The sequence below is a fragment of the Kitasatospora cystarginea genome, from assembly GCF_039533515.1.
GTDB lineage: Bacteria > Actinomycetota > Actinomycetes > Streptomycetales > Streptomycetaceae > Kitasatospora > Kitasatospora cystarginea.
Window position 1 is genome coordinate 157042 of sequence record NZ_BAAATR010000006.1, and the last position, 56489, is coordinate 213530.

Consider the following 56489-nt stretch of genomic DNA (forward strand, 5'->3'; position numbering starts at 1 on the left):
AGCGCAGCAGCAGCTTGGCGACGGTGGACTTGCCCGCGCCGCTGGCGCCGACGAGGGCCAGTGTCTCCCCCGGCGCCACCTTGAAGGACACACCCGACAGCGCGGGGACCTCCGCCTCCGGGTAGCGGAAGGTGACGTCGTCGAACTCGATCCCGCCCTGGGCGCGGCCGATCGCCCGGGGGACGGCCACCTCGGTCACCTGCGGGCGCTGATCGAGCAGTTCGATGATCCGCTCGGCCGCGGCGGAGGCCGCGTAGAAGGTGGTGCCGAGCCCGGACATGCCCTGGATCGGGCCGTAGAGCCTGCTCAGCAGGGCGAGGAAGACCATCAGCCCGCCGAGCGTGAGCCGTCCGTGCACCAGCTCCCAGGCCCCGAGGCCCATCACCACCATGCCGCCGAGCAGCTCGATGAAGTCGACCGTCGGCCCGTAGAGCGCTCCGATCCGGGTGGAGGCCATCGCCGCGTGGTACCGGCCGATGCTCTCGCGCTGGAACCTGGCGTGCTCCCAGTCCTGGCGGTTGTACGCCTGGACGAGCGCGATGTTGCCGAGTGACTCCTCGGTGACGGCGCTGATCGAGCCGGCGCGCCTGCGGCGCTCGCGCGAGGCCGCCCGGATCAGCTTGGCGAAGCGGCGGGCGGTGAGGAAGAACAACGGTGCGGCGACCAGTGCGGTCATCGTCAGGTCCCAGCGCAGCGCCAGCAGTACGCCGACGTAGATGCCCAGCCGCATCACCTGGCTGACCGCGTTGACGAGCCCGGAGAGCAGGAAGGTCTCGACCGCGTCGACGTCACCGGTCACCCGGGAGAGCACGTCGCCGAGCCGGCGCCGTTCGAAGAACCCCAGTGACAGGCCCTGGATGTGCCGGAACACGTCCGATCTCAGGATGAGCAGAAAGCGCTCGCTGACCCAGGTGGAGGTCACCCGGTCGGCGAAGCCGAGTACTCCGGAGAGCAGGGCGAGCACGGCGTACGCGAGGGCGATCGGGAAGAACAGGCTCAGCCGGTGCGGGATGAGCATGTCGTCGATCACGATCTTGAACAGCCAGATCTCCGCCGCCTCGATCGCCGGGCCGATCGCGACCAGGGCCAGCAGCACCGCCAGCCAGTGGCGGCCGCCCTTGGTGTACGGCCAGAACCGCCGGAAGATCTCCCGGAGCGGAACCGGCGGTGCGGCGGCGACCACCGCGGCGTCGGAGGTCTCGGCGACCGTGAGGAAGCGTCGCAGCACGGACCGTAGGTAGCGTTTCCTCGTCATCTCACGGTCTTCCCGCTCGCCCCCGAACCCGGCCCCCCGATCCAGCGGCAAGGCCGGGCATGAATGCCCGGCCCGCTCTCAGAACAGATTTGTCGGCGCTCGGCTGCTAGCGGCTGCTAGTCCCAGTAGTCGTCCCAGTCGCCGTAGCCGCCACCGCCGTAGCCGCCGCCACGACCACCGCCGTGACGACCGTAGTCGTCATAACCGCCGCCGTAGCCGCCGCCACCGCCACCACCGTGGCGCTCGAAGTCGTCGTAGCCGTAGCCGCCGTAACCGCCGCCACGACCGCCACCGCCGCCTCCGCCGCCCTCAAAACGGCCGAAGGAACGGAAATTTGCGAGGAATGCCATGATCAGACCTTCTTTCCAAGTCCTTCTCAACCCATCGTCATCCTCGCTTCGGGGATACACAAGCGGCAGAGTGTGATAAATATGAACATTTAATGTTTTAGCCGAAATGTCCGAATTGACGGGCCACTGACACAATCCCAGTCCAAGATCCGCTCGTATCAGAGTGTGTGGCGAGCCGTCATCCGGCCCCGGCATCCGGGCTGCCGATGGCGCGCCGTCGGTACAGCATGGGGCTATGAGCGAGCAACCGCCCCGACGGCTGGTCGTGCTGCGGCACGCCAAGTCCGCCCGGCCCGAGGACGCACCGGACCGCGACCGGCCGTTGGCCCCGCGTGGCCGCCGCGACGCGGACCGGGCCGGCGACTGGCTGCGCGCCCTGGACCTGCTGCCCGACCTGGTGCTCTGCTCGCCGACCCGGCGCACCCGGGAGACCTGGGAGCTGGTCGCGACACGCTGGGCCACGACACCCGCCGTGGAGTACGACGAGCGGCTGTACGGAACGCAGTCCGAGGAGATCACCGCCGTACTGCGCGAGGCGCCCCCGGACATCCGGACGCTCCTGTTGGTCGGGCATCAACCCGCCGTCCAGGAACTGGTCCTGGACCTCGCCGCCGAGGCGGTGGGCGACCGGCTCGCGAAGCTCCGGGAGAAGTTCCCGACCTGCGCGGCCGCCGTCCTCGAACTCCATGTGCCCTGGGGCCGATTGGCGCCCGGCTCGGCCCTGCTGCGGGACTTCGTCGTACCGCGCGATGCCGAGGACTGAACTCCCGCAAGACTGCGACAGCGGCAGTGTGACCCGGGTAACATCGCGGCACGGCCTGCCCGATGGGTCGGTTCGCCTGCCCGAGAGGAGAGCGAGACCTGACATGTCGGAACTGTTGGATCGGCACCGCGCAGTCCTGCCGGCCTGGCTGGCGCTCTACTACGACAGCCCGCTGGAGCTGGTGAGCGGCAAGGGGTGCCGCGTCCAGGACGCCGACGGGGTGAGCTACCTGGACTTCTTCGGCGGGATCCTCACCAACATGCTCGGGTACGACATCCCCGAGGTGCGCCAGGCGGTGGAGCAGCGGCTGCGGACGGGCGTCGTCCACACCTCCACGCTGTATCTGATCCGCTCCCAGGTGGAGCTGGCGGAGAAGGTGGCACGGATCTCCGGCATCCCGGACGCCAAGGTCTTCTTCACCAACTCCGGCACCGAGGCCAACGAGACGGCCCTGCTGCTGGCCACCCACGCCCGCCGCTCCGACCAGGTGCTCGCCCTGCGCAACAGCTACCACGGCCGCTCGTACGCCGCCACCGCCGTCACCGGGAACCGGAGTTGGAAGAACTCCTCGCTCTCCCCGCTGAACGTGCACTATCTGCACGGCACCGACCGCGAGCGGTTCCCGCGCCTCTCGGAGAGCGAGTACCGGCGGTTCTGCGTGGAGGATCTGCGCAGCTGCCTGGCCACCGCCACCGCCACCGACGTCGCCTGCCTGCTGGTCGAACCGATCCAGGGCGTCGGCGGGTTCACCGCCGCACCGGACGGGCTGCTGCGCGAGTTCAAGCAGGTGCTGGACGAGTACGGGATCCTGCTGATCTCGGACGAGGTGCAGACCGGGTGGGGCCGCACCGGAGAGACGTTCTGGGGCATCCAGGCCCACGGGGTGACACCGGACGCCATGACCTTCGCCAAGGGACTGGGCAACGGCTTGGCGATCGGCGGCGTGGTGGCGCGGGGCGACCTGCTGGACGGCCTCCCGGCCAACGGCATCTCCACCTTCGGCGGCAACCCGCTGTCGACGGCGGCCGCCTCCGCCACCCTGGACTACCTGCTGGACCACGACCTCCAGGCCAACGCCCACCGGCTCGGCGGCAAACTGATCAGCGGCCTGCGGGCGGCGACCGAGAAGCTCTCGGTGGCGGGCGCGGTCCGGGGCAAGGGCCTGATGTTCGCGCTCGACCTGGTCGATCCGGACAGCGGCCGGCCGAGCCCCGCGCTGGCCGCCGCCGCGCTGGAGGAGACCAGGAAGCGCCGGCTGCTGATCGGCAAGGGCGGGCTGTACGGCAACACGCTGCGGATGGCGCCGCCGCTCACGCTCAGCGAGGGGGAGGCCGAGGAGGGGCTGTCGGCCCTGGTCGGCGCCCTCGAAGCGGTGGACCGCGCCCAGGCGTCCTGACGGCGCGCCGACCGGGCGTCGGGGCGTCCGCCGCGGCGGGCCTCCCGACGCCGGGTCGGACCGTGTTGTGCCGCGTTGTGCCGCATCGGGCCACGTCGTGCGCCCACGACGCCCCGTGCCACCCACCCGCGGCCATCAGTCGAGGTCGCGCCCCGCGATACGGTCACCCGCCGGACCGGAGGGCTCCGCATCGACTGGGCCATCCGAGGGTACACCACTCGACGTGAGCAACCATTCACGGAAGGTGATGTCGATGCGGCCGTGGCGAATGGTTCGGGCACGGTGCCAGCGGTGGTGGTCCCGCTGGTTCGGGCAGGTCGAAGCCGGTCAGGCCGAGGACCGGCCGGACGAGAACCGGGGGGACGAGGCCGGGGCCACCGCCGGCCAGGTGGTGTTCCGGGCCGACTTCGGATCGGCGCGGCAGTGGGTCGCCGGCCGCACCAGCGCCTATCCGCGGATGGGTCCGACCAACCGCGGCGACCACAAGCTGGACCACCTGGTCGACCGCTACTGTCCCGACGGGCGGTTCACCGCCTCCCGCCGCACCGACGGCCTGTGGGACTGCAACCTGCTCACCACCGAGGGCAGTTTGGACGCCTTCCAGGTCCGCACCGGCGACACCCTCGACGCCCGGGTCACCCTGCCGACCGGGCTCGGCGCCTGGCCCGCGATCTGGACCTGGCGCGGCGGCGGCAACGAGGTGGACGCCTTCGAGTACCACCCGGACAACCCAAGCCTGCTGGAGCTCTCCAACAACGTCCGGGGCGGCCACAGCTACTGGACCGACCCGACCGGTGCCGTCGCCCCCGGAGCCACCGTGGACCTGCGGGTGGTGCTCGGCGCGCGGTCGGTCGTCTGGTACGTCAACGGCGTGCGGGTCTTCGCCGACGGGCGCGGGGTCGGCACGGCCTGGAGCGCCTATCTGATCGTGAACCTCTCGGTGAGCGACGGCACTTACCACCCGCGTCCGGGCCCCGGGCAGAACGATCCGCTCTCCTGGACCTGCCACTCGCTGTCGGTCACCCGGCCCTGAGCAACCGCGGCGACCCGCTCGCGTCACGGGCGGACGATCGGCAGCAGCACCTCGTCCACGACGGCCTCGGCGTCGGCCTCGCAGAACGCGCCGCGCCCCAGCTTGACCCGGTACAGCAGCAACGCCGGGGCGACGTCCGCGACCAGCGGGGTGACGGCCCCGGGCCGCACCTCGCCACGGGCGACACCGCGGCCGAGGATCTCTGCGATCGCCCGGACCGTGGGGTCCACCACCCGGGCGAGCACCAGCTCCAGGAAGGCGCACGCCCGTTCGCGATCGGCCTCGCCGATGATCGCCCGGACCGCGGCGCCCGGCTCGGAGAGCATCACGGCCCGCATCCGGGCGAGCAGTTCCACCAGGTCGGCGCGGAGGCTGCCGGTGTCGGGCGCGGGGCCGACCGGGGGCAGCGAGGCGCGCAGCGCGTCCAGGACGAGTTCCTCCTTGGAGGGCCAGCGCCGGTAGAGGGCGGCCTTCCCGGTCTGCGCGGCGGCGGCGATCCCTTCCATGGTGAGCCCGGCGTAGCCGGCGGCGGTGAGGCGGCCGAGGGCGGCCTCGAAGATGGCGCTCTCCAGCTCGCGGCCGCGCCGCCGGAGCGGGGCGCCGGCCGGCCGCCCATGAGGTTCGGCCTGCTGCGGCACGGTGGTTGCACCTCCCAGCACTCCCAGCACCCATGCGGGATGCCCGTGCGGGCCGGGACACCAACGACCGTCCGGGACGGGCGCACCCGTGCACGCAGGCGGGACGGGCTCCGCGGGGCAGACTCTGCGGGCTGCGGCATCCGGGCCGGGACCGCAGGGTAGATGTCGGTAATGAACCGTTGTGCCGCCGACGGCACGGCGGCTACTCTCGATTCTAGTGAACGCCGTCGTTCACTCCCAGTCCCCAGGGGACCGCCATGGCCTCTTCAGCCGCCCTGGCAAAGGCTCCTCCCGCACGTGCGAGACGCGGCCGGCACCCAGGGATCGCCCTCACCGTGATCGCCGCCACCCAACTGATGGTGGTGCTCGACATCACCATCGTGAACATCGCGCTGCCGCACATCCAGCAGGCCCTCGCGTTCTCCACCACCGAACTCTCCTGGGTGGTCAACGCATACACACTGACCTTCGGCGGCCTGCTGCTGCTCGGCGGCCGCACCGGGGACATCCTCGGCCGCCGCCGGGTGTTCACCGTCGGCGTGCTGCTCTTCGGTCTCGCCTCGCTGCTCGGCGGTGTGGCCGGCTCCGCCACCTGGCTGCTGGCCGCGCGTTCGCTGCAGGGCGTGGGCGCCGCCATCGCCTCGCCCACCGCGCTCGCGCTGATCGCCACCAACTTCGCCGAGGGGCAGGCCCGCAACCGCGCCTTCGGGGTGTACTCGGCGGTGGCGGCGGGCGGTGGTGCGATCGGGGTGCTGGCGGGCGGCATGCTCACCACCTGGCTGTCCTGGCGGTGGGTGTTCTTCGTCAACGTGCCGATCGCCATCGCCATCGCGCTGCTGGCCCCGCTCTACATCAACGAGTCCGAGCGGCGCCCAGGTCACTTCGACCTGGTCGGCGCGTTCACCGCCACCCTGGGCACGGCCTGTCTGGTGTTCGGCTTCATCCGCGCCTCCGAGCACGGCTGGACGAACGCCTGGACGCTCACCGCGTTCGCCGCCGCGCTGGTGCTGCTGCCGTACTTCCTGCTGCACGAGCGGCGCACCGCGCAGCCGATCACGCCGCTGCACCTGTTCCGTGACCGGAACCGGTCCGGCAGTTACGCGATGATGCTCTCCCTGGCCGCCGCGATGTTCAGTGTGTTCTTCTTCATCACCCTGTTCGTGCAGGACGTCCTCGGGTTCAGTCCGCTCCGGGCCGGCTTCGCCTTCCTGCCGATCAGCGTGGCGATCGTGATCGCCGCGCAGACCGCGGCCCGCAACCAACTGCGCTTCGGCGCCAAGCCGTTCCAGGTCACCGGCGCGCTGCTGGTGACGGGCGGGGTCCTCTGGCTCACCCGGATATCCCCCACCAGCGGCTACGCCGACGGGGTGCTCGGCCCGACGCTGCTGTTCGGCTTCGGCATGGGCTCGCTCTTCGTCCCGATGATGCTGACCGCCGTCTCCGGAGTGGCCCCGTACGAGACCGGGGCGGCCACCGGCACCCTCAACGCCACCCAGCAGGTGGGCGGTTCGCTGGGCCTGTCCATCCTGGTGACCGTCTTCGGCACGGCAAGCCGCCACGAGGCCGTCCGGCAGGCCGTCGAACTGCTGCGCAACGGCACCCCGCTGCAGTCGGCGCAGTTCCGGGCGACCGGCCGGCTGCCCGCGCCGTACGCCCAGCAGGTCCTGGTGCACGGCATCGCGAGCGCGTTCACCGCGGGGCTGATCTTCGCCGTACTCGCCGTACTGATCGCGCTGTTCGCGATCCGGGTCCGTCCCCACCCCGGCCCGCCGGCCCGGCGGCGGTAAGCCGACACCCAGTGCTCGGGCGCCGTTCATCCCCGCACGGTGGTGGGCGTACCCGGCCGCTTGTCAGGCTGCGGTCAGGCCGTGGCAGGGCAGCGGCCGGCCGTCACTGAAGCGTCACTTGAGGGGGAGGACATGGCCGTACGGACTCGACCGCGCGCGGCCGCGCTGGCCGGACTGCTCGTGGCCGTGGCGCCGTTCACCATGGGTGCGGCGCAGCCCGGCCCGGCGGTGGACACGGGCCGCGCGGACCTGGCGGCGAGCCTGCCGCTGGGGTCGAAGGACCTGCCGGAGACCCGCAGCACGCAGCGGCTGGCCGCCGGGGTGGCGCTGACCACGATCGTCCGGGGCCGGGTCGCGCCGGGCGACCACTGGACGGTGGACGTGGCGATCCCGGCCGGTGAACTGCCGCCCTCACCCGACCCGGACGCCCCGTCCTCGGTGCTCGGCACCAGGGACGCGGCCACCGCCGTCGCGGCGCGGCTGACCGCGGCGGGCTACCGGCCGTCGGTGGTCGAGGAGAGGAACCCGGCCTACGCCGACCTCCCGGCCGGAACACAGGGGTTCACCGTCCAGGTGGGCCGCTTCCCCGACCCGGCGGGCGCGAACGCGCTGGTGAAGAAGCTGAAGCCGCTGGGCTTCAAGGGCGTCGGAACGTTCAGCGGCGGCGAGCGGACCCAGACCGACGGGCCCTGGGTGCTGCACGAGCTGGTGATCGACCCGCACCGGTTCACCGGCCGGATCGAGGAGTTCCACGGCGACAGCCAGACCGGGCGCCGCACCACCTCCGAACTCGCCGCGCTGGGCGGCGCGCTGGCGGCGGTCAACGGCGGCTACTTCGTCATGGACCCGGCCGCCGGGGCACCCGGCCAGCCGATCGGCGCCGTGGTCGAACACGGGAGGCTGCTCCACGAGGCGACCGGCGGGCGGATCGCCGCGATCCTGCGCGACGGCGGCAGACGGGTCGAGTTCACCGGGCTGCGCACCACCCTCCTGCTCCGCCTGCGGGGCGGTACCCACACCGTGGCCGGCCTCAACCGCTCCCCCGGCCTGATCCCCAACTGCGGCCAGCCCGGCGACCGGCCCAGCCCCGCACCCCTGATGGACGTCACCTGCACCAAACCGGACGAGACCGTCGTCCTCACCCCCGAGTACGGCTCCGCTCCCCCGGCCGGCCCCGGCGCCCAGGCGGTCCTCGACCCCGCCGGGACCGTGGTCTCGGTCGGCCCGCGCGACGGCAGGCCGGTCCCGGCCGGTGACACCGTGGTGCAGTCGATCGGCACCGAGGCCGACTGGCTCACCGGCAACCTACCGGTGGGCAGCCGCGTCTCCCTGGAGGGCACGGTGACCGACGGCCAGGGGCACGAGGTCCGCTTCGGCCCGGACGACTCCGTGATCGCGGGCGGCCCGAAGCTGCTCACCGGGGGCACCCCGGACATCCGCCCGGTCGCCGACGGCCTGGTCCACCCCGGTGATCCGTCCTACTTCTACGGCTGGGGCGTGCGCCGCAACCCGCGCACCGCCATCGGCACCGACCGCGCCGGGCGGATCATCCTGTTCCAGGCCGACGGCCGCCGGCCCGGCTACAGCCAGGGTCTCTCCCTGGACGAGGAGGCCGGGGTGCTGCGCGCCTTCGGCGCCACCGACGCGATGAACCTCGACGGCGGCGGCTCCTCCGCGATGTACACCGCCCGCACCGGCCTGGTCGGCCGTCCCTCCGACCCGACCGGTGAACGCCCGGTCGGCAACGCCCTGCTCGTCCTGCCGTCGGCGGCGCGCCGCTGACGGCGGCTCCGCAGCCGGGCCCCGCGCCCGGTCCGGGACCGGTCGGCTCCGCGCCCTTGTCCGCCGGCTCCGCCCCGGCTGGCCGGAGCGGTTGCCCTCGACCAGGTCGAGGGCCCTACGGTCGGCGGCCATGGTAACTCTCGAAACCGCCCGGACCGCCCCGGACCGGGCGGCCCTTCCTCGTGCGTATCTCGTCTGGCTGGCCGGTACCCGGGCCTCGCTGGTGGGGGACGCGGTCCTGTACTTCGCGCTCGGCTGGGCGGCCAGCGCCCACGGCGGCGGGACGGGCGCGCTGGTGCTGACCGGCATCACGCTTTCGCGCACCGTGCTCCTGCTGCTGGGCGGCGCCGTCGGCGACCGGTTCGGTGCCCGACGGGTGATGATCGCCGGGGATGCCGTGATGCTCGCGGTGACGGTGCTGCTTGCACTGGCTGGCCCGCGCCTTGCTCCGTCGCCCTGGCTGCTGACGGCGGTGGCCGCCGTGATCGGGACGGTCGACGCGTTCTACCTCCCGGCCAGCGCGTCGATGCCCGCCCGCCTGGTGGCGCGGCCGCAGCTGCCTCGGGCGCTGGCCCTGCGGCAGGCCGGCGGCCAGGTCGCCTCGCTACTCGGGGCGCCGCTCGGCGCGGTACTGGTCGCGGCCGCCGGGCTGACCGGGGCCGCCGCGATCGACGCGGTGACGTTCGCGCTCGTTCTCGCGGTGCTGCTCCGGATCCGGCCGGGCGCCGACGCCGAACCCCCGTCCCGGGAGGGGAACCTGCTCACGGCGGCCGTCGACGGCGTACGGCTCGCCGCCACGGACCCGGTGCTCCGGCCCGCGCTGCTGCTGACGGCGGTGGCGGCGGGCTTCCTGCTCCCGGTGGTGTCGCTGCTGAACCCGCTACTGGCCCGCGAACACGGCTGGGGCGCCGGGAGCGCCGGGCTGGTCGCCGGCGGCCAGAGCCTCGGAACGCTCACCGTGGCGCTTCTGGTCGCACGGCGCGGCACCGTGAACCGGGTGGGCGTGGGCGCGGCGCTCGGTCTGTGCGGGGCCGCGCTTGGCACCGCGGCGCTGGCCACCGCCCCGACCGCCGCGGTCGCGGTGCTCGGAGGGGTCGCGGTCGGCACGGGCTCCGGAATGTTCGCCTGCCACATCGGCCCGCTGGTACCGGCCAACGTCCCGGCGACCCACCTGAGCCGGGTGCAGGCGCTGCTGACCCTGGTACAGAGCCTGGCACTGGTCCTGGCCAACAACGCACTCGGCGCCCTCGCCGACACCGCGGGCGCCGTCACGGCCACCGCGCTGTGCGCAGCCGCCGTGTGCGCGGCCGGAGTTGCGGGGATCGCCTCGAAGCCGATCCGCCGCCTGCGACTGGAGCGGGCGGCGGACGGATAGCTTGGACCGGCCGGCAACTGCCCGCGGCGTCGCGCTCCCTGTCGCCGGCCGGTCCCGGTGCACGTCGGCGCCGCGCTCGAACACCGGTCGCACGTCGCGCAGTTGCCGGGCGGATCGGCCAACCACCGGCTGCCGCCCGGCCTTCGGTGAAATGATTCCGCCCATGGACTACCAGGACTGCGCGGATCGCCTCACGGAGCTCTACGGATACCGTCCCGAGGAGCGGGAGGCGCTGTTCCGGAACCTTCCGGCGCTGCTCGGGGCGCTCGGCCACCCGGAGCGCGAGCTGCGCGGGATGCTGGTGGTCGGGACCAACGGCAAGGGCTCGACCAGCGCGTTCGCGGTGTCGGCGCTGACCTCGACCGGGGCGCGCGCGGGCAGCATGCCGAGCCCGCATCTGCAGGAGCCCCGGGAACGGATCCGGGTGAACGGCGTTCCGGTCACCCGCGAGGAGTACACGGCGGCGTTCACCGAGGTCCGCGAGGCGATCGGCCGGCACGGCCTTCCCGTCACCGCGTCGGGCATGTGCTCGGCGACCGCCGCGGCGCACTTCCGACGGGCCGGGGTGGAGCTGGCGGTCGCCGAGGCGAGCATCGGCGGGCGCTGGGCGGCAGCCAGGTTCCTCGACCTCGACGTCAAGGTGGTCACCGGGATCGCACTCGACCACACCGAGTTGCTGGGCGACTCCCTGGCCCTGATCGCAGAGGCCAAGGTCGGAGTGGTGCGCGACGGTGAACACGCCGTCCTGGGCCGGATCCCGCCCGAGGCGGCCGAAGCGGCCGAACGGATGCTCGCCAAGCGGGCGGGCCTGTCGGTGTGGCGGATGGACCAGGAGATCCGGTACACCGTCCACCCCGCCCCGGACGCCTCGGGGCCGCTGGTCGACGTCACCACCCCGCGCGCCGTGCACCGCGGCCTGCCCTGCCCGCTGCCCGGCGCGCACCAGCACCACAACCTGGCCCTGGCGGTGGCGGCCGTGGACGCGCTGGCCGACCGCGGGCACGTCCAGGACCTCGACGACGAACGGCTGCGTAGGGCACTGGCCGCCACCCGGTGGCCCGGCCGGCTCGAACTCCTCACCGAGGCCCGGCTGGACGACTGGACGGGCCGGGTGCTGCTCGACGGTGCCACCAACCCCCAGGGCGTCGCCACCGTCGCCCCGGAGATCCTGCGGCAGGCAGAACGCGGGAGCGGGCGCACCGTGCTGGTCTTCGCCGCGATGCGGGGCAAGGACGTGGACGGCATGCTCGCCCCGCTGCCCGAACACTGGCCCGTAGTCATCACCCGCACCGGGGCCGCCGAGGCGGCCGACCCGGACGCCCTGCGGGCCCGTCTCGCCCCGGGCCGGCGAACCTCCTCCGTCACCGCCCCGGACGCCGCCGCCGCACTGCGCCGGGCCGCCGAACTCGCCGGTCCCGACGGCCTGATCGTGGTGCTTGGCTCACTCCGCCTGGTCGGTGAGACCCGTACCGCACTCGGCCTGCCGCCGGCCTGACCGGATGGCGAGCAGCCCCGTCCCCGACGGTGGGACGGGGCCCGGCGCACCACTGCGCCGTCCAGCGCGGCCTGAAGTTCCTTGTCCAGCGCCGGTGTCGCAGGTGCCGCCGGTGCCGCCCCGCAGTAGGAGGGCTGGCTGAAACCCGCTCAGGGACGGCCGGGAAGCACCGGTTCGCGGGCGGGCGCTTGATTTGTCGCAGTCCTCGGAGGCGGTCGATAGGGTGCCGGGCATGAGTTCCTCCCTCCGTCTGAAGAAGATCACCCCGGACGACGTGGAGGCCGCCTGCAGCCTGCGGGTGCGCCCCGACCAGGAGGGGCTGGTGGCCCCGGTGGCCCGGTCGCTGGCCGAGGCGTACGCGCAGCCGGAGACGGCCTGGCCCCGGCTGGTCTTCGACGGCGAGCGGCTGGTGGGCTTCGTGATGGCCTTCTTCGACGTCCGCTTCGATCCGGACGATCCCAAGGACGTGCCCAGGTCCGGGCTCTGGCGACTGAACATCGCCGCCGGTGAACAGGGCCGCGGATACGGCCGGTTCGCGGTGGAGGCGGTGTGCGAGGAGATCCGCAGGCGCGGGCAGACCCGGGTGACGACGACCTGGGCGCCGGGCGAGCACGGGCCCGGCGAGTTCTACCGGCGGCTCGGATTCCGCCTGACCGGGGAGACCAGCGGCGACCAGGTGGTCGGCGAGCTGGACCTGGCCGCTCTCCGAGCCCGGTGACCGAGGGCGATCGGCCCGCGCGGAGCACCGCCACCCCGACGACCGGTGCCGGCGGCCAGCCGGACCTGGACGAGATCGAGGCGCGCTTCACCGCCCTCGTCGAGGGCCGGCTGAGCCGGGACGAGGCCGACCGCTGGGCCGGGCGCTGGCTCGCCGACGACGGTCTCGTCTGGGACGAACTGCCCTACTGGGCCCTGGACTTGCTGCACGGCATCGATCTGCCGGCCGGCCCGGACGGTGGGCATCTGCACGGCGACGGCCAACTGCGTTGCCGGCTCGCGGAGTTCCGGGTACGCCGAGGCGGTTCCGACAGCCCGTCAGGAGTCCTGGTCCGCCTGGCCCCGCTCGAGGACGGCGACCAGAGCGCGTAGGCCCGCCAGGATCTCGGCGGCGGACGGTGCGCCGTCCGGGTCGGTGAGCGACTGCATCATGACCCCCGAGAGCAGGGCCATCTGCACCGCCCCGAGGGTGCGCGTCGCGGTCTCCGGGACGGCGTCCTCGGGAGTGCCCAGCAACCCTGCGGTCACGCCCCGCCGCCCCTCGGCCTGGCCGGCGGCGATCTGCCGGCGCAGCCCCGGCGAGTGCTCGGCCTGGACGAAGGCCTCGACACTGGCGACCCAGAGCACGCGATGGGTGTCGAAGGTCCGGATGATCTGCGCCCAGGTGGCCTCGTACTGCTCGGCCGGGGTGGCGGCCGGGTCCACCGCTCCGGCCACCGCGCGGCCGATCTCCATGCCCCACTCGTCGATGGCCTGGAGCAGGGCGGCGTTCAGCAGCTCCTCCCGGGAGCCGAAGTGGTAACCGATGGCGGCCATGCTGACCCCGGCGGCCGACGCGATGTCACGGACGGTCGTGCGCGCATAGCCCTTGCCCTGCAGACACTGCTTGGCCCCGGCGAGTAGATCCTCACGGTTTCCCATGGCCCGGATGATACCCGGGAGGTCGCACAGATGCATCAGACATTCGTCTTAGGCAGGCGCCTTGCGCATTTGCCCAAATCGCCGCTACGGTTGCGGCACGGACGGGAACCGACACCGGACACCGGGGGGAAATCATGAGCCACACCGCAGCACCGCAGCCGATCGACCACGTACGCGCCGAGCTGGACCTCGCCGGCCGCCGGCTCTCCTACCTCGACTTCGGCGGCCCCGGCCGCCCGCTGCTCGCGCTGCACGGCCATCTGTCGGAGGGCCGGACCTTCGCCGCGCTGGCCCGCGCACTGGCCCCGCAGTGGCGGATCATCGCCCCCGACCTGCGCGGCCACGGCGACTCGGACCGGACGGCGGACTACTCCCGCGAGGGCTACATAGCGGATGTCGTCGCCCTGATCGAACACCTCGGGCTCGGACCGCTCCCCGTACTCGGCCACTCCGGCGGCGCCATCACCGCGTACCAGCTCGCCGCCCGGCACCCGCACCTGGTCAGCGCGCTGATCAACGAGGAGGGTGCGGCCGCCATCCCGACCGGGGGCCCGAGCCCGCTCGCCTTCGTGCTCGGCTTTCCCTACACGGCGCCGACCCGCGAGGCCCTGCTGGACGCGCTCGGCCCGGTGGCGGGGCCGATGATCGGCGGCAATCTGCGCCGACTCCCCGACGGCAGCTGGCGCCTGCCCTTCCATCCGCAGGACACCGTCTCCTCCGAGGAGCAGGTGCACGGTGACCACTGGGACGAGTGGCTGGCCGGCGACTGCCCGGCGCTGCTGGTCACCGGAACCCGACTGCCTTGTGTCGACGGCGAGTTGGCGCGAGCCATGGCGGAACGCCGGCCCGGCACCCAGCACGTCGCTCTGGACACCGACCACTTCGTCCACGACGGCGACCCGGTGGGCTTCGCCGGGGCCGTCCGCGAGTTCCTGGAGTCGCTCCAGGCGTGAGCGCCTGCGCCCGCCGATGGGTGCAGGGCATCGGCGGGCGCTCGCCGGTCGCCGGTCGCCGGTCACCGGTCACATGCGCCCGTCGCCCGACGGGCGCACCCACCCGGCCCGCCGCAGCGACGGGGAGGCCGCTCCGGGGGGTGCGGCGGGCCGGGTGGATCCTCCCGGTACCGCGCACCGGGGGGCTGGGGCGTCGCCGGGCGTAGGGGCCCGGCGGCTGATGGGGGCAGGTCAGTGGCTGCCCGCCTCCGGGGAGACGATGGTGTTGCCGGTCACCGAGCCCGCCGCACCGTCGATCGTGACCAGGTGGCGCACGCCGTCGGGACCGAGCACCTCGACCGCCCAGGCGCTGCCGCCGCCCTGCTGGCCGACCGCCCGAAGCGTGTCCGCCTTGCCACCGGGGACGGCGGCGACGGCCTTGGCGAGTGCCTGGTCCGCCGGGACGGCCGGGAGCGGCGCGGGCGCGAGGTCGGCCGGCTCGCCACCGTAGCCGGCGCCGTCACGGCCGGCTCCGTCCTGGCCGCCCTGGCCGGTCCACCCGTGGTCGTGGCCGTGCGAACGCCCGCCGCCCTTGCCCTCGCCGCCCTTGCTCTCGCCATCCTTGCCCTCGCCGTCACGCCCCGCGTGCTCGTGCCCGGCGGCGAAGTGGCCGTGCCGGCCGCCCTCGTGCTCCATCCCGTGGTGGACCACCGCGGCGGCACCGACACCGGCGACACCCAGCACGGCCACCGCCGCGCCCAGGGCCACCAGCCGGGGACGGCGGCGCTTCGGCAGCCGCAGGTACCGGTCCCGGAGCGACGCCTTGGTCGCGGCCTCGCCGGTCGCGGGGGTCTCGGCGGAATCGAACGACTCCGGGGGGACGGACTGGGACATACTGGCATTCCTCCTCACGGCTGCCGGCCCCTCGCCGGCCGCAACGGCGCTCAGCATGGCCACGCATTGCTGAAGCCAGCCTGAAGCATCCTGAAGACCGCTTCAGCCGCCACCGAAACCGGTGTGCGACCCTGGACCGCGTGCGCGTACTGGTGGTGGAGGACGAGAAGCGGCTGGCCCAGGCCCTGCAGCGGGGTCTGCAGGCCGAGGGTTTCACCGTGGACGTCGCCCACGACGGGAACCAGGGGCTGTGGCTGGCCGTCGAACGCGACTACGACGTGATCGTGCTCGACATCATGCTGCCCGGGCTCAACGGCTACCGGGTCTGCGCCCGCCTGCGTGCGGCCGGGAACGAGACGCCGATCCTGATGCTCACCGCCAAGGACGGCGAGTACGACGAGGCGGAGGCACTGGACACCGGCGCCGACGACTACCTCTCCAAGCCGTTCTCGTACGTGGTCCTGGTCGCCCGGCTGCGGGCGCTGCACCGCCGGACCGGCCGCCGCCTCCCGCAGACGCTCGCCCTCGGCGACCTGGTGATCGACCCGGCGCGCCGTTCCTGCACCCGGAACGGGGCCGACGTCCGGCTCACCGCACGGGAGTTCGCGGTACTCGAGTACCTCGCCCGCCGGGCCGGCGAGGTGGTGCCCAAGCGCGAGATCCTGGACCAGGTCTGGGACTCGGCCTTCGAGGCGGACCTCAATCTCGTCGAGGTGCACGTCAGTGCCGTCCGCCGCAAGATCGACACGGCCTTCGGGCGCTCGGCCCTGGAGACCGTCCGCGGTGCCGGCTACCGCCTGGCGGCCGACGGTGGCTGAGCTCCTCACCGGCCGGAAGGCATCCCACCGGGACACGGACAGCCGGGCCGAACCCCGCACGGAGAGCCGCTCCGGCAACCCGCACGCCGAGGCCCGTACACGCACGGAGAGCCGCTCCGGCGACCCGCACGCCGAGGCCCACACCCGTGCAGACAACCGCGCGCACGCTTCGCCGCGCTCGCGAGGCTGACCCGGTGCCGAGGATCCGCCTGAACCTCCCGCGCGTCCTGCGCGTCCTGCGCACCCTCCGCCGCCTGTGGCCCGCCTCCGTCCGGGCCAGGGCGACCGTCGGCGCCACCGCGGTCGCCGCGGTCGCGCTCGGTGCGGGCGCCTTCGCCCTGCTCGCCATCCTGCACGCCAACCTGAGCCGCAACGCCGAGCGCGCCGCCGTCCAACAGGCCGACACCGTCGCGCAGTTGGCCGCCCAGGGCCGGCTGCCCGACCTGGTGCCGCTGGCCCACGGAGCCGACTTCATCCAGGCCGTGGACGCGAGCGGCCGGGTGGTGGCCGCCAGCCAGAACCTGGCGGGCAAGCCGCCCGTGACCGACCTCCGCCCGGCCGACGGCACCCTGCGGACCACCTGGTCCGGCGAACCGGTGGACGACGACCACGACCAACGCCTGGTCGCCGTCACCACCCCCACCCCCACCGGCCCGCTCACCATCTACACCGGAACCTCGCTGCGCGCGGCCGACGCCGCCGACGAGATCACCAAGGCCGCGCTCGCCGTCGGCCTGCCACTGCTGCTCGGCACCGTCGCGTGGGTCACCTGGTGGGTCACCGGCCGGGCGCTGCGCCCGGTCGAGGCGATCCGCGCCGAGGTCGCCGACATTACCGAGCACCGGCTGCACCGCCGGGTCCCGGTCCCGGCCGCCGAGGACGAGATCGCACGCCTGGCCCGCACCATGAACGCCACGCTGGACCGGCTGGAGGAAGCGGGCGCCCGCCAGCGCCAGTTCATAGCGGACGCCTCACACGAACTCCGCAGTCCGATCACCGTGCTGCGCACCCAGCTCGAGGTCGCCATGGCCCACCCGGACCCGGCGCTCTGGCCCGACCTGGTCAAGGACGCGCTCGAGGACACCGTCCGCCTCCAGGACCTGGCCTCCGACCTGCTGCTGCTCGCCCGGATGGACGCCGCCGACCCCGTCAAGACCCACCCACTCGACCTGGCCGAACTCTGCCGGGCGACCGTCGCCGCCCGCCACGGCGACCGGATCACCGTCCGGACCGAGCTCCAGCCGGACATCACCGTGACCGGCAACCGCAGTTGGCTCACCCGGCTGCTCACCAACCTGCTGGACAACGCCCAGCGCCACGCCGAGCGAGAGATCCGGCTGACCCTGCGCACCGGCCCCGACGGCACCGCCGTCCTGGAGGTGCGCGACGACGGCCCCGGCATCCCGGACGCCGACCGCGACCGCGTCTTCGAACGCTTCACCCGCCTCGACGACGCCCGCAGCCGCGACCACGGCGGCACCGGCCTCGGCCTCGCCATCGCCCGCGACATCGCCGCCCACCACTGCGGCACCCTCACCGCCGAGCCCTCCCCCCGCGGCGCCCTCCTGGTGGCCCGCCTCCCGCTCGGCTAGAGCACCCCGACCGGACGGTCGCCCGCGCCACCCCGTCCGGCCCGGCCGGACGGCAGGGCCGCCTGCCGGGCCGGTTCGGAACTCAGACGCCGACCGCCTCCGCCATCTCCTCCTCTTCCTCCGCGACCTTCGAGTCCAGCTCATCGGCCTGCGCCCGCTCCAGCGGCACCCGGGCCGCCGGGGCCGACGCCGCCCGCTGCCGACGCTCGTGGACGCCGGCGACGGCCAGCATCACCAGGCCCGCCGCGAACCACAGCGCCAGCGAGAGCACCCGGCCGCCGAGTCCCGCGCCGCCGTCGAAGTAGAGGATGCTGCGCGCGCCCTCCACGAACCCGGCGCCGTTCCAGAAGGAGTGCAGCGCACCGAAGAAGCCGTTCTGCAGCTCGGGCTCGTAAATCCCGCCGGACGTGGTGAAGTTGAGCATCACGAAGAGCACCATCAGGGTCAGCGTGGTCCAACGCTTGAGGAAGGTGTGCAGGCCGGTACCGACCGCGACGATGCCCGCCGAGTACAGCCAGCCGAGCGCCCAGACCGCGACACGGTGGTGGTCGACGACGTGGAACAGCGGGCCCGCGGTGGCGATCCCGATCACGCTGACCGCCAGTGAGGTCACCAGGCCGACCAGCGCCCGGACCCACGTGCTCACCGCCGCGCCCGCCGCGCCGATCACCGCCACGCTGCCGTACGAGCCGATGCTCAACGCGACCAGCAGGAAGAAGATCCCCTGGCCGGTCGGATCGCCGGCGGCGAGCGGCGCCACGTCGGTGACGGCGAGCGGTGCGCCCTGCTTGCTCGCGACGGTCTGGAAGACCGTCTCGGCGGCGATCGCGGAGGTGTCGGAACCGGCCTTGGCGACCAGCAGTTCAGGGTGCCTCGGGCTCGGGACGAACGCCCCGGCCAGCTCCCGGTCGCGGAGCTGCTGCTCGGCGCTCTGCCGGTCGGGCAGCGTGGTGACGTCGAGGCCGTCGCCGGCCCGGTCCTTGACGGTCTGGCCCAGCACCTGGACCTGCGGTGTGGTGCCGACCACGGCGACCTTCAGATGGTGCGGCTCGGGCTGGTGGAAGGCGCCCTGGTAGGCGAGCGCCATGCCCAGGCACATCAGCAGCGGGGTGAGCAGGTGCACGGCGATGTGCTGGAGGCTTCGGCGCAGGCCCGGGGTGCTCTGCCCGGCAGCGGTCGGCGCGGTGGTGGGACCGGTGCGTGCGGCCCGGTGGGTAGTGGTCATGGTCCGTGCGGTCCTTCTCGTCCGTCTCACAAGCGACCCGTCAAGTCGGGAAACCAAGTCGGCAGGCCAAGCCAGGGAACCAAGTTGGTAAATGCAACTATCAGGGCAAAAAGGTTGGTAAATGCAACCCATCTGGATGTACTATACAACCGTGAACGAGAAATCCCAGTCCTCCTCCCGCGAGGAATCCCTCCGGTCGATCCAGCGCGAGCTCACCGCGTTCGCCCGGCGCGCCCGCAGCCGGGCTGCGGAGCTGCACCCCGAGCTGTCCCTGGTCGCCTTCAGCATGCTCGACCTGATGACCGAGCGCGGCGGCTGCCGGGGTGCCGATCTGGCCGCGTACTTCATGCTCGACAAGTCGACGGTCAGCCGCCAGGTCGGCGCCCTGGAGAAGCTCGGCTACCTGGTCCGCGAGACCGACCCCGAGGACCACCGCGGCCAGATCCTGCGCCCCTCCCCCACCGGCCTGGAGGCCATGCGCGTGGCCTACGAACGCCGCCGCGCCGCCTTCTTCGACCGCCTCGCAGACTGGGACGACGCGGACATCGCCCAGTTCGCCGCCTACCTGGAGCGCTACAACTCCGCCTTCTGACCGGCCCGGCCGCCGTTCAAGCACCGCAACCCGGCCATCCGACCCGCCCCGGCGGCCGTTCAGACGTCACGACTCGCGACCCGCCCCGGCCCGGCCGTCGTTCAGCAGCACCGCCGCACCCGTGAACCGGCCGGCCGCCAGGTCCTCGAGCGCCTCGGCCGCCTCGGCCATGGCGTACCGCTGGAGGTGCACCACCGGCGGGTGGGCGGCCACCTCGGCCAGGTAGGCCCGGCCGTCCGCCCTGGTGTTGGCGGTGACGCTGCGCACCGTCCGCTCCTGGAACAGGTGCCGCCGGTAGTTGAGCACGGGCACGTCCGTGAGGTGGATCCCGGCGATCGACAGGGTCCCGCCCCGATCCAGCGCCTCCAGCGCGACCGGCACCAGCGCCCCGACCGGCGCGAACAGGATCGCCGAGTCCAGCGGCTCGGGCGAGCCCGCGTACGCCTCCTGTGCCGACGCCGCGCCGAGCTCCAGCGCCAGCCGCCGCGCCTCCTCGCCCCGGGTGAAGACGTGGACCCTCGCACCCCGGGCCAGCGCGAGCTGCGCGGTCAGATGCGCGGAGGCGCCGAAGCCGTAGATGCCGAGCCGTCCCCCTGGCGGCAGTTCGGCCCGCTCCAGCGCGCGGTACCCGATGATGCCGGCGCAGAGCAGCGGCGCGAACTCCTCGTCCGGGATGCCGGGCGGCAGCCGGTAGACGTAACGGCTGTCGGCCACGGTGAGACCGGCGTACCCGCCGTGCAGGTCCCAGCCGGTGTACCGGGAGTGCGGGCACAGGTTCTCCCGCCCGGTGCGGCAGAACCGGCACAACCCGCAGGTCCGCGCCAGCCAGGCGACCCCGACCTTGTCCCCCGGCACCACCCCCGTCACCCGGGGCCCGGCCCGGACCACCCGGCCGACGATCTCGTGGCCCGGCGTGCACTCCGGCAGGTGCGTCGGCAAGTCCCACTCGACCAGGTGGAGGTCGGTCCGGCACACCCCGCACACCGAGACCTCCACCACCACTCCGTACGGCCCCGGCTCCGGCACCTCGCGTGCCACCCACCGCAGCCCCCGGTCCATCACCCATGCCCCCGTCCGGCCCGCGCCGCTCATCTACCGCTCCTCCCGCTCGACGGCCCCTCACCTCCGTCATACCGCTCCCGGATCCGTCGCAAGCGGGAAGCGGTTCAGCGCACGGTGACGCGGACGGTCTTGGTGGCCAGGACGCAGCGCTCTCCCGGCTCCTGCGGCCGTTCGCAGGCCACAGTGTCGCGATAGGTCCAGGTCAGCGTGGTGGTGCCGGCACCGACGGCGGTATGGGCGGTGGTGACCTGCGCGGGGCAGCCGGCCGCTGGCGGCGGGCCGGAGCAGGTGCTCCTGGCCACCTCGGCGCCGTTCCGGATGACGTGCGCGTCGCCCGGGCTGGTGAAGTACCAGGCGTGCGAAACGGCCCCGCGCGTCTCCGACACCGTGAAGGCCTGCCCGACGGAGAGTTGCATCTCGCTCTCCGGAAACACCGCCCGGTGGTCCGCGATCTGGGCCTCGGGCAGGTTGACGACGATCGCCGGCCGGTGCGCGGAGGACGAGCCACAGGCCGTTGCCGCCAGCAGGAGCACGGCAGCGGCCGCCATGGCCGTCGCGTTCCGGGTCAGGCCGCTCATCGCGCTCTCCGTCGCCGCCGGAGCCCGCCCGCCACATCGGCGGCCCGGCGGGCGAACGGTTCCTCGGGGCCGGATCCCGGCGGATTCCGGAGCTCGCCGCCCGCCGTCTCCGGCCCGTGACCGGCCTGGTCGAGGTGCCGGCCACGGGCCCTCGAGGCCCTCCGGTCCATGGTGAAATCCGCCATCGGTGCTCCCCCGGTTGTTCGTAATCTCGCGCAAACCCCTGCACAGACGTCGGAGCGGTGCACCCGGTTCCACCCGTGGGCGCCGATCGGATGCGGGGGCGACGCCGCGTTCCCGGCCGTCGAACCGGGCCCGGACGACCGACGGGAACGGCCGTCCCCGCAGGATCCGCCCGGCCCACCCGTCCCGGACGCGGCGTCCGGCTTCCGGCTTCCGGTGATCCGGGTGCCCGTGAGCGGGCCGGACCGGCCCCGGTAGGCTGCGGGCTGCCCGTGCGACCTGCACGGACCGCCGCGCCGGACCACCACCAGAGGAGCAGCCCGTTGGCCACCGCCACGCCCCCCGTGCCGCCCGGACCGACGGACCCCGCCAACCCCGCGGACCCCGCGAACGGCGACCAGCCGGTGACCGTGGTCGGGATCGGCGCGGACGGCTGGGCCGGGCTGGCCGAGCCGGCCCGTGCGGCACTGCGCGCGGCGGACACCGTGATCGGCGGCCCTCGCCAACTGGACCTGCTCCCGGCCGAGGTCACCGCCGTCCGCCTGCCCTGGCCCTCGCCGCTGCGTCCGGCCGTCCCCGGGCTGCTCGCCGAGCACTCGAAGCGGCGCCTGGCGGTACTGGCCAGCGGCGATCCGATGTTCTACGGCATCGGCCGCGCCCTCGCCGAGACGGTCGGCCCCGAGCGTCTGCGGGTGCTGCCGCACCCCTCCTCCGTCTCGCACGCCTGTGCCCGGCTCGGCTGGCCGCTGGAGGACACCGAGGTGGTCAGCCTGGTCGGTCGGCCGCTGGACTCGCTCGGCCTCGCCCTGCACCCGGGCCGCCGGCTGCTGGTGCTCAGCGCGGACGCCGGTACGCCCGCCGCCGCCGCCGCGCTGCTCACCGAACGCGGCTACGGCCCCAGCCGGTTGCGCGTGCTGGAGCAGCTGGGCGGGCCGCAGGAGCGGCAGTTGGACGGCCGCGCCGAGGACTGGCCGCACCAGCCGGGCGCCGCGCTCAACCTGATCGCCGTCGAGTGCGCGCCCGCACCCGGCGCACCCCGCGGTTCGCTGGTGCCCGGACTGCCGGACGACTCGTACGAATCCGACGGACAGTTGACGAAGCGTCACATCAGGGCGGCGACCCTGGCCTCGCTCGCTCCACTGCCGGGCGAGTTGCTGTGGGACGTCGGCGGCGGGTCGGGCAGCATCGCGATCGAATGGCTGCGCGCGCACCGCTCCTGCCGGGCCGTCAGCGTGGAGCGCGACCCGGTGCGGGCGGAGCGGATCGCCCGCAACGCGGCCGCGCTCGGGGTGCCCGGGCTCAGGGTGGTGACCGGCCGCGCACCCGAGGCGCTGGACCAACTACCCACCCCCGACGCGGTGTTCATCGGCGGCGGGCTCACCGCGCCCGGTCTGCTGGAGACCTGCTGGAACGCGCTGCCGCCGGGCGGACGGCTGGTCGCCAACACCGTCACGCTGGAGTCGGAGGCCCTGCTGACCGAGTGGTACCGCAGGCACGGCGGCGAGCTGCTGCGGCTGGCGGTCGCCCACGCCGTACCCGTCGGCTCCTTCACCGGCTGGCGGCAGGCGATGCCGGTGACGCACTGGTCGGTGGTCAAACCCGCCACGGAGCAGCCCGAAACCCACCCCGAGAAGCAGGGAGAGCCCACGCCATGACCGTCCACTTCATCGGAGCCGGTCCCGGCGCCGCCGACCTGATCACCCTGCGCGGCCAGCGGATCCTCGCCGCCAGCGGGGTGTGCCTGTACGCGGGCAGCCTGGTGCCGCGCGAACTGCTCGCCGAATGCCCGTCGGACGCCCGGCTGGTCGACACCGCCAACCTGAACCTGGACCAGATCGTCGCCGAGATGGTCCGCGCCCACGAGGAGGGCCTGGACGTGGCCCGGCTGCACTCGGGCGACCCGTCGGTGTTCAGCGCGGTGGCCGAGCAGATGCGGCGCCTGGACGCGGCGGGCATCCCGTACGAAGTCGTGCCCGGCGTACCGGCGTTCGCGGCCGCCGCGGCCGCCCTCAAGCGCGAACTGACGGTACCGACGGTCGGCCAGACGGTGATCCTCACCCGGGTCGCCCGGCAGGCCACCCCGATGCCGGAGGGCGAGGACCTCGCCACCCTCGGGCGCAGCGGCGCCCTGCTGGTGCTGCACCTGGCGGCGCGGTACGTGGACAGCGTGGTGGACGAGTTGCTGCCGCACTACGGCGCCGACTGCCCGGCAGCGGTGGTGGCCATGGCCAGCCGCCCGGATGAGCTGGTGCTCCGCGGCACCCTCGGCGACATCGCGGCCCAGGTCAAGGCGGCCGGAGTCCTGCGCACCGCCGTCATCCTGGTCGGCCGCACCCTCGGCGCGGAGCAGTTCCGCGACAGCCACCTCTACTCCCCGGAGCGCGAGCGGCCGCACGAGCCCTGCGGCGGCTAGTGCTGTGACCGATGATCTACCTCCCCCGCACGGGGGAGGTAGATCATCCACGGGCGCGATTTCGGCCCGGCGCCGCCCGAGGATGCTGGGTGTATGACGATCAGGACAATGAGCCTGTCCGACGCGACCAGAACCGTCGCCGAGCGGCCCCGGTAGGCGGCAGCTGATCCATCCCGGTGGTGATGCCGCCACCCGACTCTGCGAAGGCCGGACCCATGCACTACTTCATACGCCGGATGACCGGCACGGAGTGGCGGGAACTCCGCACGATCAGGCTGGAGGCGCTGCGCGATGCACCGACGGCCTTCAGTTCCTCCTACGACGACACCGCCGCCCTCCCCGACGGCGTCTGGCAGGAGCAGGCCGCCGTCGAGGCCACCTCCGAGGAGCGCGCCACCTTCATCGCCGCCGACGAAGCCGGAAACTGGGTCGGGCTCGCCGGTGTCGGGCCTCTCCCGGACATCCCGGATCACGTTCACGTCCACTCGGTCTACGTCTCCCCGAAGTACCGTGGCCCTGACGGCCCCGCCGCCGGCCTGATCAGGGCAAGCATCCGCCACGCCCAGGACCACACCGACGTACGCTGGTTGACCCTGGGTGTGCACGAGAGCAACGGGCGTGCGCTGGCCTTCTACCGGCGGCTCGGCTTCGAGGACACCGGCAAGATCGTCCCCTACGTCCTCAATCCGTCCGAGAAGCTCCTCATCCTGGGCTACCCGGACTTCCGGAGCTAGCCACGCCTACGCCGGGGAGCCATCAAGTGCGATCGCCCGGTTGAGGGTGAACATCGGGTTGGGGGCGCATGCTCGAAGATGCTCAACAGGTGATCTGACGGAGGGACAAAGTGGCGATCGAGGCCGAACTCAAGGCGCGCGTGCGCGACCCGGAGAGCGTCATGACGCGCCTGGAGGATGCTTATGGCCCGGGACGTCCAGAGGTGTACCAGGACACCTACTATGACGATCCGGCAGGTGGCCTGATGGGCGGCGATCGGGAACTACGGATCAGAACGGTGCACAGCACCGACGACACCCGAACCGTGATGACGTACAAGGGCACCCGAGTAGACGAGGCGTCCGGTTCCAAGCCCGAAGCGGAGACGCGCGTTGACGACGCCGCCGCGGCCCACGCCATTGTGCGGGGCCTGGGCTATGTGCCTGCGATCGCCTTCGAGAAGCGGTGCCGGAACTACAGCATCAAGGCAGACGGCCGTGACCTCCTGGCCACGCTCGTTCGAGTGCCGGAGATCGACGGCACGTTCATTGAGGTGGAGACGGTTGCAGCAACAGCTGACGATCTCCTGGCGTCCCTTGCTGTCGTGCGGTCGGTGCTCGACGCGCTCGGAATCGCCGACGACGACCTGACCACCGAGCAGTACACGGATGCTGTTGCCGCGCTCCGCTGACCAGCCGCGAACGACCAAGAGCCCTCTGCCCCGCTACGGCCGGGCAGGGAGCGCCGTGTTCACGGGCGTATGAGGGTGACTGCGGAGAGGACCGGCGCGCCGAGACCCCGGAAGCTGGACAGGCCATCGTTGCCCTGGAGGCCCTGAACCTGGCTGCGGCCGGCTCGGTTCGGGCAGGCCCTCTCCGAACTGCGCCGCACCGCGCTGGCACTGAGCCCCTACGGCGAGCGCCAGGCGGTGAGGGAACTGCGTGACCAACTGCTCGTACTGGCGGCAGGTTGGGACGAGAGGAACGTGCTCACACGGGAGACGACCTCGGCCTGCCATGCCTGCGACTGCGGGTTGAGGTATCTCGGGTCGTCGTGGACGGCGAAGCCGTGCTGTGCGCCTGCCAATTCCAGTAGCTCGGTCGGGCCGCCGAACATCGGTCGATGCCGGTAGGTGGACTCGATCGGCACGAAGGTGTCCTTCGTGCCGTGAACCAGCAGCACCGGCGCCTTCACCGAAGAAAGGATGGACGGGGTGTCCAGGTAGAACACCTCGTTCAGCAGGGCCCGGTTCAGCTCGAACGGGGACTTCTCGGTGAAGCCCTGCCTGTGCAGCAGATCCGCCATTTCGGGAGACAGATAGTCGTCCTGCCAGCCTGGTCGGGTGGTGACGTATCGCTCCCGGTAGTCCAAGCGAGGGTTCAGAAGCACCAACTTCCCGACCCCGCCCGGTCGGTGCGCGGCGTGGAGGCAGGCGGCGCCGCCGGAGAACGACGCGGCGATGACGTGCACCGGCCCCGCGTTGCCCGTGTGCGCGCGCAGGTGATCGGTGGCGGCGCGGATGTCGTTGGCGACGGACGCGATCGTCAGCTCGGACTCCCGGCCCGCGCTGGCCCCGTGGGCTCGCAGGTCGAATCGCAGGCTGGTGATGCCGTGTTCGGCAAGGCCGCCGGCGAGGCGGGTGAAGAACCCGCCCTCCTCTCGAGTGACGCCGGAGCCGTGTACAAGGACGGCGAAGCCGCTCCGGAAGGGGGTCGGCGGGGTGCTGATCGTGCCAAGGAGCTGGGTGCCGTCGAGAGACCGGAATTCCGTGTCGTGATCAGCCATGTGCAAATCGTAGCCAGATGGAGCGCCCCGGTCAGTAGATCCGCTTCACGTTGGCCCGCCGCCCTCGCGGCGCTCCGGGCGCGCCCTGACTTCTGAACCCAAGACCCGAGCAGCTTCTGCATGCGCTCGGCCGGGGTCTCCCAGTCGAGCGTCCTGCGGTGGCTGTCATTGAGTTCAGCGGCCACAGCGTCCAGGTCATCGCTGCTGTGGACCGACAAGTCGGTGCCCTTGGGGAAGTACTGCCGCAGCAGGCCGTTCACGACTGCGGTTGCGGTGTCAGGGGTAACCCGGACCCGCCGGTTCGGCCCGGCCGACGATGGTGCCGGCGCGGTCGATGCAGATGACGTCGACGGCGACCGGCGAGCCGGTCAGGACCCCGAGGGCGGTGGCACGGGCGGCCTCGGCGACCAGGTCGCCGAGCGGGACGCCGGCGGCCGAGCAGAGCTGGACGGCTTCGAGGCCGGTGTTGGCGGCGGCGACGGCGGCGGTCAGCGCCGGGTCCGCCCCGCCCCGCTGGGCCAGTTCGGCCAGGTAGCCCTTGTCGACCTGGGAGCGGGCCGAGTGCAGGTCGAGGTGGCCGACGGCGAGTTTGGAGAGTTTGGCGAAGCCTCCGGCGACCGTCAGCCTGGGCACCGGATGGCGCTTGAGGTACTTCAGCACCGCCCCGGCGAAGTCGCCCATGTCGAGCAGGGCGTCCTCGGGCAGCCCGTGCACGGCCACGGCGACCCGCTCGGAGGTCGATCCGGTGCAGCCGGCGACATGGGTGCGCCCGGCGGCGCGGGCGACGTCCACGCCGCGCCGGATGGAGTCGATCCAGGCGGAGCAGGAGTAGGGCACCACGATGCCGGTGGTGCCGAGGATGGACAGACCGCCGAGGATGCCGAGCCGGGGGTTCCAGGTGGAGCGGGCGATCTCCTCGCCGTTGTCGACGGAGATCTCCACCTCCACGTCCCCGCTGCCGCCGTACCGGGCGGCGATCTCGGCGACGGTGTCCCGGATCATCTGCCGGGGCACGGGGTTGATCGCGGGTTCGCCGACGGGCAGCGGCAGTCCGGCCTTGGTCACGGTGCCGACGCCGGGTCCGGCCCGGAACACCACTCCGCTGCCGGGCGGCGCGGGCCGGACGGTGGAGCGGACCAGCGCGCCATGGGTGACGTCCGGGTCATCCCCGGCGTCCTTCACCACCCCGGCCATCGCCTGCTCTCGGCCATTACCCTGACACTCCGTCAGCTTCTCGTCCGCGAGGGAGAAGGCCGGTTGCTGACCCTTGGGCAGGGTGATCGTCACCGGGTCGGGGAAGTCCCCGGTCAGCAGTGCCGTGTACGCTGCGGCGGTCGCCGCCGTCGCGCACGCGCCCGTCGTCCACCCGTGCCGCAGCCCGCTGCTCTTCAGCTGTGCGGCCCGGCCTCCCGTCTCAGCCACGTACGTCCCCTGGAGTTCCCATGTCTGTGCGGCACGTCCTGATCCTCGGTGGCACCACGGAGGCCCGGCGGCTGGCCGAGCAGCTGGACGCCGCCCCGTCGCTGCGGGTGACCAGTTCGCTGGCGGGCCGGGTGGCCGAGCCCCGGCTGCCCGCCGGGCAGGTGCGGATCGGCGGGTTCGGCGGGCCGTCCGGGCTCGCCGCCTGGCTGCGCGAGCAGCGCGTGGACGCGCTCATCGACGCCACCCATCCCTTCGCCGGAACCATCAGCCGCAACGCGGCCGAGGCAGCCGCCGAGGTACATGTTCCCCTGCTCGCTCTGCGTCGTCCCAGCTGGGTGCCGGTTCCGGGGGATCGCTGGCACCCGGTGGACTCGCTGGCCGAGGCGGCCGACGCGCTGCCGGGCCTCGGCCGCCGGGTGTTCCTGACCACCGGGCGCCAGGGGCTGGCCGCCTTCACGCACCTCACCGACCACTTCTTCCTCGCCCGTTCGGTGGACGCCCCCGAGGCGCCGATGCCCCCGCAGACCGAAGTCCTGCTGGACCGGGGCCCGTTCACCCTGGACGGCGAACGGGCCGTCTGCCGCGAGTACCGGATCGACGTCCTGGTCACCAAGGACAGCGGCGGCGCGGCCACCGCCCCGAAGCTGAAGGCCGCCCGCGAACTGGGCATCCCGGTCGTGATCGTCCGCCGCCCGGAACTCCCCCGGGGCGTACAGGCCGCGCCGGACGTCCCGGGTGCCCTCGCCTGGCTGGCGGACCTCCCGTCCTGAGCGCTCCGCACGCGGCTCGGCCGCGTACCCGGCGAACCGCCCACGCTGAGCCGCGACTTACCGCCCCAGGGCGGCCCCGGCCGATACGATCAGGTCATGAGAGCTGACGGAACGTTCACCGTGAAGAACTTCGCTCCGGCCGAGCTGGCATCGCCCCTGGCCGTGTCCACCGCAACCCCGGCGGGTGTCGCGACGATGGAGAAGCACTACCGGGGCGAGGTGGTCGGCCACTCCGCGACCCTGTTCACCTCCGCGTTCGACCATGCCGCGGGCGTCGGCACCTATCTGGCCATGGAGTCGTTCGAGGGATCGCTGCACGGCCGGGCCGGCACCTTCAACTTCGCGCACTCGACGTCGACTTCCGGCAGCAACCGCAGCGCGGAGTTCTTCACCATCGTGCCGTCGAGCGGCACCGGCGAACTGGCCGGCATCTCCGGCTCGGGCGGGCTGGTGGTCGAGGCCGACGGCACGCACCGGATCTGGTTCGAGTACCAGCTCGACTGAACCGCACCGGGTCCACAGCCTGGGCGTCCCGCCGGAGACCGTCGCCGGCGGGACGCCTGGCAACAGGCCCGCGATACGGCGGCGCTACGCCGCGGCGCTCCCGCGCAGCGCGTCCTCGACGGCGGCGTCCAGCGCCCGGTCGGCGGGGACGGCGATGTCCGGGACGACGCCCACGCCCTCCCAGTTGGTGCCGGTGACCGGGTTGACCGCGCGGGCGGTCGGCACGGTGACGGTGATGTGCGGGGTGACCGCGATCCGGGCGGTGGGGTGGGCTCCGCCGCGGGTGGTCTCGCCGACCAGGGTGGCGCGCTTGTTGGCCTGCAGGTTGTAGGCGAGTTCCTCGCCGGCGGAGAAGGTCGAAGCGCTGGTCAGTACGTAGACCGGCCGGTCCAGGTAGCGCGGGGCGGGCAGGTGGGTGGAGGTCCAGTACTGCCGGGTGGAGTCGGTCTTGCGGTCGTAGACATCGTTGAGGTGGGTGTCGCCGTCCGGGAAGAAGTAGCTGCACCACAGGGCAACACCCTCGGGCAGGCCGCCGATGTTCTTCCGGAGATCCAGGACCAGGGCCGAGGTCAAGGCGAGGAGCTCCATGGCGGCGGCGAAGGTGCGGGCGGCCGTGGCAGGGTCCGCGATCAGGCGCAGGTCCAGGTAGCCGATGTTGCCGTCGAGCCGTTCGACCCGCTCGACACCGAAGTTGGCCGCCACGCACCTTGCCTCGAAGCGCGCCGAGGCGACCTCCTCCGGCTCCTCCTCCATCGACTGCGGCTCCTGCTCGTACAGCAGCCGCAGGTGCTTGTCGGGGCAGGCCTCCTGGAGGTGCGCGGTTACCGCCGCGCACAACTCGGGTGCCGCGAGGCCCTCGTAGGCCCCGGCGGCGAGGTGTCCCCGGATCGCGGTCTCGATGGCGGTGGTGTGTTCGGGGAAGACGTACCCGGCGGTGATCCGGGCGAGGGCGCTGTCGAGTATCGCGGCGGTGTCGGCGTTGATCGTCATGGGCCGGGATGCTAGCGCCCAACCCCCGGCGATCCGAATGGTTATCAGATTGCATGAACGGGCCGGGATCTCACGCGGTCAGGGCAGGCCCGCGAGCGCACCCGGCTCGAACGGTGGTCGGGCGGAGCACCGGGGGACGGCCCGGCGCTCCGCCCAGGCATTTCAGGCCGACGGGTAGCGGCGCGGGGTCCAGACCACCTCGGTGCCGTCGTCCCGCCGGACCGCCTGGGTCTGCGAGGAGCCGACCAGCAGGATGGTCCGCATGTCGACCTGGGCGGGGTCGAGGTCGGCGAGCCGGACGGTCCGCACCCGCTCGGTCGGGCCGCCCACGTCGCGGGCCATCACCACGGGGGTGTCGGGGGCGCGGTGCTCCAGCAGCAGGTCGCGGGCCAGGCCGACCTGGGTGGTGCGGCTCTGCGAGCCGGGGTTGTAGAGGGCGAGGACGAGGTCGGCCTCGGCGGCGGCGCGCAGCCGCCCGGCCACCGCCTCCCAGGGCTTGAGCCGGTCGGAGAGCGAGACCACCGCGTAGTCGTGGCCGAGCGGGGCGCCGGCCCGGGAGGCGGCGGCGTGCGCGGCCGTCATCCCCGGCACGATCCGCACCGGGACCGAGCGGTACGGCTCCTCGCAGGCGGCCTCGAGTACGGCGGTGGCCATCGCGAAGACGCCCGGGTCGCCGGAGGAGACCACGGCCACCCGGTGTCCGCGCCGGGCCAGGTCCAGGGCGAACTCGGCGCGCTCGGCCTCGACCTTGTTGTCCGAGCCGTGCCGCCGCTGGCCACTTCGCACCGGCACCCGGTCGAGGTACGTGGTGTAGCCCACCAGGTCGGTGGCGGCGGCGAGTTCACCGCGCGCCTCGGGGGTCAGCCAGAGCGGCCCGGCCGGTCCGAGACCGACCACCACGACCTCGCCCGCGTCCTCGCCCGTGTCCTCGCCCGTGTCCTCGCCCGCGACGGACTTCCCGGACTCGGCGGGCTGCCCGGACTCGGCGGACGTACGCCCGATCCGACTGGGCAGCACGGCGACCGAGAAGTACGGAACCGTCTCGGGGTCGACCTCGTCCAGCGGCGCGGTGCGCTCCCCGGCCATGGTGGCCCGCTCGACGTAACGGGCCTCGGCCAGCCGACCGGACCGCTCCAGCGCCCGCCGTACGGTCGGAAAGGTGCGGCCCAGCTTCATCACCACGGCGGAGTCGGTGGCGGCCAGACGCGCGGTCAGCTCCTCCTCGGGGAGGGTGCCGGGCAGGATGGTCAGCACCTCGTCGGCCTCGACCAGCGGCGTGCCCAGCCGTGCGGCGGCGGCGCTCACCGAGGTCACCCCGGGCACCACCTCGGTGGGGTAGCGGTGTGCCAGCCGCTTGTGCATGTGTTGGTACGAGCCGTAGAACAGCGGGTCACCCTCGGCCAGTACGACGACGGTCCGGCCCGCGTCCAGGTGGACGGCCAGCCGGGCGGCGGCCTCCTCGTAGAACTCGTCCAGTGCGCCCCGGTAGCCGCCGGGGTGGTCGGTGGACTCGACCGTGACCGGGTAGACCAGCTGCTCCTCGATCTGGTCGCCGCGCAGGTAGGGCCCGGCTATCGAGCGGGCGATGGAACGGCCGTGCCGGGCGCTGTGGTACGCCACCACGTCCGCCCGGCCGATCAGCGCGGCGGCTCTGACGGTCACCAGCTCCGGGTCGCCGGGGCCGAGGCCGACGCCGTACAGCCGCCCGGCCCCGTTCTCCTGATGTTCCGTCACTCTTCCTCACTCGCAATCGCGTTGATGGCCGCCGCGGCGATCGCACTGCCGCCGCGCCGGCCGCGTACCACCAGGTGGTCCAGGCCGGACGGGTGCGCGGCCAGCGCCTCCTTGGACTCGGCGGCACCGATGAAGCCGACCGGTACGCCGATCACGGCGGCGGGGCGCGGCGCACCGGCCTCGACCATCTCCAGCAGCCGGAACAGCGAGGTCGGCGCGTTGCCGACGGCGACCACGGCGCCCTCCAATCGCGGCAGCCAGAGCTCCATCGCGGCGGCGCTGCGGGTGTTGCCCATCTTCTTGGCCAGCTCGGGCACCGAGGGGTCGGAGAGGGTGCAGACCACCTCGTTGTCGGCGGGCAGCCGCTTGCGGGTCACTCCGCTCGCGACCATCGAAACGTCGCACAGGATCGGCGCACCGGCGTGCAGCGCGGCGCGCGCGCTCGCGACCACGCCGGGCGACCAGAGCAGGTCGTCGACCAGGTCGGTCATGCCGCACGCGTGGATCATCCGCACGGCGACCTGCGCCACGTCGGCGGGTAGGTGGGCCAGTTCGGCCTCGGCCCGGATGGTGGCAAAGGACTGGCGGTAGATGGCCGCGCCGTCCTTCTCGTACTCGATCACTTGGTCCTCCGGGCTTCGGCTACCGCCTCCGCCATCTGTTCCGTCGACACATCCACTGACACTCCCGCCCCCGGGGCCTCGACCCCGGGGCCGACGCGGGTCACCCGGTAGCCCTGCCCGGTGGCCAGGACGTCCACCCACTCCCCAGCCGGATGCCCGCAGCGCCGCTCGCAGCCGGACCAGTGCACGGGCAGTGGGCCGGCAGCGGCCGGGGTCTGCGCCGCGTCCAACGCCCGTGCGGCGTCGTCCCGTACGTCGGCGCGCGACTTGGCGCAGCCGGGCAGTCCGGTGCAGGCGCTGGCCCGTTCCCAGACCGAGCCGGGGGCGGTGCGGAAGCCGGCCGCGGCCAGTTCGGGCAGCCGGTCGACCGGCGCCCCCGGCAGGACGATCCCGCGCCAGGGGGTCAGCCGCAGCTCGCCGGCCGAGGCTGCGGCCAGCCGCCGCCACCGTGCGGCGCTCACCCGGCCGAAGCGCAGGCCCACGGAGAGTCCGCCGGGCAGTGCGCCCGGGGCCAAAGTGGCGGCCGGCAGCGCGGGCAGCGGTTCGGCGCCCGGGTCGAGCAGTCCGGGAACCTCGCGCAGGTGCCAGGCCTTGGCGCCACTGGTGCGCAGCATTTCCAGGAACTCCTCGGCGGCGCGGACCGCGTGCTCGGCGGCCCCGCCGGGCGGCACCGGGCGGGCGGTGGCGGCGCGGCCGAGGCGCAGCAGGGCGCCGCCGCCTGCGGTTGCGATCAATGTCACATCGGCGTCCAGTGCGGCGACGTCACCGCGCCCGTCGTCCAGGGCGAAGAGGAACTTGCCGGAGAGGCGGGCCGCGCTCTCGCTCGCGCACAGCCGCCGGTCGAGTTCCCGCACCCAGTCCTGGACGTCGGCGTGGCCGAGGCCGTCCAGCCCGGCGGCCGGGGAGGCGACGATGTTGCGGACCCGCTCATGGGTCTTTGAGGGCAGCAGGCCGGCGTCGCGCAGGCGGCGGCCGAGTTCGCCACCGGAGTCCGAAGGCAGGCCGCGCAGTTGGACGTTGCCGCGCGAGGTGGTCTCGAGTGCGCCGTCGCCCAGCTCCTCGGCCGCGTCGGCCAGCACCACTGCCTGACTGTTCGTCAGCAACCCGCCGGGTATGCGGATCCTGGCGAGGGAACCGTCGTCGGCGGTGTGCAGACGAAGGGCCCCCGGACAGACGTCCGAACGCCCGCGGTCGGGCGTACCGGGGCCCGGTGCGACGGAGTCGGGTACGGGTGGCATGGCGGCGAGCATACAGATTGCCGTTCCGGATGCACCGCCCGGAACAGATCACACTCCCCCAGCCCAGCCGCACCCCGTACGATGCTCCCGGGCGGTCCTGTGGGCCGTCCACGCCAGCGACGGCGCCAAGGGGAGGAAACCGGTGCAAACCCGGTGCGGTCCCGCCACTGTGACCACGGTTCACCGCCGTGGGAGCCAGGAACTCCTGCCGTCCTCCCTTAGCCCGGGGCGCGGACCCCGAGGAAGGCCTGAGACCTGTGCGCTGCCGCATGCCCGCACGCGCTGCTGCGTCCCGCCCGCTCGACGGGCGGGCTGAGCCGCTGGCACCCATCACTCCTGCGCTCCCTCCATCGCCGGTCGGCTGTCGCTCAGCGCTCTCAGAGCACCAACCAGCGGCTCGGCCGCGCGCGGCACACCTTTCGGCACGGGGCGCCGACCTGGCCGGGAGGGCCGTCGCGTGATCCTGCTGCTTTCCACCTCCGACACCGACCTGCTGAGCGCCCGCGCCTGTGCGGGCCCGGTCCGCTACCGCCTCGGGAACCCGGCCCGGCTGACCGCCGAGGACCTGCCCGCGCTGCTGGAGGGCACCGACCTGGTGGTCGTCCGGCTGCTCGGCGGCCGCCGCGCCTGGCAGGAGGGCCTGGACGCGCTGCTGGCCGGCCCGCGCCCGGTGGTCGTGCTGACGGGTGAGCAGGCGCCGGACGCCCAGTTGATGGAGCTGTCCACCGTCCCCGCCGGGATCGCAGCCGAGGCGCACGCCTACCTGGCGCACGGCGGCGCGGCCAACCTGGCCGAGCTCGGCGCCTTCCTCTCCGACACCGTGCTGCTGACCGGCCACGGTTTCACCCCGCCCGTCTCGGCCCCGGCCTGGGGCCCCCTGGAGCGCACCCCGCGGACCGCCGAGGGCCCCGTCGTCGCGGTGCTCTACTACCGCGCCCACCACATGAGCGGCAACACCGCCTTCGTCGAGGCCCTGTGCCAGGCGATCGAGGACCAGGGCGGCCGCCCGAAGCCGCTGTACTGCGCCTCGCTGCGCGGCGCCGAGCCCGAACTGCTCGCCGAACTCGGCCAGGCCGACGCGATCGTCACCACCGTGCTGGCGGCCGGCGGCACCCGGCCGGCCGACGCGCAGGCGGGCGGGGACGAGGAGGCCTGGGACGCGGGCGCGCTCGCCGCGCTCGACCGCCCGATCCTGCAGGCGCTCTGCCTGACCTGGTCGCGTGCCCAGTGGGAGGACAGCGACGACGGCCTCTCCCCGCTGGACACCGCCACCCAGGTCGCCGTGCCCGAGTTCGACGGCCGCCTGATCACCGTCCCGTTCTCCTTCAAGGAGCTGGACGAGGACGGTCTGACCGTCTACACCGCCGACCCCGAGCGCGCCGCCCGGGTCGCGGGCATCGCGGTCCGGCACGCCCGGCTGCGCCATGTCCCGCCCGCCGAGCGGCGGTTGGCGCTGGTGCTCTCCGCGTACCCGACCAAGCACGCTCGGGTCGGCAACGCGGTCGGCCTGGACACCCCGGCCAGCGCGGTCCGCCTGCTGCACCGGCTGCGCGAGGAGGGCATGGACCTCGGCGACGACCTGCCGGGGCTGGACTCCTCCCCGCCCCGAGCCGAAGGGCCCGCCGGTGCCGAAAGGGATGAGCGACAAGCGACCGAGGAACGAGGGAGTGCCGGAGCGAAGAGCGTCGGCGCCGGGTCAGAGGGCCCGGAGGCGAGCGGGCGAGTAGCAGCACACGAGGGTGACGCGCTGATCCACGCCCTGATCGCGGCCGGCGGCTACGACCAGGACTGGCTGACGGAGGACCAGCTCGCCCGCAACCCCGTCCGCATCCCGGCCGCCGACTACCGCCGCTGGTACGCCGAGCTGCCCGCCGAGCTGCGCGAGCAGGTCGAGGAGCACTGGGGTCCGGCGCCCGGCGAGCTGTACGTGGACCGCAGCCGCAACCCTGAGGGCGACATCGTGCTGGCCGCGATCCGCTCCGGCAACCTGCTGGTGCTGATCCAGCCGCCGCGCGGCTTCGGCGAGAACCCGGTCGCCATCTACCACGACCCCGACCTGCCGCCCTCTCACCACTACCTCGCGGCCTACCGCTGGATCGCGGCGTCCCAGGAGGACGGCGGCTTCGGTGCCCACGCCGTGATCCACCTCGGCAAGCACGGAAACCTCGAGTGGCTGCCGGGCAAGACGGCCGCGCTGTCGGCCGCCTGCGGCCCGGACGCGGTACTCGGCGACCTGCCGCTGGTCTACCCCTTCCTGGTCAACGACCCGGGCGAGGGCACCCAGGCCAAGCGCCGCGCCCACGCCACCCTGGTCGACCACCTGGTCCCGCCGATGGCCCGGGCCGACTCCTACGGCGACATCGCGCGCCTGGAGCAGCTGCTCGACGAGCACTCCAACATCGCCGCGATGGACCCCGCCAAGCTGCCCGCGATCCGCGCCCAGATCTGGACCCTGATCCAGGCCGCGCGGCTCGACCACGACCTGGGCCTGGACGAGCGCCCGGAGGACGACGGCTTCGACGACTTCCTGCTGCACGTCGACGGCTGGCTGTGCGAGGTCAAGGACGCCCAGATCCGGGACGGCCTGCACGTCCTCGGCCAGGCGCCGGCCGGCGAGGACCGGGTCAACATCGTGCTCGCCATCCTGCGCGCCCGGCAGATCTGGGGCGGTGTGAGCGCGCTGCCCGGCCTGCGCGAGGCCCTCGGACTGGACGAGGCGGCGCTCACCCTCGGTGCCACGGACGCGGCCGAGGCCCGGGCGCGAGCCCTGGTCGAGGCGATGGAGGCCGAGGACTGGGCGCCGGAGGCGGTGGAGAAGGTCGCGGCCGGCCACCCCGAGCCGGTCCGGGAGGTGTTGGACTTCGCCGCCCGCCAGGTCGTCCCGCGCCTGGCGCGGACCACCGACGAGCTGGACGCCGTGCTGCACGCGCTCAACGGCGGCTTCGTCCCGGCCGGCCCGTCCGGCTCGCCGCTGCGCGGGCTGGTCAACGTGCTGCCGACCGGCCGCAACTTCTACTCGGTCGACCCGAAGGCCGTACCCAGCAAGCTCGCCTGGGAGACCGGCCAGGCGCTGGCCGCCTCGCTGATCGAGCGCTACCGGGCGGACAACGACGGCGCCTTCCCGCCCTCGGTCGGCCTCTCGCTGTGGGGCACCAGCGCGATGCGCACGGCGGGCGACGACATCGCCGAGGCCTTCGCCCTGCTGGGCGTCCGCCCCGTCTGGGACGACGCCTCCCGCCGGGTCACCGGCCTGGAGGCGATCAGCCTGGAGGAACTGGGCCGCCCGCGCATCGACGTGACCCTGCGCATCTCCGGCTTCTTCCGGGACGCCTTCCCACACGTGGTCGCGCTTCTGGACGACGCGGTCCGGCTCGCCGCCCGGCAGGAGGAGGCGGACGAGCAGAACTTCGTCCGCGCCCACGTCCAGGCCGACCTGGCCGTGCACGGCGACGAGCGCAAGGCGACCGTCCGGGTCTTCGGCTCCCGTCCGGGTACCTACGGCGCGGGCCTGCTCCAGCTGATCGACAGCCGCGACTGGCGCACCGACGCCGATCTGGCCGAGGTCTACACGGTGTGGGGCGGCTACGCCTACGGCCGCGACCTGGACGGCCGCCCGGCGCGCGAGGAGATGGAGACCGCGTACCGGCGGATCACCGTCGCCGCCAAGAACACCGACACCCGCGAGCACGACATCGCGGACTCGGACGACTACTTCCAGTACCACGGCGGCATGGTGGCCACCGTCCGCGCCCTCACCGGCAAGGCCCCGACCGCCTACATCGGCGACTCGACCCGGCCCGAGACGGTCCGCACCCGCACCTTGACCGAGGAGGCCGCCCGGGTCTTCCGCGCCCGCGTGGTCAACCCGCGCTGGCTGGAGGCGATGCGCCGGCACGGCTACAAGGGCGCCTTCGAGATGGCCGCCACCGTGGACTACCTGTTCGGCTACGACGCCACCACGGGCGTGGTCGCGGACTGGATGTACGAGCGGCTCACCCAGGAGTACGTCCTCGACCCCACCAACCGCGAGTTCCTCGGCGCGGCCAACCCCTGGGCGCTGCACGGCATCAGCGAGCGCCTGTTGGAGGCCGCCGAACGCGGTCTGTGGGCCGAGCCGGACCCGGAGCTGATCGACGCCCTGCGCACCGCCTTCCTGGAGACCGAGGGCGACCTGGAGGGCGACGCGTAGCACCCCGGGGCTGCAACTCACCCGCGGGGAGCCCGAGATCCGGCCGTGATGGCCGGTCCCGGGCTCCCCGTTCCCATGAACTGCCAAGGGCGCAGGGCCCGTCCCACCTCCCTTCCAGGGCCTGGGTGACACACCGGCGTCCGTGACCTGGGCAGTCGAGCCGTTCGGGCGGACAATCAGGACATGACGCCCCGCCTCGCCCGCCTAGCGGCGCTCCTCGCCGGCGCACTGCCCGTACTGGCCTTCCCCGCGCCGAGCCTGGCCCCGCTGTCCTGGGTCGCCCTGGTGCCCGGGCTGCTGCTGATGCGGTACTCACCGAGCGGACGGGAGGCGGCAGTTCGCGGCTGGTGGTTCGGTACCGGCTTCCTGCTGGCCGCGCTGTACTGGCTGTTCCCCTCGATCGGACCGGCACTGCTCCCGCTGGCCGTGGTCTTCGGGGCGCTGCAGACCGCGCTCGGGCTGGCGGTGTGGCGCCTGCTGCACCCGCCGCTCACCCTCGCCCGGGCGCTCGGTGCGCTGGTGGTCGTGCCGTCGGTCTGGGTGAGCACCGAGTACGCGCGCTCCTGGCAGGCGCTCGGCGGGCCGTGGGCGCTGCTGGGTGCCAGCCAGTGGCAGCACCCGGCCGTCCTGGCGCTGGCCTCGGTCGGCGGGGCGTGGCTGGTGAGCGCCGCCGTGGTGGTGGCCAACACCGGGGTGGTGATTGCGCTGACGGACCGTCAGACCTCGCTCCGGGTGCTGTCCGCCGCGGTGGCCGCACTCGCGGTGGTCTCCGGCCCCGTGCTGTTCGCGCTGCGCACCCAGCCGTCGCCGGGTGACCAGGCCACCGTGGCACTGGTCCAGCCGGGCGTCACCCGGAGCCCCGGATCCAGGTTCGACGCCAGCGCCACGATCACCGCCCGTCTGCTCGGGCAGCCGATCGACCTGGTGGTCTGGGGCGAGAGCAGCACTGCCGCCGACCTGGACCGCGACACCGCCGCGCTGGACCGCCTCCGCGGCCTCGCCACCACGACCGGCGCCCAGCTGCTGGTCGGCGAGGACGCCCGCAAGGGCGACGGCAGGATCTCCAAGGATGCCGTCCTGGTCACCCCCGGGGGCATCACCGCCCGTTACCGCAAGATCCGCCTGGTGCCGTTCGGCGAGTACATCCCGCTGCGGCCGGTCCTCGGCTGGGTCGCCGGGATCAGCAAGGCAGCGGGCGAGAACCGGGTGCCGGGCACCAGCTTCCACCTCATCCAGGCGAGCACCCGCGACGGCCGCCCGCTGCCGCTCGGCACCATGATCTGCTTCGAGTCCGCCTTCCCCGACATGTCCCGCACGGCGGCGAACTACGGTGCCGGGCTGCTGATCTACCAGTCGGCGACCTCGACCTTCCAGAACACCTGGGCCCCCGCCCAGCACGCCTCGCTCGGCGCCCTCCGCGCCGCCGAGACCGGCCGCCCCGTCGTCCAGGCCGCTCTCACCGGCGAGTCCGTGGCCTACGACCGCCAGGGCCGCCGCCTGGCCCACCTGGACACCTCCGCCCGCGGCGCCCTCACCGTCCGCGTCCCCCTCGCCGACCCCGCCGCCCGCACCTGGTACGACCGCCTCGGCGACTGGACCCCTCTCTCCGCCGTCACCATCACCCTGACCGCCGGCGGCCTCGCCCTGCTCCGGCCCCGCCCGGCCGCGCCGACGGCCCTCAGGACCGCCGAGGGCGCCAAGCCCTCCCGGGCGCTCTGAACCGCGGCGAACGGTGTTCCGTCCGGTCGCCGCCGGGAACGGCCGGGCCGCAGCCCCCGGGAAGTCGGACCGACCGGCGAGAGGGAGCGCGGAAGAAGGGGGCACCCCCGGTCGGTCTCAGTCCTCCGTGCCCACCACGTGGATCCCGAACCTGGCCCCCTGGGCGTCGTGGAGCACCGCCAACCGGGGCCCGCCCGGTACTTCCGTGGGCGGCAGCATGACCGTGGCGCCGAGGGCGGCGGCCCGCTCGGCGACCAGGTCGACGTCCGCGACCGCGAAGTACGGCATCCAGTACGGCGGGACGTCCGGCGGGAACTGCTCGGTCATGTCGAGCATCCCGCCGAAGTCCTCGCCCGCCAGGCCCCACTGGGTGTACGTCTCGCCGACGGTCACGCTCCAGCCGAAGACCCGGCTGTAGAACTCCTTGGCCCCGGCGGTGTCCCGGGTGGCCAGTTCCACCCAGCCCAGCGAGCCGGGTTCGTTGAGCAGGCCCGCCCCCTTGAACGCCTTGGGCTGCCAGACGGTGAAGACCGCGTCGCCCGGGTCCGCGAGTACCGCGAAGCGCCCCTCCTCGTAGATGTCCGTGGGCTCCTTCAGCACCCTGCCCCCGTTCTCGACCGCCGCGGCGGCGGTGGCGTCGGCGTCCGCCGAAGCGAAGCCGATCAGCCAGGCGGTCCGCTGCCGGGGGGAGACGATGGGGCTGATCGCGGCCACCGGGGCGTCGCCGACCAGGAGTTGGGTGTAGTCGGCGGCCTCGGGGCGGGCGTCGGTCCTGGTTTTCCAGCCGAAGAGTTCGAGGTAGAAGGCCCTCGCGGCTTCGGGGTCCGAGGTGCCGAGTTCGACCCAGCAGGGCGCGTTGACGACAGGCGTGGTGATCTTCACGGTGGGGCGTCCAATCAGCCGAGGTCGAGGACGAGCTTTCCGCGGACGTGACCCGACTCCACCTCGGAGAGGGCGTGCGCGGCGTGTTCCAGGGGGTAGGTGGCGGCGATGTGCGGATCGAGCGCGTCGAAGGCGACCAGCTTGGCCAGCGCCTCCAGGGTGTCGGCGCCGCCGCTGCGCCGGACGAACGCCCCGCCGAGCTCGGCGGCCGTGGCCGGGTCGACGGTGGAGACCAGCTTGGCCGGGTCGTTTAGGGTGACGGCGGCGGCCCGCAGGTCGTCGCCGCCGACCAGGTCCAGGAGCCCGTCCACGCCGTCCGGCGCGACGGCCCTGATCCGGTCGGCCACGCCCGCGCCGTACCGGATCCGGGTGGCGCCGAGCGACTCCACGTAGGCCTGGTTGCCGTCGCCGGCCGTGCCGAGCACGGTGAGCCCGTGCCCCTTGGCGAGCTGGGCGGCGGCCGTGCCGACCCCGCCCGCGATGCCGAGGATCAGCAGCGTCCGCCCGCTCCCGAGGTCCAGCTGCTGCACCGCGTCGTACGCGGTCGCCGCGGCCACCGGCAGCGTCGCCGCCTGCGTGAAGCTGACATCGGGCCGCTTGTGGGCGCAGGTCGCGGCGTCCAGCAGGGTGTGCTCGGCGTAGCCCCCGGCGACGGTGGGGCCGAAGACCTCGTCCCCGGCCGAGAAGCCCTCGACCCCCTGACCCACGACCTCGACCACCCCGGAGACCTCGCAGCCGAGCACGGCGGGAAGCGGCCGCCCGGTGCCCAGGTAGCCCTGCCGGATCTTCCAGTCCACCGGGTTCACTCCGGCGGCCCGGACGGCGATCAGCAGCTGGCCCGGTCCTGGCGATGGGATGGGGCGGTCGAGGAACTCCTGGTTCTCCGGCCCGCCGTAGGCCACGAATCCGAATGCCTTGGACATGCTCTTCCTAACGCTCGGCGGCACCCCCTTCACCAGCTTGCGTGCGGGGCCGCACGGGCGGACGGGAATGCTGAGCCGAACGGGGCGCCCGATCCGGCAGCCGATTCCGACGGAAAACATATTTGTTCAAATTCGAACTACAGTGTACGGTCGAGCCCGACCAGCCGTTTCGAATTCGAAGCACCCGCACTCCCGGGCCGCGACCAGCCGCCCGGCGACCGCCCCGGAGGCCCGGCATGCCCCAGCCCGAGCACGCGCAGCACCGCCTGGAGCCGGGCCCGGCCACCGTCCGTTCCCGGGTGCGCATACCGCTCACCTTCGGTGACGGCTACCGCGTCGAGGCCGAGGCGCACACCTTCCACGGCCTGGCCGACGGCGCCGAGCACCTCGCCCTGCGGCTCGGCGGGCCCGGTCGAACTCCGCTGGTCCGACTGCACTCGGAGTGCCTGACCGGCGACGTCTTCGGCTCGGACCGCTGCGACTGCGGACCCCAGCTGCGCGAGGCCGTCGAACGGATCGCCGAGAGCGGCGGCTACCTGCTCTACCTCCGCCAGGAGGGCCGGGGCATCGGCCTCTACAACAAGCTCGACGCCTACGCCCTGCAGGACTCCGGCCTCGACACCTACCAGGCCAACACCGCCCTGGGCTTGCCCGAGGACGGCCGCGACTACACCGCCGCCGCCCAGATGCTCACCACCCTCGACGCCACCGGCATCCGCCTGCTCAGCAACAACCCCGACAAGGCCGCCCAGCTCACCGCGCTCGGAATCACCGTCACCGAACGCGTCCCCACCGGCGTCCACCTCTCCGAGAGCAATGTGCACTACCTCAGCACCAAGGCGGCCGGCACCGAGCTGACCCTCGGTCACGGCATCCCGCTGCTCCCACTCGGCGCCTGAACTTCCTCCGCTGCCAAGGGAGTCGGCCCACTACCCCGACCTTCGATGGCATCGACCCGCTGACGCCGGTGCGCTGCCGACCCGATGAGGAAGCGCACCGGGCGTCGCGGTGGCATGCGGGCACCTCACGACGGGCACGCTCGACCCCGCCGGCGCGCCCTGACCACGGACGGTGCGGCGGGAGGACGGCACACTGCCCCGGCGGCAGGTCCACGGTGGACGGCTGACTGACACCGGCGCTCTTCTCGGTGCGACGTGCTCCGGAGCGGCACCAGAGCTCCATCATCGGCAGGCGACTCACACCCCGTCAAGGGCGTTTGTCCCGGTTTTACCGATACGTACGGCTGAGCGGCGGTGTACGCACCGTACCGCCGGGCAGCCCTACCGGCCGCTCCGGGCGATGCGGCGGGCGATGTCGGCCGGGCGGGCCGGGCGGCCGAAGTGCCAGCCCTGGGCCCAGTCGCAGCCCATCTGCCGCAGCCGCTCGGCGTCGTCGCCGCTCTCGACGCCCTCGGCGGTGACGGTCAGGCCCAGGGTGTGGGCGAGCGAGACCAGTCCACTGATGATCCGCCAACCCAGTGCGGCGTCCTTGCCGGGGTCGTGCAGGTCGCCGACGAAGGAGCCGGCGATCTTCAGCCCGGAGACCGGAAGGTCGCGCAGATAGGCCAGGTTGGACCAGCCGGTGCCGAAGTCGTCTACGGCCAGCGAGACTCCCATGTCCACCAGCGCGTGCAGGTACTTCAGGGCCTCGTCCTCGGGGCCGACCACCGTGGACTCGGTGATCTCCAACTGGAGCTTCTCCGGGCTGAGTCCGGTGGAGTTCAGGATCCGCTCCAGGTCGCCGACCAGGCTGGCGCTGCGGGCCTGACGGACGGCCAGGTTGACGTTCAGCTGCGGCGCGGCGTCGCCGAACCGCCGTACCCAGTCGGCGGCCTGGGAGCACGCCTGCTCCAGCACCCAGCGGCCGAGCGGCATGATCAGGCCGGTCTCCTCGGCGATCCCGATGAACTCCTCCGGGCCGAGCACGCCCAACTCCGGGTGCCGCCAGCGCACCAGTGCCTCGACCGAGACCAGCGAACCGTCGCGCAGCGAGCACAGCGGCTGGTAGTCGATGTAGAACTCGCCCCGGTCCAGGGCCGCGGGCATCCTGACCGAGACCGTGTAGCGGCTGACCGCCCGGGCGTTCTCCTCCGGGTCGAAGAGGATCCAGCGGCCGCGCCCGGCCTCCTTGGCCCGGTAGAGCGTCAGGTCGGCGGCCCGGACCGCCGCGCCCGGCGTGGTGCTGGCGACCCGGCGCTCCAGTACGCCGACGCTGGCCCCGACGGCCAGCCGGTGGTCGCCGATCAGCACCGGCTTGGTGAGCGCCGCCAGTACCGTCTTGGCCGCCGCGACCGCCTCCTGCTCTCCCCGGCAGTTCTCCAGCAGGACCACGAACTCGTCGCCGCCGAGCCGGGCCACCAGGTGGCCGAGCGGGGTGAGTGCGGCCTCCAGGCGGCCGGCCACCGCCGACAGCAGCTGGTCGCCGGTGTCGTGGCCGAGACTGTCGTTGACGACCTTGAACCCGTCCAGATCCACGTAGCACAGGCCGAAGCGGGCCCCCGGCTCGGGCTCCTCGAACAGCTTCTCCAGGCGCTCGAAGAAGGCCACCCGGTTCGGCAGCCCGGTGAGCGGGTCGTGGGTGGCCTGGTGGCGCAGCCGTTCCTGGAGGCGGTAGCGGTCGGTGATGTCCTCCAGCATCGCCACCTGGTAGACCGGCTTGCCGTCGTCGTCGCGGATCAGCGAGACGGTCAGATGGGTCCAGACCACCTCGCCGTCCTGCCGGTAGTACGGCTTGTCGAACTGGAAGTAGTCCCGTTTGCCGGAGATCAGCTCCTCGTACGCCTCCCAGACCTCCGGGGTGTCCTCGGGGTGGACCAGGTCACCGACCCGGCGGCCCTGGAGATCCTCGGGGCGGGCCCCGAACAGCTCCAGCAGGGCGCGGTTGACCGCCAGTATGTTGCCGTCCACGTCGCCGAGGCCGATCCCGATGGCCGCGCTCTCGAACAGGGCCCTGAACCGGGCCTCGGAGGCGCGCAGCGCCTTCTCGATCTCCTGGCGCGCGGTGTCGGCCGCCAACCGGATGGACTCCTGCTCGCGCAGGGTCCGCTCGCGCAGCGCCGCCGCCCAGCCCGCCGCGAAAGCGCCGCAGAGCTCCGGGGCGCGGCCGTCCAGCGGCTGGATCTGCAGCAGCTCGACCGCGCGGGAGAGCACCGCCGGGTCGGTGAACTGGGCGTCCACCAGCAGGGCGCCGGCCTGGGCGGCGAAGTCGGGCTGGAAGGGGTGCTCCAGCTGCGCGCGGTGCAGCAGCCCGGCGGTCCGGGAGATCAGCCGGCCCAGGATGTCCGGGTCGACGGCCACCCCGTGGCCGTCCTGGAGCAGCCTGGCCCACTCCTGGTGGAACCGGGACGCGGCGTCGTGCCGGGAGGTGGTGGTGTGCTGCCCGCCGGTGCGGTCCTGTCTTTCGGGCCAGGCGGCCTCCTCCGGCGGGGCCCAGCTCACCGGAGGAACCCGACTCCGGCCAGACCGGACATCCACTCCGGGTGCGGGCCGACCCCGTCGGGGTTCTCCGGATGCCACTCCGGCAGGAAGACGACACCGGGATCGACCAGCTCGAACCCCTCGAACAGTGCCGTGATCCGGTCCCGGCCGCGCATGGTGAGCGGGGTCGGGGTGCTCTTGTAGAGGTCCTGGTGCGGTCCCGCCTGGTCCGGGCGACCCTCGGTGGAGGCGTGGCTGAGGACCAGCGCGCTGCCCGGCGGCAGGGCGTCGCGCAGCACGGACACCAGCCTGGCGGGGTCGTCCTCGTCGGTGATGAAGTGCAGCACCGCGACCAGCAGCACCGCGACCGGCCGGCCCTCGTCCAGCAGTTCGGTGACCTCGGGGCGGGAGAGCAGGTCCTCGACCGAGCGCAGGTCGGCCTCCACCACCTGGCTCAGCGGGTCGTCCTTCAGCAGCAGGCGGCTGTGCGCGACCGCGACCGGGTCGCGGTCCACGTAGACCACCCGGGACTCGGGGCGGATGCCCCTGGCCACCTCGTGGACGGCGCCGAAGGTCGGGATTCCCGAGCCGATGTCCAGGAAGCGGGTGATGCCCCGCTCGGCGACGCGCCGGACCGCCCGGCGCAGGAAGGCCCGGTTGGAGCGCATGATGGCGGGCAGGTCGGGCCAGAGTTCGATGGCCTTGCGGGCCATCTCGCGGTCGGCCTCGAAGTTGTGGGAACCGCCGAGGTAGTAGTCGTAGACCCGGGCGGCGTTCGGCTTGTCGAGATCAGTTCCGGCGGGGACCCAGTGCGGTCGTCCCATGGCGGCAACCCTTCCGGAGCTGTGGACAGTAAAACGTCAAGATCTTCCTATCATCATTCATTACCTGCAAGCCGGGTGGCCTCGGGACGCGGTCACGGCGGCGGGCGGAAGGTGCCGGTCAGGGAGCCGGGACCGGCGGCAGGGGGAACGCACCGGTCGGAAGTCCGGCACCGGTGTCAGACCCTGCCTCTATGCTCGGCGCCCCGACCGACCGGAGGTTCCCATGAGCACCGCCCGCCCTCTGATCGACAGCAGTCGGCGCCGGGCCCTGCTGGCCGCCCGTCACCTGCTCTCGCCGCCGCACCGCGCCCGTACTCCGGAGCAGGTCGCCGGGGCGGTGGTGGCCCTGCACTCCAGCGACCCCGCGACGGTCTTCCTCTCCGCCGCCGCCCGCCTCGAGCACTCGGACACCGCCGCGCTTGAGAGCGCGCTGTACGAGCGGCAGACCCTGGTGCGGATGCACGGCATGCGGCACACCCTGTTCGTCCTGCCCGAGGAGCTGGCGTCCGTGGTGCAGTCCTCGACCACCCGGAAGGTGGCCGAGAAGGAGCGCCGGATGTTCACCGCCTTCGCGGCCGGCGGCGGCTTCTCCCCCGACTGGCTGGCGAAGGTGGAGAGACTCACCCTGGCCGCGCTGGCCGACTGCGAGCAGGCTTCCGCCTCCCGGCTGGCCGAGCTGGTACCGGAGTTGCGCGAGGCCGTCCCGGTCGCGGTGGGCAAGCCGTACCAGTCGACCCACACCATCGGCACCCGTCTGCTGCGGGTGCTCGGCATGGAGGGCGAGATCGTCCGCGGCCGCCCGCTGGGCGGCTGGACCAGCGGGCAGTACCGGTGGGCGCTGCGGGCGCCGCTGGCCGAACTGCCGGTCGCCGAAGCCCAGGCGGAGCTGGTGCGGCGCTGGCTCGCGGCGTACGGACCCGCCACCGCCGAGGACGTCAGGTGGTGGACGGGCTGGGGTGTGCGGGAGGTACGCGCCGCCCTCACCGCCTGCGCGGCGGCCCCGGTCCGACTGGACGTCGGCGACGGGGCGGGGGACGTCGAGGGGTACGCGCTGCCCGAGGATGCGGACGGTGCGACGGACGGTCCGGAGCCGGAGCCGTGGGCCGCACTTCTGCCGGGGCTCGATCCGACGCCGATGGGCTGGCGGCAGCGCGACTGGTTCCTGCCCGCCGAGCACCGGGCGGACCTCTTCGACCGCTCCGGCAACATCGGCCCCACGGTGTGGTGGAACGGGCGGATCGTCGGCGGCTGGGCGCAGCGGGCCGACGGCGAGATCGTCCGGGAACTGCTGGAGCCGGTGGGCGCCGAGGCCGAGGCCGCGATCGACGCCGAGTCGGCCCGCCTCGCCGTCTGGCTGGGTCCGGTCCGGGTGACACCCCGCTTCCGCACCCCGCTGGAGCGCCGCCTGAGCAGCCGCTAGCGCGAGCGGCGCCCGGTCCGGCCGGGCGGGGCACGGAACCCGTCAGCGGTAGCGGCGCGGGCCGCCCGGACGGGTTGTGATCCCTCTCTCGGTTCCGCCCTGCCGCCGCCCTCGCCGGAGCGAGAACTCACCCGTCTGCCGCCTTCCGTCGGCACCGCGCCGACCTGCGCCCTTCCCCGGGACGGGACGGCTGCGGCGCCTCAGCGGCGGCCCCTCGTCGCGCGGCGGCGGGTCTTCGGCCGGTCGGCGGGGAGGTTTGATTCGTTGCAGACTGAGCAAAAGAACCCGGGCCGCGACCGCGGCCCGAGGATGGTGAGTCCGGTGACAGCCGTACGACCGAACCATGCGCACCCGACAGCACCGCCCCCGCCACCGACCGAGGTGAGTCCGGTGACCGAGACGCTGACCGACATATCCCCGAGCGCAGAAGTGCAGCCACTGACCGAGGCGAACGCCGAGGGGCATCTGGCCGCCATCTGCTTCAAGATCGGCCCTCCCCGACTGGTCGGCGTGGAGGCGGAGTGGTTCGTCCACGATGTCCGGTCCCCCGGCGCCCAGGTGCAGCCGGAACGGGTGACCCAGGCCCTCGCGGCGCTGCCCGCCGACCCCGCCGGCAGTCCTCCCGGCCCGCTGTTCCCGGCGGGTTCCCTTCTCACCCGCGAACCGGGCGGGCAGGTCGAGCTCAGCTCCCCGCCCGCCGACAGCCCCGGCGACTGCGCCGAGGGCCTGCTGCTCGACCAGGGCGCCCTGCGGGCCGCACTCGCCGCCCAGGGCCTGCGTCTCACCGGCTCCGGCACCGACCCGCTGGCCCGCGAACGCCGGATGCAGCTCTCCCACCCCCGCTACCGGGCGATGGAACGGCACTTCGACCGCACCGGGCCCTGGGGCCGGACGATGATGTGTGGCACCGCGTCCCTGCAGGTCTGCGTGGACGCCGGCACCGCGAGCGGCCCGCAGTCGTACACGGCACGGTGGCGGCTGCTCCATCTGCTCGGCCCGGTGCTGGTCGCCGCCTTCGCCAACTCTCCGTTACTGGACGGCCGGCCGGCCGGCCACCGCTCCACCCGGCAGATGGTCTGGTCCAGGGTGGACCCGACCCGCACCCTGGCGCCGCGACTCGCCGACGGCGACCCGGGCGAGAACTGGGCCCGCTACGTCCTGGACGCCGAGCTGATGTGCATCCAGCGCGGCGACGGCCGCTCCTGGGCCGCACCGGCCGGGCGCACCTTCCGCGACTGGCTGCGCGAGGGCGGCGAACGGCCGCCCACCCTGGCCGACCTGCACTACCACTGCACCACGCTGTTCCCGCCGGTCCGCCCGCGCGGCCACCTGGAACTGCGCATGATCGACGCTCAGCCCGACAGCGGCTGGCTGGTCCCGCTGGCGCTGGTCAGCGGACTGCTCGACGACCCGGTGGCCGCCGACACCGCACTCGCCGCGCTGGAACCCCTCGGCACCCTCGACCGGCTACCTCCGCGCTCCGAACTCTGGCGCCGGGCAGCCACTTTGGCGATGGCCGATCCGACGCTGCGCCGGGCCGCGCTGGCCTGCTTCGGTGCCGCCGAACAGGCCCTCGCCCGCCGTACCGGCAGCGGACGGCTGAGCCGGGCCCTGACCGAGTTCGCCGAGCGCTACCCCGCGCGGGGCCGATGTCCCGCCGACGACCAGCTGGACGCCCTGCGGGCCGGCGTCCACCCCGTCCTCCAGGAGAGCGCACCATGCTGAACGCCGACCGTCTCCCCCAGGCCGCGCCGGAGCCCACCGGCGCCGAGCCGCTGCGCGAGCGGATCGCCGCCGAGCTGCTGGCCGCCCGCGAGCGGACCGCCGCGCTCACCGACTGCGTGGACGACCGCGACCTGACCGCCCAGCACTCCCCGCTGATGTCGCCGCTGGTCTGGGACCTCGCCCACATCGGCAACCAGGAGGAGCTCTGGCTGCTTCGCAATGTCGGCGGTCGAGAGGCGATGCACCCGGAGATCGACCCGCTCTACGACGCCTTCGAGCACCCGCGCGCGAAGCGCCCCGCGCTGCCACTGCTCGCCCCGGCCGAGGCCCGCGCCTACTCGTACGAGGTGCGCGGCCGGGTGCTGGACCTGCTCGCGGCCAGCCCCCTCGAAGGGGCGCCGCTGCTGGACGGTGGCTTCGCCTTCGGGATGATCGCCCAGCACGAGCAGCAGCACGACGAGACGATGCTGATCACCCACCAGCTCCGGCAGGGCCCGGCCGCGCTCACCGCTCCCCCGCCACCGGCCCTCGATCCCGATCCGCTGCCGGCCGAAGTCCTGGTCCCGGCGGGCCCGTTCACCATGGGCACCGACACCGAGCCCTGGTCCCTGGACAACGAGCGGCCCGCCCACCGGGTCGACCTGCCGGCCTTCCGACTGGACACCACCCCGGTGAGCAACGCCGCCTACCAGGAGTTCATCGCGGACGGCGGCTACCGTGACCCGCGCTGGTGGACGGCGGAGGGCTGGACGCACCGGCAGCGCGCCGGCCTCGGGGCCCCGCTGTTCTGGCACCGCGACGGCGGCCAGTGGCTGCGTCGCCGCTTCGGGGTGACCGAGCCGGTGCCGGGCGACGAGCCGGTACTCCACGTGTGCTGGTACGAGGCCGACGCGTACGCCCGCTGGGCCGGGCGGCGGCTGCCGACCGAGGCCGAGTGGGAGAAGGCCGCCCGGCACGACCCCGCCACCGGCCGTTCCCGCCGCTTCCCGTGGGGCGACGCCGAACCGACCCCGGAGCTGGCCAACCTGGGCCAGCGCCACCTGCAGCCGGCCCCCGTCGGCAGCTACCCGGCCGGCCGGTCGCCGTACGGGGCGCGGCAGTTGATCGGCGACGTGTGGGAGTGGACGGCCAGCGACTTCCGGCCGTACCCCGGCTTCGGAGCCTGGCCCTACCGGGAGTACTCCGAGGTGTTCTTCGGCCCCGAGTACAAGGTGCTGCGCGGCGGCTCGTTCGCCGTCGCGCCGGTGGCCTGCCGGGGCACCTTCCGCAACTGGGACTACCCGATCCGGCGGCAGATCTTCTCCGGCTTCCGCACCGCCGCCTCGGTCGAGGAAGCCTGATGTGTCGTCACCTCGCCTATGTAGGGCGTGCGTTGGCCATACGGCAGCTGCTCGTTGACCCGCCCGCGAGCCTTTACCGGCAGTCCTGGGCCCCGCGACTGCAGCAGTACGGCAGCATGAACGCGGACGGCTTCGGCGTCGGCTGGTACGCCGCGCACGACCCGGTTCCGGCCCGCTACCGGCGGGCCGGGCCGATCTGGGCCGACCCCTCCTTCACCGACCTCGCCCGGGTGGTACGGACCGGCGCCCTACTCGCCGCCGTGCGCTCCGCCACCGACGGCTGCGCGCCGGGCGAGGCGGCGGCGGCACCGTTCGGCGCCGAGCGGTGGCTCTTCAGCCACAACGGCGCGGTGCCCGGCTGGCCGCGGCAACTGGGCAAACTGGCCGCCACCCTGCCACCCGAGGAGCTGCTCGGTCTGGAGGCCGCCAGCGACTCCGCCCTGCTGTGGGCACTCACCCTGCACCGGCTGCGCGCGGGCGCCCCGCTGGACGTCGCGCTCGCGCGGACCGTCCTGGAGGCCGCGGACCACAGTGCCGAGGCCCGGCTCAACCTGCTGCTCACCGACGGGACTTCGATCGCCGCCACCAGCTGGGGCGACACCCTCTGCTACCGGCTGGGCCCCGGCTCGGTGGTACTCGCCTCGGAGCCGTACGACGACCTGCCCGGCTGGGTGCACCCGCCCGACCGCTCACTGCTGCTCGCCGGCCCCGACGGCGCGACCGTCCGACCGCTCGGCTGACCGTCCCCCGCACCGCACGGCCTCCTGCGGAGCGCAGGGGCTTCACCGCACCGGACTCCACCCAACCGGGCTTCACCGCACCGGACTTCACCGCACCGAGAACTCACCGCACCGTGAACTCGCCGCACCGTGAGAGGAACTCCGCACCATGGGCACCTTCGACCTCACCCGACTGCTCCCGGCTGACCACTTCAGCAGCGCGCTACGGCACGACGTCCGGCACGGTCTGACCGCGAATCCCAAGTGGCTGCCACCCAAGTGGTTCTACGACGCCCGGGGCAGCGAGCTGTTCGAGGAGATCACCCGGCTACCCGAGTACTACCCGACCAGGGCCGAGCGGGAGATCCTGATCGCCCGCTCCCGCGAGATCGCCGCCGTGACGAAGGCCCGCACCTTGGTGGAGCTTGGCTCCGGCTCCTCCGAGAAGACCCGGCTGCTGCTGGACGCGCTCCGCGAGGTCGGCAGCCTGCGGTCCTACATACCCGTGGACGTCAGCGAGAGCGCGCTGACCTCGGCCGGGCGGGCACTGACCGGGGAGTACCCGGAGATCGCTGTGCACGCCATCGTCTCCGACTTCACCCGGGGCCTCGGCCTGCCCCCGGACGGCGGCCCCCGGCTGGTCGCCTTCCTCGGCGGGACCGTGGGCAACATGCCCCCGGCCGAGCGGGCCGAGTTCCTGGCCACGCTGCGCCGGGAACTGGAGCCGGGCGACGCACTGCTGCTCGGCACCGATCTGGTCAAGGAGCCGGCCGTGCTGATCGCCGCGTACGACGACGCGGCCGGGGTGACGGCCGCCTTCAACCGGAACGTGCTCTCCGTGGTGAACCGGGAGCTGTCGGCGGACTTCGACCCGGCGGCCTTCGAGCATGTCGCGCTCTGGGACCCGGCGGCCGAGTGGATCGAGATGCGGCTGCGTTCCCGCAGGTCGCAGACGGTGAAGGTGGAGGCGCTCAGCCTGCCGGTGCACTTCGCCGAGGGCGAGGAGCTGCGGACGGAGATCTCGGCGAAGTTCCGGCACGCCCGGGTGGCCGACGAGCTGACCGCCGCCGGGTTCAGGCTGACCGAATGGTGGACCGACGACCAGGGGCGGTTCGGGCTGTCCCTGGCGGAGCCGGTCGGCAGGAACGGCTGAGGCCCCCGGGCCCACCGGGGAGCGCCCCGGTGGGATGCGTTCGCGCGATGTTCAACTCTTGAAGAGTCTGGGTGATCACCGATGCTCTGATGTACAAGGTTTAAACGATGTGGTTACTATCTCAGCGCCTCAGCGTTGAGTACAGGAGTCAGATCGTGAGCGTCACCCAGCAGCCCGTAAGGTCCGGGGCCACGGCCCCGGACCGGCTCGGCTTCGTCGTCTTCATCACCGCAGCCGCCGCCCTCGGCGGCTTCCTGTTCGGCTACGACAGCTCCGTGATCAACGGCGCGGTGTCCGGCATCCAGGACCGGTTCGGGATCGGCGACGGCGTCACCGGCCTGATCGTCTCCTCCGCGCTGCTGGGCTCGGCGGTCGGCGCCGCCCTGGCGGGCCGCTTCGCCGACCGCTATGGCCGCATTCGAGTCATGAAGGTGGCGGCCGTCCTGTTCGCCATCAGCGCGGTCGGCTCGATGCTGCCGTTCGCCGCTTGGGACCTGGCGTGCTGGCGGGTGCTCGGCGGTGCCGCGATCGGTATCGCCTCGGTGATCGCCCCGACCTACATCGCCGAGGTCGCGCCCACCAAGTACCGGGGCCGGCTGGCCTCCTTCCAGCAGGCCGCGATCGTGCTCGGCATCGCCATCTCGCAGCTGGTGAACTGGGTGCTGGCCGAGTCGGCCGGCGGTGACACCCGCGGCCACCTGCTCGGCCTGGAGGCGTGGCAGTGGATGCTCGGGATCTGCGTGATCCCGGCCGTGGTCTACTTCGTGCTCTCCTCGATGATCCCGGAGTCGCCCCGCTACCTGATCTCGGTCGAGCGGCTGGACGACGCCCGCAAGGTGCTGCGCGAGGTCGAGGGCGAGGGCGTCGACACCGAGGAGCGGATCGCCGAGATCCAGGGCCTGATCGCCTCCGACCACCAGCCGCGCTTCAAGGACCTGCTCGGCGGCCGCTTCGGCCTGCTGCCGATCGTCTGGGTCGGTATCGGCCTCTCGGTCTTCCAGCAGCTCGTCGGCATCAACGTGATCTTCTACTACTCGTCGATCCTCTGGCAGTCGGTCGGCATCGACCAGAGCAGCTCGCTGCTGATCAGCTTCTCCAGCTCGATCATCAACATCGTCGGCACCGTGATCGCGATCCTGCTGGTCGACCGGATCGGCCGCAAGCCGCTGGCGGTCATCGGCTCGGTCGGCATGGCCGCCTCGCTGGCCGCGGCCGCCTGGGCGTTCAGCTCGGCCACCGGCAGCGGCAGCGACGTCAAGATCCCGGACCTGCAGGGCACGGTGGCCCTGGTCGCCGCCAACGCCTTCGTCCTCTTCTTCGCCCTGTCCTGGGGCGTGGTGGTCTGGGTGATGCTCGGCGAGATGTTCCCGAACCGGATCCGCGCGGCCGCCCTGTCTGTCGCGGCCTCGGCCCAGTGGGTCGCCAACTGGCTGATCACGGTGTCGTTCCCGTCGATGTCCCGCTGGAACCTCTCGGCGACGTACGCGATCTACGCGGCGTTCGCGGCGCTGTCGATCCTCTTCGTGGCCCGGTTCATGAAGGAGACCAAGGGCGTCCGCCTGGAGGACATGGGCTGACCTGAGCCCTCCCGCACGCCGGGCCCCGCATCCTCCTGCCGTCGAGCGGAGGTGCGGGGCCCTCGTGCGCGGGTCACCAGCCATGTCGCACCCCAGGCATGTCACAGCCCCAGCGCGAGCGGTCCGCGCTGGGGCTGTCCGTTGCTGCGGTCGAGCCGGTCAGACAGTCGGGAAGTCCCCCGCCTTTACCCCGGTGACGAAGGCCGACCACGCTTCTGCGGGGAAGACCAGCGCGGGGCCGTCGGGATCCTTGGAGTCACGGACCGGCATCACGCTGGCGAAGCCGTCAGCAACCTCTACGCAGCTGCCGTTGTCGCCGCCGCTGTAGCTACTCTTCCGCCAGGTCTTGAGTGTTGACGCATCGAGGATGTGCCTAGTGCTCATGTTCGTAGTCCTCCGCCACCGATTCGAGCATGTCTAGGGACGCCTCCGGCGGCAACGCGGCAGCCCGAGCAAGATCGTAGGCGTCTCGATACCGCTGCACTAGCGCCGGATCGTCGATCAGCGATCCCGTGTACAGCCCCTCGACGTATGCCGCGTCGGGCGCATCGGAGAAGCGCATCAGGCTCATCATGCTGCCCATCGTTGCGTGCGCCCCGACCGAGTGAGGCACTACCTGCACCAGGATTCGGCCGGCGCGCCCCAGGCCACTGATGTGATGTAGTTGCTCTGCCATCACGGCGGGCCCGCCGACGACCGCACGGATGACGTTCTCGTTCAAGATCGCCCATACCGTGGGGCTGCCAGGATCTTCGAGGATACGCGCACGCTCCAGGCGGTTGACAACGCATCTGTCAACATCTGCCACCGCATAGTTCGGCTGAGCGCCTCGGAACACCGAACGCGCGTATGCCGCCGTCTGCAAGATGCCTGGTACGAGAGAAACGGCATACTCGTAGATCGCTACTGCCTGGCTCTCCAGCTCGGCCGCAGCCGCGAAGTGGTCGGCGAACCGGGCAGTGTTCAGTGTCCGCCGCATCCGGGTGAAGAAGCCGTCCGTGCCCAGCACGTTGTCCAGTCGCTTCGCTATGTCCGCCTGCGGCTTCCTACGGCCCGCCTCGATGTGAGCGATGAGCGATCCGGAGCAGACGACTCGCTCACCTAACTCTTCCTGGGTGAGTCCGCCCGACTCACGCTTGCGCCGCAGCTCCTCACCGTAGAACTCCCCTGGCGACAGCGGCACTTCTCGATCAGAACGTCTGGCCATTCGTCAGTGGCCCTTCTTGACAACCGAGGTTGGAGAGCTTGAGGCACTGCAAATGCTAGCGCCGGAGCGGAATCATTGCGACACACAACGTGATCGGCCGTCCGCAAGCTGACGGACGACGACAGACCCCGGCGACGCCTGGCAGCGCCCCGGGGCATGGCCAACCTGAAGAGAGCAGGTCGACATGAAAGACCTTAGCGACCCTCCGTTCGCGGAAGGGATCACGGCGCCAGAATGGCTTGATCGGGCGCCAGCTGCGGCGAGTGAGCACTCGGCGTGGCTGCCACGCCACCGGAAGTCGGGCGGCGCGGCGCGGAAGTTGCTGCGCGGATTCCTCGCAAACAGCGCAGATGGCGAACTGTACGTCGATGCGGGCGAGTTGGTGTTGACCGAGCTGGTCAACAATGCAGTGCAGCATGGGCGTACGTCGCCCGGCCGGTTGATCTTCGTGCGGTTCGAGCTGTCGCCGGGCGCGCTGCGGGTCGAGGTGCACGACGCCAGTGCGGACCGGCCGACCGTGCGCCGGGCGGGCGTGGAGGACGAGTCGGGCCGGGGACTGTGGTTGATCGATCAGCTGTCGGCCCGGTGGGGCTGCTGTCCGCGTGCGGGCGGGGTCGGCAAGGCGATGTGGGCGGTCGTCGGCAAGGCAGCCGGGGATAAGCGATGACGGAGCTCTCGCCCCCGGGGCGCGCGAAGCAGGAACGGGAAGCAAGCGACACGTCGAGGACGGGTGAGTCATGACCGGAGCTGCGAAGGCCGGCAGGACGCCGGAGACGGAGACGACCTTTCCACACCCGGTCATGGTCGAGATCAAGGGCCTGACGCGGACGGCCACGTTCACCCGGCTCGCCGACGCGGTCGCGGCGGTGCGGACCACCCTTGCCACGCTGTCGCTGGACGACGCCCACGCCGCCTACCTCGCCGAGCAGTTCGCGCCGGAAGCGGTCGACCGCATCGGCCGCCAGCTGACCAAGGTCGGCATGGTGCGCTCCATCGCGTTCGTCGGGATCGATGCCCACCCGATCTACATCCGCCCGACAGGGAAGCGGCAGCAGGTCCAGCCACGCCGCGATGCGTAATTCGCTTGCCCGGCGGTCCGGCGGGTTCGAGACTGCCCGGATGGCGGAAGCGGTGCTGCGGCGGACGGTCCGGGTCCTGGTGACCTGGCGGGGTGAACGGATCGGCGTCCTCGGGCCGTTCCCGGTTGAGAGCGGCTGGTGGCACGATGTGGCGCCGGTGGCCGCCAGCGCCGAGGCCGTGCTCGGGGTGCCTGTGCTGGTGCTGCGGCTGGTCTCGGTCGCGGGCGGCGAGGGCGGGCGAGGCGGGCTGGCCACCTACCACGCGGAGGCCACTGCCCGACCGAAGGGTGAACTCGCCGCCTTCGGCGATGAGTTGGGCAAGGATCCGCTACGCTCCGACTGGGCCACCGCCGAGGGGCTGCGGGCCGCACTGGACTGGGCCGACGACGCCCTGCGGGCGTCCGGGCGGCCGGCGACCGGCCCGGTCGAGCAGGTGAAGAGCTGGAACCTGTCGGGGCTGTACCGAATACCGACCGCGAAAGGCCCGGCCTGGCTGAAGACCACACCCTCCTTCGGGGCTGCGGAGGCCCGGGTGATCGACCTGTTCGGTTCCATGGACCCCCAGTTGGTCCCGGTGGTGCTGGCGGCGGACGGCGTCGGGCGCCGGCTGCTGCTCGACCACGTACCGGGCGAGGACTGCTGGGGCCTGCCGGACGACTCGATGCTCTCCGCGATCGAGCGGCTGGTCGCCGCGCAGGCCGCACTGGCCGGGCGGGCGGCCGCTTCGGGCCTGGA

Annotated in this window: 51 protein-coding genes, 1 pseudogene and 1 riboswitch (2 of these 53 only partly in view); of the genes and pseudogenes, 31 read left to right on the forward strand and 21 right to left on the reverse strand. The window is 73.0% G+C overall.

Annotated features, from left to right (window positions below; translation table 11 throughout):
- Both ABD369_RS09650 and ABD369_RS09655 read right to left on the reverse strand, forming a co-directional pair.
- On the reverse strand, window positions 1–1255 hold the 5' portion of the coding sequence (locus ABD369_RS09650; protein ID WP_344635857.1) for an ABC transporter ATP-binding protein. It extends 596 nt beyond the left edge of the window; only the first 1255 of its 1851 coding nucleotides appear in the window; its start codon is at window positions 1253–1255; its stop codon lies beyond the left edge, outside the window.
- 116 nt (window positions 1256–1371) lie between these two features.
- Window positions 1372–1605 carry a hypothetical protein gene (locus ABD369_RS09655; RefSeq protein ID WP_344635858.1) on the reverse strand — a complete coding sequence of 78 codons (234 nt, stop codon included), beginning with the start codon at window positions 1603–1605 and terminating at the stop codon, window positions 1372–1374.
- A gap of 235 nt (window positions 1606–1840) precedes the next feature.
- On the opposite strand from ABD369_RS09655, the gene ABD369_RS09660 reads away from it, so the two are divergent.
- The 3 genes from ABD369_RS09660 to ABD369_RS09670 all read left to right on the forward strand — a co-directional run bounded on the left by ABD369_RS09660 (window position 1841) and on the right by ABD369_RS09670 (window position 4797).
- Complete coding sequence (locus ABD369_RS09660; RefSeq protein ID WP_344635859.1) at window positions 1841–2368, forward strand: SixA phosphatase family protein; 528 nt, start codon at window positions 1841–1843, stop codon at window positions 2366–2368.
- A gap of 103 nt (window positions 2369–2471) precedes the next feature.
- Window positions 2472–3764: an aspartate aminotransferase family protein gene (locus ABD369_RS09665; RefSeq protein WP_344635860.1), complete on the forward strand. Its 1293-nt coding sequence runs from the start codon at window positions 2472–2474 to the stop codon at window positions 3762–3764.
- A 253-nt stretch (window positions 3765–4017) separates the two neighbouring features.
- Window positions 4018–4797 (forward strand): beta-glucanase, encoded by a 780-nt coding sequence (locus ABD369_RS09670; protein ID WP_344635861.1) that lies wholly within the window; start codon window positions 4018–4020, stop codon window positions 4795–4797.
- 23 nt (window positions 4798–4820) lie between these two features.
- On the opposite strand, the gene ABD369_RS09675 is transcribed toward ABD369_RS09670, so the two are convergent.
- Window positions 4821–5435, reverse strand: a complete 615-nt coding sequence (locus ABD369_RS09675) for a TetR-like C-terminal domain-containing protein (protein WP_344635862.1) — start codon at window positions 5433–5435, stop codon at window positions 4821–4823.
- Window positions 5436–5692: 257 nt separating this feature from the next.
- Between ABD369_RS09675 and ABD369_RS09680 the strand changes: the two genes are divergently transcribed.
- From ABD369_RS09680 to ABD369_RS09705, 6 genes are all read left to right on the forward strand, one after another.
- A complete protein-coding gene (locus tag ABD369_RS09680) occupies window positions 5693–7222 on the forward strand; it encodes an MFS transporter (RefSeq protein ID WP_344635863.1) in 1530 nt (509 codons plus the stop codon).
- Between the two features lie 132 nt (window positions 7223–7354).
- A complete protein-coding gene (locus ABD369_RS09685; protein WP_344635864.1) occupies window positions 7355–9004 on the forward strand; it encodes a phosphodiester glycosidase family protein in 1650 nt (549 codons plus the stop codon).
- A gap of 130 nt (window positions 9005–9134) precedes the next feature.
- Entirely contained in the window at window positions 9135–10379 is a 1245-nt protein-coding gene (locus ABD369_RS09690) for an MFS transporter (protein WP_344635865.1), read from the forward strand.
- A gap of 163 nt (window positions 10380–10542) precedes the next feature.
- Window positions 10543–11874 (forward strand): bifunctional folylpolyglutamate synthase/dihydrofolate synthase, encoded by a 1332-nt coding sequence (locus tag ABD369_RS09695; protein WP_344635866.1) that lies wholly within the window; start codon window positions 10543–10545, stop codon window positions 11872–11874.
- Window positions 11875–12106: 232 nt separating this feature from the next.
- Window positions 12107–12592 carry a GNAT family N-acetyltransferase gene (locus ABD369_RS09700; protein ID WP_344635867.1) on the forward strand — a complete coding sequence of 162 codons (486 nt, stop codon included), beginning with the start codon at window positions 12107–12109 and terminating at the stop codon, window positions 12590–12592.
- Window positions 12589–12963 (forward strand): hypothetical protein, encoded by a 375-nt coding sequence (locus ABD369_RS09705; protein WP_344635868.1) that lies wholly within the window; start codon window positions 12589–12591, stop codon window positions 12961–12963. The genes ABD369_RS09700 and ABD369_RS09705 overlap by 4 nt, the downstream gene beginning before the upstream one ends.
- Here the strand turns inward: ABD369_RS09705 and ABD369_RS09710 are convergent.
- Window positions 12910–13512: a TetR/AcrR family transcriptional regulator gene (locus ABD369_RS09710; protein ID WP_344635869.1), complete on the reverse strand. Its 603-nt coding sequence runs from the start codon at window positions 13510–13512 to the stop codon at window positions 12910–12912. The two genes, ABD369_RS09705 and ABD369_RS09710, sit on opposite strands and share 54 nt — an antisense overlap.
- Before the next feature lie 134 nt (window positions 13513–13646).
- Here ABD369_RS09710 and ABD369_RS09715 point away from each other — a divergent pair, with 134 nt between their 5' ends.
- A complete protein-coding gene (locus ABD369_RS09715) occupies window positions 13647–14465 on the forward strand; it encodes an alpha/beta fold hydrolase (protein ID WP_344635870.1) in 819 nt (272 codons plus the stop codon).
- Window positions 14466–14696: 231 nt separating this feature from the next.
- Here the strand turns inward: ABD369_RS09715 and ABD369_RS09720 are convergent, their stop codons facing one another.
- Window positions 14697–15338 (reverse strand): hypothetical protein, encoded by a 642-nt coding sequence (locus ABD369_RS09720; protein WP_344635871.1) that lies wholly within the window; start codon window positions 15336–15338, stop codon window positions 14697–14699.
- A gap of 140 nt (window positions 15339–15478) precedes the next feature.
- On the opposite strand from ABD369_RS09720, the gene ABD369_RS09725 reads away from it, so the two are divergent.
- Together ABD369_RS09725 and ABD369_RS09730 are read left to right on the forward strand one after the other, a co-directional pair.
- Entirely contained in the window at window positions 15479–16156 is a 678-nt protein-coding gene (locus tag ABD369_RS09725) for a response regulator transcription factor (RefSeq protein ID WP_344635872.1), read from the forward strand.
- Window positions 16157–16350: 194 nt separating this feature from the next.
- Window positions 16351–17748: a sensor histidine kinase gene (locus ABD369_RS09730; RefSeq protein WP_344635873.1), complete on the forward strand. Its 1398-nt coding sequence runs from the start codon at window positions 16351–16353 to the stop codon at window positions 17746–17748.
- 82 nt (window positions 17749–17830) lie between these two features.
- On the opposite strand, the gene ABD369_RS09735 is transcribed toward ABD369_RS09730, so the two are convergent.
- Window positions 17831–18973 (reverse strand): ABC-2 transporter permease, encoded by a 1143-nt coding sequence (locus tag ABD369_RS09735; RefSeq protein WP_344635874.1) that lies wholly within the window; start codon window positions 18971–18973, stop codon window positions 17831–17833.
- A gap of 151 nt (window positions 18974–19124) precedes the next feature.
- Here ABD369_RS09735 and ABD369_RS09740 point away from each other — a divergent pair, with 151 nt between their 5' ends.
- Window positions 19125–19565 carry a MarR family winged helix-turn-helix transcriptional regulator gene (locus ABD369_RS09740; RefSeq protein WP_344635875.1) on the forward strand — a complete coding sequence of 147 codons (441 nt, stop codon included), beginning with the start codon at window positions 19125–19127 and terminating at the stop codon, window positions 19563–19565.
- Between the two features lie 66 nt (window positions 19566–19631).
- On the opposite strand, the gene ABD369_RS09745 is transcribed toward ABD369_RS09740, so the two are convergent.
- Together ABD369_RS09745 and ABD369_RS09750 are read right to left on the reverse strand one after the other, a co-directional pair.
- The gene (locus ABD369_RS09745; protein ID WP_344635876.1) at window positions 19632–20657 is read right to left on the reverse strand and encodes a zinc-binding alcohol dehydrogenase family protein; all 1026 of its coding nucleotides are present in this window, start codon (window positions 20655–20657) and stop codon (window positions 19632–19634) included.
- A 74-nt stretch (window positions 20658–20731) separates the two neighbouring features.
- On the reverse strand, window positions 20732–21205 hold the full coding sequence (locus tag ABD369_RS09750; RefSeq protein WP_344635877.1) for a hypothetical protein: 474 nt from the start codon (window positions 21203–21205) through the stop codon (window positions 20732–20734).
- A 506-nt stretch (window positions 21206–21711) separates the two neighbouring features.
- Between ABD369_RS09750 and cbiE the strand changes: the two genes are divergently transcribed.
- The 4 genes from cbiE (at window position 21712) to cyaB (ending at window position 25206) form a co-directional block, all read left to right on the forward strand.
- The gene (cbiE, locus tag ABD369_RS09755) at window positions 21712–23043 is read left to right on the forward strand and encodes a precorrin-6y C5,15-methyltransferase (decarboxylating) subunit CbiE (protein WP_425557567.1); all 1332 of its coding nucleotides are present in this window, start codon (window positions 21712–21714) and stop codon (window positions 23041–23043) included.
- Window positions 23040–23801, forward strand: a complete 762-nt coding sequence (gene cobM, locus ABD369_RS09760; RefSeq protein WP_344635878.1) for a precorrin-4 C(11)-methyltransferase — start codon at window positions 23040–23042, stop codon at window positions 23799–23801. Before cbiE ends, cobM begins: the two co-directional genes overlap by 4 nt.
- Window positions 23802–24016: 215 nt before the next feature.
- Entirely contained in the window at window positions 24017–24535 is a 519-nt protein-coding gene (locus ABD369_RS09765; RefSeq protein WP_344635879.1) for a GNAT family N-acetyltransferase, read from the forward strand.
- Between the two features lie 110 nt (window positions 24536–24645).
- Window positions 24646–25206, forward strand: a complete 561-nt coding sequence (gene cyaB / locus ABD369_RS09770) for a class IV adenylate cyclase (RefSeq protein ID WP_344635880.1) — start codon at window positions 24646–24648, stop codon at window positions 25204–25206.
- Between the two features lie 218 nt (window positions 25207–25424).
- Here cyaB and ABD369_RS09775 read toward each other — a convergent pair whose 3' ends face one another.
- The 3 genes and pseudogenes from ABD369_RS09775 to ABD369_RS09785 all read right to left on the reverse strand — a co-directional run bounded on the left by ABD369_RS09775 (window position 25425) and on the right by ABD369_RS09785 (window position 27722).
- Window positions 25425–26300: an alpha/beta hydrolase family protein gene (locus ABD369_RS09775; RefSeq protein ID WP_344635881.1), complete on the reverse strand. Its 876-nt coding sequence runs from the start codon at window positions 26298–26300 to the stop codon at window positions 25425–25427.
- A gap of 101 nt (window positions 26301–26401) precedes the next feature.
- Window positions 26402–26557 (reverse strand): annotated as a pseudogene (locus tag ABD369_RS09780) (IS30 family transposase); the annotation flags it as partial.
- 19 nt (window positions 26558–26576) lie between these two features.
- Window positions 26577–27722 carry a cobalt-precorrin-5B (C(1))-methyltransferase gene (locus ABD369_RS09785; RefSeq protein ID WP_344635882.1) on the reverse strand — a complete coding sequence of 382 codons (1146 nt, stop codon included), beginning with the start codon at window positions 27720–27722 and terminating at the stop codon, window positions 26577–26579.
- 20 nt (window positions 27723–27742) lie between these two features.
- Between ABD369_RS09785 and ABD369_RS09790 the strand changes: the two genes are divergently transcribed.
- The gene (locus ABD369_RS09790; RefSeq protein WP_344635883.1) at window positions 27743–28492 is read left to right on the forward strand and encodes a cobalt-precorrin-6A reductase; all 750 of its coding nucleotides are present in this window, start codon (window positions 27743–27745) and stop codon (window positions 28490–28492) included.
- Between the two features lie 96 nt (window positions 28493–28588).
- Window positions 28589–28996, forward strand: a complete 408-nt coding sequence (locus tag ABD369_RS09795; RefSeq protein ID WP_344635884.1) for a DUF3224 domain-containing protein — start codon at window positions 28589–28591, stop codon at window positions 28994–28996.
- Window positions 28997–29080: 84 nt separating this feature from the next.
- Here the strand turns inward: ABD369_RS09795 and ABD369_RS09800 are convergent, their stop codons facing one another.
- The 4 genes from ABD369_RS09800 to ABD369_RS09815 form a co-directional block, all read right to left on the reverse strand.
- Window positions 29081–29986: a S41 family peptidase gene (locus tag ABD369_RS09800; protein WP_344635885.1), complete on the reverse strand. Its 906-nt coding sequence runs from the start codon at window positions 29984–29986 to the stop codon at window positions 29081–29083.
- A 162-nt stretch (window positions 29987–30148) separates the two neighbouring features.
- Window positions 30149–31720: a precorrin-2 C(20)-methyltransferase gene (locus ABD369_RS09805; RefSeq protein ID WP_344635886.1), complete on the reverse strand. Its 1572-nt coding sequence runs from the start codon at window positions 31718–31720 to the stop codon at window positions 30149–30151.
- Window positions 31717–32343, reverse strand: a complete 627-nt coding sequence (locus ABD369_RS09810) for a precorrin-8X methylmutase (RefSeq protein ID WP_344635887.1) — start codon at window positions 32341–32343, stop codon at window positions 31717–31719. Before ABD369_RS09810 ends, ABD369_RS09805 begins: the two co-directional genes overlap by 4 nt.
- Window positions 32340–33581, reverse strand: a complete 1242-nt coding sequence (locus ABD369_RS09815; RefSeq protein WP_344635888.1) for a cobalamin biosynthesis protein CobG — start codon at window positions 33579–33581, stop codon at window positions 32340–32342. The genes ABD369_RS09810 and ABD369_RS09815 overlap by 4 nt, the downstream gene beginning before the upstream one ends.
- A 75-nt stretch (window positions 33582–33656) precedes the next feature.
- Window positions 33657–33808: riboswitch (cobalamin riboswitch) on the forward strand.
- Between the two features lie 230 nt (window positions 33809–34038).
- Between ABD369_RS09815 and cobN the strand changes: the two genes are divergently transcribed.
- Window positions 34039–37770, forward strand: a complete 3732-nt coding sequence (cobN, locus tag ABD369_RS09820; RefSeq protein WP_344635889.1) for a cobaltochelatase subunit CobN — start codon at window positions 34039–34041, stop codon at window positions 37768–37770.
- A 183-nt stretch (window positions 37771–37953) separates the two neighbouring features.
- The gene (gene lnt, locus ABD369_RS09825) at window positions 37954–39489 is read left to right on the forward strand and encodes an apolipoprotein N-acyltransferase (RefSeq protein WP_344635890.1); all 1536 of its coding nucleotides are present in this window, start codon (window positions 37954–37956) and stop codon (window positions 39487–39489) included.
- A 117-nt stretch (window positions 39490–39606) separates the two neighbouring features.
- Here lnt and ABD369_RS09830 read toward each other — a convergent pair whose 3' ends face one another.
- Both ABD369_RS09830 and ABD369_RS09835 read right to left on the reverse strand, forming a co-directional pair.
- Complete coding sequence (locus tag ABD369_RS09830; protein WP_344635891.1) at window positions 39607–40371, reverse strand: VOC family protein; 765 nt, start codon at window positions 40369–40371, stop codon at window positions 39607–39609.
- Window positions 40372–40385: 14 nt separating this feature from the next.
- A complete protein-coding gene (locus ABD369_RS09835) occupies window positions 40386–41294 on the reverse strand; it encodes an NADP-dependent oxidoreductase (RefSeq protein WP_344635892.1) in 909 nt (302 codons plus the stop codon).
- Window positions 41295–41530: 236 nt separating this feature from the next.
- Between ABD369_RS09835 and ABD369_RS09840 the strand changes: the two genes are divergently transcribed.
- Window positions 41531–42193 carry a GTP cyclohydrolase II gene (locus tag ABD369_RS09840; protein ID WP_344635893.1) on the forward strand — a complete coding sequence of 221 codons (663 nt, stop codon included), beginning with the start codon at window positions 41531–41533 and terminating at the stop codon, window positions 42191–42193.
- 381 nt (window positions 42194–42574) lie between these two features.
- Here the strand turns inward: ABD369_RS09840 and ABD369_RS09845 are convergent, their stop codons facing one another.
- Both ABD369_RS09845 and ABD369_RS09850 read right to left on the reverse strand, forming a co-directional pair.
- Complete coding sequence (locus ABD369_RS09845; RefSeq protein ID WP_344635894.1) at window positions 42575–44731, reverse strand: putative bifunctional diguanylate cyclase/phosphodiesterase; 2157 nt, start codon at window positions 44729–44731, stop codon at window positions 42575–42577.
- A complete protein-coding gene (locus ABD369_RS09850) occupies window positions 44728–45534 on the reverse strand; it encodes an SAM-dependent methyltransferase (protein WP_344635895.1) in 807 nt (268 codons plus the stop codon). Before ABD369_RS09850 ends, ABD369_RS09845 begins: the two co-directional genes overlap by 4 nt.
- A 223-nt stretch (window positions 45535–45757) precedes the next feature.
- Between ABD369_RS09850 and ABD369_RS09855 the strand changes: the two genes are divergently transcribed.
- The 6 genes from ABD369_RS09855 (at window position 45758) to ABD369_RS09880 (ending at window position 53468) form a co-directional block, all read left to right on the forward strand.
- Window positions 45758–46954: a winged helix DNA-binding domain-containing protein gene (locus ABD369_RS09855; RefSeq protein ID WP_344635896.1), complete on the forward strand. Its 1197-nt coding sequence runs from the start codon at window positions 45758–45760 to the stop codon at window positions 46952–46954.
- 390 nt (window positions 46955–47344) lie between these two features.
- The gene (gene egtA, locus ABD369_RS09860; protein WP_344635897.1) at window positions 47345–48679 is read left to right on the forward strand and encodes an ergothioneine biosynthesis glutamate--cysteine ligase EgtA; all 1335 of its coding nucleotides are present in this window, start codon (window positions 47345–47347) and stop codon (window positions 48677–48679) included.
- Window positions 48673–50019, forward strand: coding sequence for an ergothioneine biosynthesis protein EgtB (egtB, locus tag ABD369_RS09865; protein WP_344635898.1), 1347 nt, complete (start codon window positions 48673–48675; stop codon window positions 50017–50019). Before egtA ends, egtB begins: the two co-directional genes overlap by 7 nt.
- The gene (gene egtC / locus ABD369_RS09870; protein ID WP_344635899.1) at window positions 50019–50759 is read left to right on the forward strand and encodes an ergothioneine biosynthesis protein EgtC; all 741 of its coding nucleotides are present in this window, start codon (window positions 50019–50021) and stop codon (window positions 50757–50759) included. The genes egtB and egtC overlap by 1 nt, the downstream gene beginning before the upstream one ends.
- Before the next feature lie 148 nt (window positions 50760–50907).
- On the forward strand, window positions 50908–51891 hold the full coding sequence (gene egtD, locus ABD369_RS09875; RefSeq protein ID WP_344635900.1) for an L-histidine N(alpha)-methyltransferase: 984 nt from the start codon (window positions 50908–50910) through the stop codon (window positions 51889–51891).
- Between the two features lie 152 nt (window positions 51892–52043).
- A complete protein-coding gene (locus ABD369_RS09880; protein WP_425557573.1) occupies window positions 52044–53468 on the forward strand; it encodes a sugar porter family MFS transporter in 1425 nt (474 codons plus the stop codon).
- 159 nt (window positions 53469–53627) lie between these two features.
- On the opposite strand, the gene ABD369_RS09885 is transcribed toward ABD369_RS09880, so the two are convergent.
- Entirely contained in the window at window positions 53628–53852 is a 225-nt protein-coding gene (locus ABD369_RS09885; protein ID WP_344635902.1) for a DUF397 domain-containing protein, read from the reverse strand.
- Window positions 53842–54675: a helix-turn-helix domain-containing protein gene (locus ABD369_RS09890; RefSeq protein WP_344635903.1), complete on the reverse strand. Its 834-nt coding sequence runs from the start codon at window positions 54673–54675 to the stop codon at window positions 53842–53844. The genes ABD369_RS09885 and ABD369_RS09890 overlap by 11 nt, the downstream gene beginning before the upstream one ends.
- A 184-nt stretch (window positions 54676–54859) precedes the next feature.
- On the opposite strand from ABD369_RS09890, the gene ABD369_RS09895 reads away from it, so the two are divergent.
- The 3 genes from ABD369_RS09895 to ABD369_RS09905 form a co-directional block, all read left to right on the forward strand.
- Window positions 54860–55342: an ATP-binding protein gene (locus ABD369_RS09895; protein WP_344635904.1), complete on the forward strand. Its 483-nt coding sequence runs from the start codon at window positions 54860–54862 to the stop codon at window positions 55340–55342.
- A gap of 133 nt (window positions 55343–55475) precedes the next feature.
- Window positions 55476–55754, forward strand: coding sequence for a hypothetical protein (locus ABD369_RS09900; RefSeq protein ID WP_344635905.1), 279 nt, complete (start codon window positions 55476–55478; stop codon window positions 55752–55754).
- Between the two features lie 40 nt (window positions 55755–55794).
- Window positions 55795–56489, forward strand: partial view of an aminoglycoside phosphotransferase family protein gene (locus ABD369_RS09905; protein ID WP_344635906.1) — the 5' portion only. 544 nt of this gene lie beyond the right edge of the window; the window shows 695 of its 1239 coding nt (coding positions 1–695); its start codon is at window positions 55795–55797; its stop codon lies beyond the right edge, outside the window.

Excerpts from the sequence above, each read along its gene's own strand:
- ABD369_RS09655 (WP_344635858.1), bottom strand. The coding sequence starts at position 1,605 with ATGGCATTCCTCGCAAATTTCCGTTCCTTCGGCCGTTTTGAGGGCGGC.
- ABD369_RS09660 (WP_344635859.1), top strand. The coding sequence starts at position 1,841 with ATGAGCGAGCAACCGCCCCGACGGCTGGTCGTGCTGCGGCACGCCAAG.
- ABD369_RS09665 (WP_344635860.1), top strand. The coding sequence starts at position 2,472 with ATGTCGGAACTGTTGGATCGGCACCGCGCAGTCCTGCCGGCCTGGCTG.
- ABD369_RS09670 (WP_344635861.1), top strand. The coding sequence starts at position 4,018 with ATGCGGCCGTGGCGAATGGTTCGGGCACGGTGCCAGCGGTGGTGGTCC.
- ABD369_RS09680 (WP_344635863.1), top strand. The coding sequence starts at position 5,693 with ATGGCCTCTTCAGCCGCCCTGGCAAAGGCTCCTCCCGCACGTGCGAGA.
- ABD369_RS09685 (WP_344635864.1), top strand. The coding sequence starts at position 7,355 with ATGGCCGTACGGACTCGACCGCGCGCGGCCGCGCTGGCCGGACTGCTC.
- ABD369_RS09690 (WP_344635865.1), top strand. The coding sequence starts at position 9,135 with ATGGTAACTCTCGAAACCGCCCGGACCGCCCCGGACCGGGCGGCCCTT.
- ABD369_RS09695 (WP_344635866.1), top strand. The coding sequence starts at position 10,543 with ATGGACTACCAGGACTGCGCGGATCGCCTCACGGAGCTCTACGGATAC.
- ABD369_RS09700 (WP_344635867.1), top strand. The coding sequence starts at position 12,107 with ATGAGTTCCTCCCTCCGTCTGAAGAAGATCACCCCGGACGACGTGGAG.
- ABD369_RS09710 (WP_344635869.1), bottom strand. The coding sequence starts at position 13,512 with ATGGGAAACCGTGAGGATCTACTCGCCGGGGCCAAGCAGTGTCTGCAG.
- ABD369_RS09715 (WP_344635870.1), top strand. The coding sequence starts at position 13,647 with ATGAGCCACACCGCAGCACCGCAGCCGATCGACCACGTACGCGCCGAG.
- ABD369_RS09720 (WP_344635871.1), bottom strand. The coding sequence starts at position 15,338 with ATGTCCCAGTCCGTCCCCCCGGAGTCGTTCGATTCCGCCGAGACCCCC.
- ABD369_RS09735 (WP_344635874.1), bottom strand. The coding sequence starts at position 18,973 with ATGACCACTACCCACCGGGCCGCACGCACCGGTCCCACCACCGCGCCG.
- ABD369_RS09745 (WP_344635876.1), bottom strand. The coding sequence starts at position 20,657 with ATGAGCGGCGCGGGCCGGACGGGGGCATGGGTGATGGACCGGGGGCTG.
- ABD369_RS09750 (WP_344635877.1), bottom strand. The coding sequence starts at position 21,205 with ATGAGCGGCCTGACCCGGAACGCGACGGCCATGGCGGCCGCTGCCGTG.
- cobM (WP_344635878.1), top strand. The coding sequence starts at position 23,040 with ATGACCGTCCACTTCATCGGAGCCGGTCCCGGCGCCGCCGACCTGATC.
- ABD369_RS09765 (WP_344635879.1), top strand. The coding sequence starts at position 24,017 with ATGCACTACTTCATACGCCGGATGACCGGCACGGAGTGGCGGGAACTC.
- ABD369_RS09775 (WP_344635881.1), bottom strand. The coding sequence starts at position 26,300 with ATGGCTGATCACGACACGGAATTCCGGTCTCTCGACGGCACCCAGCTC.
- ABD369_RS09790 (WP_344635883.1), top strand. The coding sequence starts at position 27,743 with ATGTCTGTGCGGCACGTCCTGATCCTCGGTGGCACCACGGAGGCCCGG.
- ABD369_RS09795 (WP_344635884.1), top strand. The coding sequence starts at position 28,589 with ATGAGAGCTGACGGAACGTTCACCGTGAAGAACTTCGCTCCGGCCGAG.
- ABD369_RS09800 (WP_344635885.1), bottom strand. The coding sequence starts at position 29,986 with ATGACGATCAACGCCGACACCGCCGCGATACTCGACAGCGCCCTCGCC.
- ABD369_RS09815 (WP_344635888.1), bottom strand. The coding sequence starts at position 33,581 with ATGCCACCCGTACCCGACTCCGTCGCACCGGGCCCCGGTACGCCCGAC.
- lnt (WP_344635890.1), top strand. The coding sequence starts at position 37,954 with ATGACGCCCCGCCTCGCCCGCCTAGCGGCGCTCCTCGCCGGCGCACTG.
- ABD369_RS09835 (WP_344635892.1), bottom strand. The coding sequence starts at position 41,294 with ATGTCCAAGGCATTCGGATTCGTGGCCTACGGCGGGCCGGAGAACCAG.
- ABD369_RS09840 (WP_344635893.1), top strand. The coding sequence starts at position 41,531 with ATGCCCCAGCCCGAGCACGCGCAGCACCGCCTGGAGCCGGGCCCGGCC.
- ABD369_RS09850 (WP_344635895.1), bottom strand. The coding sequence starts at position 45,534 with ATGGGACGACCGCACTGGGTCCCCGCCGGAACTGATCTCGACAAGCCG.
- ABD369_RS09855 (WP_344635896.1), top strand. The coding sequence starts at position 45,758 with ATGAGCACCGCCCGCCCTCTGATCGACAGCAGTCGGCGCCGGGCCCTG.
- egtB (WP_344635898.1), top strand. The coding sequence starts at position 48,673 with ATGCTGAACGCCGACCGTCTCCCCCAGGCCGCGCCGGAGCCCACCGGC.
- egtC (WP_344635899.1), top strand. The coding sequence starts at position 50,019 with ATGTGTCGTCACCTCGCCTATGTAGGGCGTGCGTTGGCCATACGGCAG.
- egtD (WP_344635900.1), top strand. The coding sequence starts at position 50,908 with ATGGGCACCTTCGACCTCACCCGACTGCTCCCGGCTGACCACTTCAGC.
- ABD369_RS09885 (WP_344635902.1), bottom strand. The coding sequence starts at position 53,852 with ATGAGCACTAGGCACATCCTCGATGCGTCAACACTCAAGACCTGGCGG.
- ABD369_RS09890 (WP_344635903.1), bottom strand. The coding sequence starts at position 54,675 with ATGGCCAGACGTTCTGATCGAGAAGTGCCGCTGTCGCCAGGGGAGTTC.
- ABD369_RS09895 (WP_344635904.1), top strand. The coding sequence starts at position 54,860 with ATGAAAGACCTTAGCGACCCTCCGTTCGCGGAAGGGATCACGGCGCCA.
- ABD369_RS09900 (WP_344635905.1), top strand. The coding sequence starts at position 55,476 with ATGGTCGAGATCAAGGGCCTGACGCGGACGGCCACGTTCACCCGGCTC.